The 57671-nt window shown below is 65.7% G+C and carries 50 protein-coding genes, 4 tRNA genes and 1 other RNA gene (1 of these 55 running past the window's edge); 42 read left to right on the forward strand and 13 right to left on the reverse strand.

Annotation, left to right across the window (positions count from 1 at the left end; translation table 11 throughout):
- Positions 1-51: 51 nt before the first annotated feature.
- The 4 genes from AAK988_RS09945 to AAK988_RS09960 all read right to left on the reverse strand — a co-directional run bounded on the left by AAK988_RS09945 (position 52) and on the right by AAK988_RS09960 (position 4369).
- Positions 52-540, reverse strand: a complete 489-nt coding sequence (locus AAK988_RS09945; RefSeq protein ID WP_369880693.1) for a class II glutamine amidotransferase domain-containing protein — start codon at positions 538-540, stop codon at positions 52-54.
- 93 nt (positions 541-633) lie between these two features.
- Positions 634-1365 (reverse strand): cysteate racemase, encoded by a 732-nt coding sequence (cuyB, locus tag AAK988_RS09950; RefSeq protein WP_369873696.1) that lies wholly within the window; start codon positions 1363-1365, stop codon positions 634-636.
- Positions 1362-2795: a carboxylate--amine ligase gene (locus AAK988_RS09955; protein WP_369873695.1), complete on the reverse strand. Its 1434-nt coding sequence runs from the start codon at positions 2793-2795 to the stop codon at positions 1362-1364. Before AAK988_RS09955 ends, cuyB begins: the two co-directional genes overlap by 4 nt.
- A gap of 284 nt (positions 2796-3079) precedes the next feature.
- The gene (locus AAK988_RS09960) at positions 3080-4369 is read right to left on the reverse strand and encodes an aspartate aminotransferase type Ic (RefSeq protein ID WP_369873694.1); all 1290 of its coding nucleotides are present in this window, start codon (positions 4367-4369) and stop codon (positions 3080-3082) included.
- Positions 4370-4666: 297 nt separating this feature from the next.
- Between AAK988_RS09960 and putP the strand changes: the two genes are divergently transcribed.
- Entirely contained in the window at positions 4667-6229 is a 1563-nt protein-coding gene (putP, locus tag AAK988_RS09965) for a sodium/proline symporter PutP (protein ID WP_135970666.1), read from the forward strand.
- A 156-nt stretch (positions 6230-6385) separates the two neighbouring features.
- Positions 6386-7579: an FprA family A-type flavoprotein gene (locus AAK988_RS09970; protein ID WP_135970665.1), complete on the forward strand. Its 1194-nt coding sequence runs from the start codon at positions 6386-6388 to the stop codon at positions 7577-7579.
- Positions 7580-7764: 185 nt separating this feature from the next.
- On the opposite strand, the gene AAK988_RS09975 is transcribed toward AAK988_RS09970, so the two are convergent.
- Positions 7765-9723, reverse strand: a complete 1959-nt coding sequence (locus tag AAK988_RS09975) for an FAD-binding protein (RefSeq protein ID WP_170272724.1) — start codon at positions 9721-9723, stop codon at positions 7765-7767.
- Between the two features lie 260 nt (positions 9724-9983).
- On the opposite strand from AAK988_RS09975, the gene AAK988_RS09980 reads away from it, so the two are divergent.
- Positions 9984-11579, forward strand: coding sequence for a response regulator transcription factor (locus AAK988_RS09980; RefSeq protein WP_151430116.1), 1596 nt, complete (start codon positions 9984-9986; stop codon positions 11577-11579).
- Positions 11580-11798: 219 nt separating this feature from the next.
- Here the strand turns inward: AAK988_RS09980 and AAK988_RS09985 are convergent, their stop codons facing one another.
- Positions 11799-12959 carry a coiled-coil domain-containing protein gene (locus tag AAK988_RS09985; RefSeq protein ID WP_135970662.1) on the reverse strand — a complete coding sequence of 387 codons (1161 nt, stop codon included), beginning with the start codon at positions 12957-12959 and terminating at the stop codon, positions 11799-11801.
- Between the two features lie 341 nt (positions 12960-13300).
- Here AAK988_RS09985 and AAK988_RS09990 point away from each other — a divergent pair.
- From AAK988_RS09990 to rplA, 10 genes are all read left to right on the forward strand, one after another.
- Positions 13301-13385: transfer RNA gene (locus AAK988_RS09990), tRNA-Tyr, on the forward strand.
- Between the two features lie 4 nt (positions 13386-13389).
- Positions 13390-13465: transfer RNA gene (locus AAK988_RS09995), tRNA-Thr, on the forward strand.
- Between the two features lie 3 nt (positions 13466-13468).
- Positions 13469-13545 (forward strand) — tRNA-Met (locus AAK988_RS10000).
- Positions 13546-13621: 76 nt separating this feature from the next.
- On the forward strand, positions 13622-14824 hold the full coding sequence (gene tuf, locus AAK988_RS10005; protein WP_028027409.1) for an elongation factor Tu: 1203 nt from the start codon (positions 13622-13624) through the stop codon (positions 14822-14824).
- Positions 14825-14947: 123 nt separating this feature from the next.
- A complete protein-coding gene (gene rpmG / locus AAK988_RS10010) occupies positions 14948-15097 on the forward strand; it encodes a 50S ribosomal protein L33 (RefSeq protein ID WP_016309183.1) in 150 nt (49 codons plus the stop codon).
- 24 nt (positions 15098-15121) lie between these two features.
- Positions 15122-15198, forward strand: a tRNA-Trp gene (locus tag AAK988_RS10015).
- 72 nt (positions 15199-15270) lie between these two features.
- Positions 15271-15675: a preprotein translocase subunit SecE gene (secE, locus tag AAK988_RS10020; protein WP_369873692.1), complete on the forward strand. Its 405-nt coding sequence runs from the start codon at positions 15271-15273 to the stop codon at positions 15673-15675.
- Positions 15676-15687: 12 nt separating this feature from the next.
- Positions 15688-16218 carry a transcription termination/antitermination protein NusG gene (nusG, locus tag AAK988_RS10025; RefSeq protein ID WP_135970660.1) on the forward strand — a complete coding sequence of 177 codons (531 nt, stop codon included), beginning with the start codon at positions 15688-15690 and terminating at the stop codon, positions 16216-16218.
- A 115-nt stretch (positions 16219-16333) separates the two neighbouring features.
- Positions 16334-16831 carry a 50S ribosomal protein L11 gene (gene rplK, locus AAK988_RS10030; protein WP_135970659.1) on the forward strand — a complete coding sequence of 166 codons (498 nt, stop codon included), beginning with the start codon at positions 16334-16336 and terminating at the stop codon, positions 16829-16831.
- Between the two features lie 95 nt (positions 16832-16926).
- Positions 16927-17637 (forward strand): 50S ribosomal protein L1, encoded by a 711-nt coding sequence (rplA, locus tag AAK988_RS10035; RefSeq protein WP_135970658.1) that lies wholly within the window; start codon positions 16927-16929, stop codon positions 17635-17637.
- A gap of 198 nt (positions 17638-17835) precedes the next feature.
- On the opposite strand, the gene AAK988_RS10040 is transcribed toward rplA, so the two are convergent.
- On the reverse strand, positions 17836-18840 hold the full coding sequence (locus AAK988_RS10040; protein ID WP_151430117.1) for an NAD(+)/NADH kinase: 1005 nt from the start codon (positions 18838-18840) through the stop codon (positions 17836-17838).
- A gap of 66 nt (positions 18841-18906) precedes the next feature.
- Between AAK988_RS10040 and murJ the strand changes: the two genes are divergently transcribed.
- Complete coding sequence (murJ, locus tag AAK988_RS10045) at positions 18907-20973, forward strand: murein biosynthesis integral membrane protein MurJ (RefSeq protein WP_369873691.1); 2067 nt, start codon at positions 18907-18909, stop codon at positions 20971-20973.
- A gap of 53 nt (positions 20974-21026) precedes the next feature.
- On the forward strand, positions 21027-21842 hold the full coding sequence (map, locus tag AAK988_RS10050) for a type I methionyl aminopeptidase (protein WP_369880713.1): 816 nt from the start codon (positions 21027-21029) through the stop codon (positions 21840-21842).
- Positions 21843-22062: 220 nt separating this feature from the next.
- Here map and pyrG read toward each other — a convergent pair whose 3' ends face one another.
- Positions 22063-23676 carry a CTP synthase gene (pyrG, locus tag AAK988_RS10055; RefSeq protein ID WP_369880694.1) on the reverse strand — a complete coding sequence of 538 codons (1614 nt, stop codon included), beginning with the start codon at positions 23674-23676 and terminating at the stop codon, positions 22063-22065.
- 280 nt (positions 23677-23956) lie between these two features.
- Between pyrG and AAK988_RS10060 the strand changes: the two genes are divergently transcribed.
- From AAK988_RS10060 to AAK988_RS10075, 4 genes are all read left to right on the forward strand, one after another.
- Entirely contained in the window at positions 23957-24445 is a 489-nt protein-coding gene (locus tag AAK988_RS10060; protein WP_016309174.1) for a DUF1269 domain-containing protein, read from the forward strand.
- A 256-nt stretch (positions 24446-24701) separates the two neighbouring features.
- Positions 24702-26183, forward strand: a complete 1482-nt coding sequence (locus AAK988_RS10065) for a DUF1846 domain-containing protein (RefSeq protein ID WP_135970652.1) — start codon at positions 24702-24704, stop codon at positions 26181-26183.
- 21 nt (positions 26184-26204) lie between these two features.
- Entirely contained in the window at positions 26205-26969 is a 765-nt protein-coding gene (locus tag AAK988_RS10070) for a trimeric intracellular cation channel family protein (protein WP_369880695.1), read from the forward strand.
- 3 nt (positions 26970-26972) lie between these two features.
- On the forward strand, positions 26973-28007 hold the full coding sequence (locus AAK988_RS10075; RefSeq protein ID WP_321194129.1) for an asparaginase: 1035 nt from the start codon (positions 26973-26975) through the stop codon (positions 28005-28007).
- Positions 28008-28010: 3 nt separating this feature from the next.
- Here the strand turns inward: AAK988_RS10075 and AAK988_RS10080 are convergent, their stop codons facing one another.
- Positions 28011-28931, reverse strand: coding sequence for a site-specific tyrosine recombinase (locus AAK988_RS10080; protein WP_369873689.1), 921 nt, complete (start codon positions 28929-28931; stop codon positions 28011-28013).
- Between the two features lie 809 nt (positions 28932-29740).
- Here AAK988_RS10080 and AAK988_RS10085 point away from each other — a divergent pair.
- The 19 genes from AAK988_RS10085 (at position 29741) to AAK988_RS10175 (ending at position 50122) form a co-directional block, all read left to right on the forward strand.
- On the forward strand, positions 29741-30217 hold the full coding sequence (locus AAK988_RS10085) for a division/cell wall cluster transcriptional repressor MraZ (RefSeq protein ID WP_242369755.1): 477 nt from the start codon (positions 29741-29743) through the stop codon (positions 30215-30217).
- Between the two features lie 24 nt (positions 30218-30241).
- The gene (gene rsmH / locus AAK988_RS10090) at positions 30242-31198 is read left to right on the forward strand and encodes a 16S rRNA (cytosine(1402)-N(4))-methyltransferase RsmH (RefSeq protein WP_369873688.1); all 957 of its coding nucleotides are present in this window, start codon (positions 30242-30244) and stop codon (positions 31196-31198) included.
- Positions 31199-31312: 114 nt separating this feature from the next.
- The gene (locus tag AAK988_RS10095) at positions 31313-31867 is read left to right on the forward strand and encodes a cell division protein FtsL (protein ID WP_369873687.1); all 555 of its coding nucleotides are present in this window, start codon (positions 31313-31315) and stop codon (positions 31865-31867) included.
- A gap of 9 nt (positions 31868-31876) precedes the next feature.
- Positions 31877-33640 carry a peptidoglycan D,D-transpeptidase FtsI family protein gene (locus AAK988_RS10100; protein WP_369873686.1) on the forward strand — a complete coding sequence of 588 codons (1764 nt, stop codon included), beginning with the start codon at positions 31877-31879 and terminating at the stop codon, positions 33638-33640.
- Positions 33641-33669: 29 nt separating this feature from the next.
- Positions 33670-35160, forward strand: a complete 1491-nt coding sequence (locus tag AAK988_RS10105) for a UDP-N-acetylmuramoyl-L-alanyl-D-glutamate--2,6-diaminopimelate ligase (protein ID WP_369880696.1) — start codon at positions 33670-33672, stop codon at positions 35158-35160.
- A 15-nt stretch (positions 35161-35175) separates the two neighbouring features.
- Complete coding sequence (locus AAK988_RS10110) at positions 35176-36678, forward strand: UDP-N-acetylmuramoyl-tripeptide--D-alanyl-D-alanine ligase (RefSeq protein WP_160323947.1); 1503 nt, start codon at positions 35176-35178, stop codon at positions 36676-36678.
- Positions 36678-37742, forward strand: coding sequence for a phospho-N-acetylmuramoyl-pentapeptide-transferase (gene mraY, locus AAK988_RS10115; RefSeq protein ID WP_135971622.1), 1065 nt, complete (start codon positions 36678-36680; stop codon positions 37740-37742). Before AAK988_RS10110 ends, mraY begins: the two co-directional genes overlap by 1 nt.
- 1 nt (position 37743) lies before the next feature.
- Entirely contained in the window at positions 37744-39216 is a 1473-nt protein-coding gene (gene murD / locus AAK988_RS10120; RefSeq protein WP_369873683.1) for a UDP-N-acetylmuramoyl-L-alanine--D-glutamate ligase, read from the forward strand.
- A 2-nt stretch (positions 39217-39218) separates the two neighbouring features.
- Complete coding sequence (locus AAK988_RS10125; RefSeq protein WP_369873682.1) at positions 39219-40577, forward strand: FtsW/RodA/SpoVE family cell cycle protein; 1359 nt, start codon at positions 39219-39221, stop codon at positions 40575-40577.
- Between the two features lie 3 nt (positions 40578-40580).
- On the forward strand, positions 40581-41696 hold the full coding sequence (gene murG / locus AAK988_RS10130) for an undecaprenyldiphospho-muramoylpentapeptide beta-N-acetylglucosaminyltransferase (protein WP_369880697.1): 1116 nt from the start codon (positions 40581-40583) through the stop codon (positions 41694-41696).
- A 38-nt stretch (positions 41697-41734) separates the two neighbouring features.
- The gene (murC, locus tag AAK988_RS10135; protein WP_242369747.1) at positions 41735-43117 is read left to right on the forward strand and encodes a UDP-N-acetylmuramate--L-alanine ligase; all 1383 of its coding nucleotides are present in this window, start codon (positions 41735-41737) and stop codon (positions 43115-43117) included.
- A gap of 9 nt (positions 43118-43126) precedes the next feature.
- Positions 43127-44080: a UDP-N-acetylmuramate dehydrogenase gene (gene murB, locus AAK988_RS10140; protein ID WP_135971538.1), complete on the forward strand. Its 954-nt coding sequence runs from the start codon at positions 43127-43129 to the stop codon at positions 44078-44080.
- Complete coding sequence (locus tag AAK988_RS10145; RefSeq protein WP_369873679.1) at positions 44073-45113, forward strand: cell division protein FtsQ/DivIB; 1041 nt, start codon at positions 44073-44075, stop codon at positions 45111-45113. The genes murB and AAK988_RS10145 overlap by 8 nt, the downstream gene beginning before the upstream one ends.
- A gap of 206 nt (positions 45114-45319) precedes the next feature.
- A complete protein-coding gene (gene ftsZ / locus AAK988_RS10150) occupies positions 45320-46441 on the forward strand; it encodes a cell division protein FtsZ (protein WP_151431959.1) in 1122 nt (373 codons plus the stop codon).
- A gap of 15 nt (positions 46442-46456) precedes the next feature.
- Positions 46457-47284, forward strand: coding sequence for a purine nucleoside phosphorylase YfiH/LACC1 family protein (locus AAK988_RS10155; RefSeq protein ID WP_369873678.1), 828 nt, complete (start codon positions 46457-46459; stop codon positions 47282-47284).
- 5 nt (positions 47285-47289) lie between these two features.
- Positions 47290-47982, forward strand: a complete 693-nt coding sequence (locus tag AAK988_RS10160) for a YggS family pyridoxal phosphate-dependent enzyme (RefSeq protein WP_369873677.1) — start codon at positions 47290-47292, stop codon at positions 47980-47982.
- 115 nt (positions 47983-48097) lie between these two features.
- Positions 48098-48922 carry a cell division protein SepF gene (locus tag AAK988_RS10165; RefSeq protein ID WP_135971167.1) on the forward strand — a complete coding sequence of 275 codons (825 nt, stop codon included), beginning with the start codon at positions 48098-48100 and terminating at the stop codon, positions 48920-48922.
- 63 nt (positions 48923-48985) lie between these two features.
- Positions 48986-49243: a YggT family protein gene (locus AAK988_RS10170; protein ID WP_369873676.1), complete on the forward strand. Its 258-nt coding sequence runs from the start codon at positions 48986-48988 to the stop codon at positions 49241-49243.
- Between the two features lie 57 nt (positions 49244-49300).
- Entirely contained in the window at positions 49301-50122 is an 822-nt protein-coding gene (locus AAK988_RS10175; protein ID WP_135971169.1) for a DivIVA domain-containing protein, read from the forward strand.
- A gap of 287 nt (positions 50123-50409) precedes the next feature.
- On the opposite strand, the gene rnpB is transcribed toward AAK988_RS10175, so the two are convergent.
- Positions 50410-50780: RNase P RNA component class A (gene rnpB / locus AAK988_RS10180), an RNA gene on the reverse strand.
- A 48-nt stretch (positions 50781-50828) separates the two neighbouring features.
- Here rnpB and AAK988_RS10185 point away from each other — a divergent pair.
- The 4 genes from AAK988_RS10185 (at position 50829) to AAK988_RS10200 (ending at position 54461) form a co-directional block, all read left to right on the forward strand.
- Positions 50829-51455, forward strand: coding sequence for a thiamine diphosphokinase (locus AAK988_RS10185; RefSeq protein WP_369880698.1), 627 nt, complete (start codon positions 50829-50831; stop codon positions 51453-51455).
- Between the two features lie 161 nt (positions 51456-51616).
- Complete coding sequence (gene thiC / locus AAK988_RS10190) at positions 51617-52984, forward strand: phosphomethylpyrimidine synthase ThiC (protein ID WP_369880700.1); 1368 nt, start codon at positions 51617-51619, stop codon at positions 52982-52984.
- Between the two features lie 161 nt (positions 52985-53145).
- A complete protein-coding gene (thiE, locus tag AAK988_RS10195; RefSeq protein WP_369880701.1) occupies positions 53146-53898 on the forward strand; it encodes a thiamine phosphate synthase in 753 nt (250 codons plus the stop codon).
- Complete coding sequence (locus tag AAK988_RS10200; RefSeq protein ID WP_369880702.1) at positions 53865-54461, forward strand: cysteine hydrolase family protein; 597 nt, start codon at positions 53865-53867, stop codon at positions 54459-54461. Before thiE ends, AAK988_RS10200 begins: the two co-directional genes overlap by 34 nt.
- 76 nt (positions 54462-54537) lie before the next feature.
- On the opposite strand, the gene AAK988_RS10205 is transcribed toward AAK988_RS10200, so the two are convergent.
- From AAK988_RS10205 to AAK988_RS10215, 3 genes are all read right to left on the reverse strand, one after another.
- Positions 54538-56232, reverse strand: coding sequence for an FAD-binding protein (locus AAK988_RS10205; protein ID WP_369880703.1), 1695 nt, complete (start codon positions 56230-56232; stop codon positions 54538-54540).
- Between the two features lie 18 nt (positions 56233-56250).
- Entirely contained in the window at positions 56251-56868 is a 618-nt protein-coding gene (locus tag AAK988_RS10210; RefSeq protein ID WP_369880704.1) for a hypothetical protein, read from the reverse strand.
- 91 nt (positions 56869-56959) lie between these two features.
- Positions 56960-57671 carry the 3' end of an FAD-binding protein gene (locus tag AAK988_RS10215; RefSeq protein WP_369880705.1) on the reverse strand. 992 nt of this gene lie beyond the right edge of the window, so only the last 712 of its 1704 coding nucleotides appear in the window; the start codon falls outside the window, past its right edge — the gene reads right to left on this strand; it ends in the stop codon at positions 56960-56962.

Raw genomic sequence — 57671 nt, forward strand, 5'->3', positions numbered from 1 at the left:
ATTGAAGATTCTAGGCGATGGCCGTTCCTCATGCATCAGGGGAAACGACCGTTACACCAACATTGGGCACACGATCATGCGCCGGCCGATTTCCGCATAGTACAGGGGCTTGATGCCGAAGGCGTCTCGGGCCAGGAAGAGCTCGCCGTCGGCGGGTCGGTACAGGGCGAGGGCGAACATACCTCGCAGCCGGTCGAGTACCGCCGGCCCCCACTGCTCGAAGCCGTGGAGCACCACCTCCCCGTCGCCGTCCGTGGAGAAGCGATGCCCGGCCCGGATGAGCGCCGACCTCAGTTCCCGGTAGTTGTAGATCTCGCCGTTGAAGACGAGCACGAGGGAATCGTCCTCGTTGCGCAGGGGCTGGCGAGCCCCCTCCAGGTCGATGATGGCCAGGCGCCGGAAGCCGAGGGCCGCCCGCCCATCGGTAAAGTAACCCGCATCGTCGGGGCCGCGATGGGCGATGGCGTCGGCCATCGCGCGGACCGTCGCCCCGTGATCTAGCGTGCCGTCCTCGCCGGCGAATCCTACGAAACCGCACATGGGCAGTCCCTCCTACCTGGTCGTGTTGCAAAACGCGGAAAACTTGCCAAGCCAATGACCTGGTGAAACAAGAAGAAACCGCAGGTAAAATAACTAGTTTGGAAGTGGCAAGGTTTCGGAGTTTTTCAACGGGCGCCCAGCATGCTCGATGATGCGATCGGCCAATATGTCCAAGGCGTCTATCACAGGCAAGCCCGCCGCCTCGCCGCGACCTCTAAAGGCCAGCGATAGCTCGGTGCAACCGAGCACCACCCCGTCGCAGCCCATGGCGCAAAAGGGAGCGGCCAGCCCGTCCAGGGAGGTCGGGTCAACGGGCAGTCCCGCCTTCACCTGGTCGAAGATGATCGAGCTTACGGCCCGCTGTCCCGCGCGATCGGGGTAGTGGGCCGCCACGCCCGCCTCGGCGCCCGCCCAGCCGTATACGTCGGAAAGCACGGTGCCGGCTGTGGCCAGCACACCTACCCGGCGCAGACCCATCGCGGCCGTTGCTGCCATGGTCTCGCGCACCATGTGGATGAGGGGAACGGAAAGGGCGCTCTGCACCTCGTCGAAGAACGAATGGGCCGTGTTGCAGGGCAGTGCCAGAAGATCGCATCCGCAGGCGGCCAGCAACTGTCCGTCCTCGATAAGCACCGCCACCGGGGAGCGAGAGCTCGCGCCGGTGAGGAATGCCGTGCGATCGGGAATGGCCGTGTCGTTGAAGGCGAGGGTGCGCACGTGGTCCTGGTCGCAGCGGGCGTCGGTGCGCTCCACGAGCCGTCGCAGGAAGTGGGCCGTGGCCCCCGGGCCCACGCCGCCGAGCACGCCCACCAAATGGGCGGTCACAGGATCGCTCCCGCCCAGCAGTCATCGGTCCCCTTGAATGCGGCGGACGCAGGCGCGCCGTCGGCGGAGGGCGCGGAGGCCTCCTGCCCGCAGTCGGGGCTCCCATCAGGCGCAGGCCCGTGCTGGGCACGGGCCGGGTGCGGGGTTACCCCGCACCCGAAAGAGACTTCCCCGCGCATTTCCCGGGCCCGTTTGGCGGCCAAGGCCGCCCGGCAGGTGCGCCATTGGCGGGCAGCGAACACGAGGGGGTAGAGTCGTCGCCGCAGACTGCGCTCGGCCTCATAGTCCAAAGGGCCGGCATCGCGGCCCAAGGCGTACAGGCCGCGCACCTCGCGCCTAAGGTCGTCGTCTCGGATGTAGTCCATTAGGATGACCTTCGGCACCACGGTGTACAGCGAGTCGGTGGTGCGGGCTACGGTGAGCCCGGCCGGAAGCCCGCGGCCCTCTACGAGGTCGTCCACGAGCCAGCGGGCCACGTTGTAGCCAGCGGCCGTCACATAGTAGTTGCTGCGGCCGAGCCGCGTGTTGATCTCGAAGAACACGTGGCTGCCGTCGCGCGGATCCACCTTGATGTCAAAGTTCGCGAAGCCGGTGTAGCCCACGGCCTCCAAAAGCCGCGTCGCCTCGGCCACGACGGTCTCGTCCACCCGGCTCACAATGGCCAGCGGGTTGCCCACCCCCATGGGCCGCATGTCTTCCAGAAGCGTCTGGCCGAAGGCGGCGAAGCGCACTTTTCCCGTCTGATCGGAATAGGTGGTCAAGATGCGCATGTGGGTGTCGTCGCCGGGAATGGTCTCCTGAATGAGAAACGATCCGTCGTAGCGGCTTTTCTGCACGGCGCCGAGCACGCGGGCGAGTTCGGCGCCGTCGCGGGGGAAGAACACCTTCTCCTTGCCGGGAAAGTCGGCATAGTGGTAGGCCGCCGAGGAGGCGGGCTTGGCCACGACGGGGAAGGGGAAGGGGAGCTTCAGCGCGGCGGGGTCGGCATCGGGGTCGCCTACGTCGAAGATAACGGTGCGCGGGGTGGGCACGCCGACTTCGGCGCACAGGGCGTAGAAACGCTCCTTGTCGGTGAGGCGGTTTAGGAGATCCTCGCCGATGTAGGGGATGATGAAGGCGTCTTCGAGCTGGGCGCGCATCTCCACGATGGTGCGCACGTACCAGTCGCCGCAGCCGAGCAACAGCAGGGGGCGGTGGTCGAAGCACTCGGCCACATCGGCCAGGGTGGACAGCAGCACCTCGCGGCGCTCCAGATGCGGTACCACCCGGTTCACGAGGATGGAGGAGTCGCCGCACATATGGCAGTCGGCCTGGGACAGCACGAGGGACACGATGCCGTAGGCCTCATGGAAAGCCCGCGCCAGGCTGTAGGCACCGATGTCGCCCCCGAGTATGACGGGTAGCACGTCCGGGGCGTCGGTTCTCTCCATAGGTCTCATCTCCTGCATCGGCGAGGGTTTCGGTACAGGAAAGATGATAGAAAAAGCCCTCATTACGCATCCCATAGCAAATGCTGAAGAAAGCGTAAGGAGGGCGAAACTTTTCCTTACGAAGGGAACGGTCGTCGACGAATTCCTCGCGTGCAGGGTCGGGGCGGCCGGTGTTTCGACCGAGCGAGTTCCGCAGCGACCGGGAGTGCCCGGTGGGCACTCCCGCAAAGCGAGGACTGTCTGAGCGAATCGGAATACCGGGCGCCCCGACCCGAAGGGGTAGCCTACGCTGCGACCAGCCGCTCCAGCGCGGCTAGCTTCACGCAACAGCAGAACACGTCCATGGCGGCGTCCAGCTCCTCGAGGGGCGGCAGCGACGGCGCGATGCGGATGTTGGAATCGGCCGGGTCGTCGCCGTAGGGCCAGGTGGCGCCCGCGCCGGTCATGGTCACGCCGGCCTCCTTCGCCAGGGCCACGATGCGGCGGGCGGTGCCCTCGGGCCCCTCGAAGCTCACGAAGTAACCGCCCCGGGGGTTCGTCCACGTGGCAATGCCGGCCTCGCCCAGCTCCTCGTCCAGACGGCGGCACACCAGGTCGAACTTCGGCGCCATGAGCTCGCCGTGGCGCGCCATGTGGGCGGCAAGGCCCGCGCCCTCGTCCAGGAACCGGGCATGGCGCAGCTGGTTCAGCTTGTCGTGGCCGATGGCCTGGGCGCTCATGTGGCGCTTGATCTCCGCTACGTTGGCGGGACTCGCCGCCACGGCCGCCACGCCGGCCCCGGGGAAGGTGATCTTGGAAGTGGAACCGAACTTCAGGTAGCGGTCGGGGTTGCCCGCCTCGCGGCAGGCCGTGGCGATGTCGAGCACGGTATCCTGCTCGGCCGCATCGGCGGAGAAGTGGTGCACGGCGTAGGCGTTGTCCCAGAAGATGCGGAAGTCAGGCGCGGCGGCGTCCATGGCCGCCAGGCGGCGCACCACGTCATCGGAGTAGGTGACGCCCGTGGGGTTCGAGTACTTCGGCACGCACCAGATGCCCTTCACGGCTGCATCGGCGGCCACGAGGCGCTCCACCTCGTCCATGTCCGGGCCGTGCTCGTCCATGGGCACGGGAATCATCTCGATGCCCAGAGCCTCGCAGATGGCGAAGTGGCGGTCGTAGCCCGGCACGGGGCACAGCCACCTCACTCGGGGCAGCCGGCTCCAGGGCCCGTTTCCCTGGGTGCCGAACAGCATGTATCGCACCATGGCGTCGTACATGGCCGTGAGGCTGGCGTTGCCCAGCACGATGACATTTTCGGGCTCATCGTCCAGCAGCGTCGCCATGAGCCGCTTCGCCTCGGGGATGCCGTCGAGCACTCCGTAGTTGCGGCAGTCGGTGCCGTCCTCGGCGGTAAGGTCGGCGGTTGCGTCCAGAGCGTCCAACAGGGGTAGCGACAGCTCCAGCTGCGCCGCCGACGGCTTGCCGCGGGCCATGTTCAGGGAAAGCCCCCGGGCGACCATCTCGTCGTAGCGGGCCCGCACGGCCGCGAGCTCGGTCTCCAATTCCGCCTTCGTCATGGCTGCGTAGCGCGGCATCTTCCGTCCTTTCGCCGTAAAACTGCTCGTCTGCATAAGATGATGGCCTTCACTCCATCGCGGTAAAGTATAATCCCAACGGTAAGGTTATCGGCACGGAATATGGCACTTCGCAAGAATGGCTGGCCATACGGTGTCGGTTTCGGCAGGGGGTCCGCGCGCAGATTCCGCAGCGACGAGAACAGTCCAGGGGGCGGTTCCCCGAAGCGAGGACTGCCCGAGCGCGGCGCCCCCTGCCGAAACCGACCCCCGGGGAGTCCCAAGCGTGTTGAAAAGGTTCTCGCAGAAGGGGGAAATATGATCGAAAGCGACTTCTGGGTAGTTTTCGCCATGCTCATCTACTTCGTCGTCGTGGTCGTCATCGGCTTCGTCTACGCGCGGCGCTCCAACTCGTCGAGTGAGGAGTACTTCCTCGGCGGGCGCGGGCTGGGCCCGTGGCTCACGGCCCTGTCGGCCGAGGCCTCGGACATGTCGGGGTGGCTGCTCATGGGCCTGCCCGGCGTGGCCTACTTCACCGGTGCGTCCGATGCCATGTGGACGGCCATCGGCCTGGTTATCGGCACGTACCTGAACTGGAAGTTCGTGGCCAAGCGCCTGCGCAAGTACTCCGAGAAAGCCGGTAACGCCATCACGGTGCCCGACTTCTTCAGCAACCGCTTCCACGACAAGAAGCACATCCTCATGACCATCGCCGCGGTCATCATCCTTTTGTTCTTCACCATCTACACGGCCTCGTGCTTCGTGACCGTGGGCAAGCTGTTCGCCACGCTGTTCGGCTGGGATTACGCGGCCATGATGGTCATCGGCGCCATCATCGTGTTTCTGTACACCTTCATGGGCGGGTATCTCTCGGTGTGCACCACCGATCTCGTGCAGGGCACCCTCATGTTCTGCGCGCTCGTGACCATCTTCGTCGGCAGCGTCACGGCGGCCGGCGGTGTGGAGAACACTGTGGCGTTCCTCCAGTCCATCCCCGGCTTCCTGTCGGCTACCCAGATCGCCACCCCCGTGCTCGACGAGGGGGGCGCCCAGGTCATGATCGACGGGCTGCCGCAGTTCGGCGACGCCAACACCTACGGCATCATCACCATCGTAAGCGGCCTGGCCTGGGGCCTCGGCTACTTCGGTATGCCCCAGGTGCTCATCCGCTTCATGTCCATCCGCCACTCCGACGAGATCAAGAAGTCCCGCCTCATCGCCATGATCTGGCTCGTGGTGTCCATGAGCGCCGCCGTGTGCATCGGCCTTATCGGCCGCGCGTATCTGCCCGACGCCTTCGCCACCCAGGCGGCGGCCGAGAGCGTGTTCATCGTGCTGGCCCAGATCCTCTTGCCGTCGTTCTTCTGCGGCCTGGTGGTCTCGGGCATCTTCGCGGCGGCCATGAGCTCGTCGTCCTCCTATCTGCTCATCTCGGGCAGCGCGGTGGCCACGAACATCTTCAAGGGCCTTATCAAGCGCGACGCCACCGACCGCCAGGTCATGATCGTGGCCCGCGTGACGCTCACCTGCATCCTCGTGCTCGGGTGCTTCTTGGCCATGGATCAGAACTCCTCCATCTTCAACATCGTGTCCTACGCCTGGGCCGGCTTCGGCGCCTCGTTCGGCCCGCTCATGTTGTGTTCGCTGTATTGGCGCCGCACCACGCTGCCCGGCGCCATCGCCGGCATGCTCACCGGTGCCGCCACGGTCATCATCTGGAACAACTTCATCGCGCCTCTGGGCGGGTGGTTCGCCGTCTACGAGCTTTTGCCCGGCTTCGTGCTGGCGCTGCTGGTGATCATCGTGGTCTCCAAGCTCACGCCCGAGCCCAGCAAGGAGGTCACCGACGACTTCGACACCTACATGGAGCTGGATGTGTAGCAGCGTATCCGCACCGCGCGTTATCGAGCCGCCTCCGGGCGGCTCCTTTTTCGCGCCGTTCTCTCCAAACAGTTCCCCAACAAGCGACCGCGCGGCAGGACAGCGGGCGATATCTGGGCTACCATAGGCCGGTAACCGACGAACAAAGGGGAGCTCATGCTGAAAGCCGTTGAGATCAAGCCGGATGTTTTCTGGGTGGGCGGTGTGGATTGGAACGAGCGCAACTTCCACGGCTATACCACCGAGCGCGGCAGCACCTACAATGCCTACCTCATCCTCGATGAGAAGATCACCCTCATCGACACCTGCAAGCGCCCCTTCGTGGGCGAGCTCATCGAGCGCATCGGCACCATCGTGGATCCGGCCAAGATAGACTACATCGTGTCGAACCACGTGGAGATGGACCACTCCGGCGGCCTGCCCGAGATGGCGGCCATCGCGCCGAACGCCACCATCGTCACCGGCGCCCCCAAGGGCGTGGCGGGGCTCACCGCCCATTATGGCGAGGGATTGAACCTCCTGGGCGTGAAGACCGGCGACACGCTGAACATCGGCAAGCGCACCCTCACCTTCGTGCAGACGCCTATGGTGCACTGGCCCGATTCCATGGTCACCTACGACGAGTACGACCAGATCCTCTTCTCCAACGACTCCTTCGGCCAGCACTACGCCTCCTCGAAGCGCTTCGACGACGAGGTGGGCCTGCCCGAGGTGCTCGTTCAGGCCCAGAAGTACTATGCGAACATCGTGATGCCCTATGGGAAGAACGTGGAGGCGGCCCTGAAGGCCCTCGCCTCCCTCACCTTCGACATGATCGCGCCGGCCCACGGCATCATCTGGCGCAGCCACGTGCCCGAGATCTTGGCCATGTACCGGAAGTGGAGCAGCGGCGAGCCCGACGAGTATGCGCTCGTGGTGTACGACTCCATGTGGCACAGCACCGAGGCCATGGCCGTGGAGATCACCGAGGCCTTTGTGGAGATGGGCATCCCGGCGCGCTTGCTCGATCTGAAGGTGAACCACATCTCCGACATCATGGCCGAGGTGCTGATTGCCCGCTACATCGCCGTGGGCTCACCCACCCTGAACAAGACCATGATGCCCACGGTGTCGGCCTTTCTCTGCTACATGCGGGGCCTTGCGCCTGCGGGCCGGGTGGGCCTGCCCTTCGGCAGCTACGGTTGGGCGCCTATGGGTCCCAATGAGGTGTACCAGCAGCTGGAAAGCTGCAAGTTCACTCTGCCCGAGGCCCCCTTCACCCATCAATGGGTGGAAGACGGGGAGGGCTTGAACCACCTCCATGACGCCGTGGTCGACTTCGTCTCCCTGTTCCACGACAAGGTGCAGTAAGAAAATAGGGATCGGCTCTTTCTGCGAGCTTGGGCGGGAGCGGCAGCCGTGCGGCGGGTAAAAAAAGGAACTCCCGGTGTGGGGAGTTCCTTTCAGGTAGGCTCTTGCGGTGCCGTAAAACTCGGGGAGCCAGCGAGCGGGGAGGGGAGGGGATGCCGGCTCCCGAGCAGATCGGAATGGACTGCCTAAGCTGGCGCTCCTCCCGTGCTGGCGCCAGGCCCGCCCTCGCCGCCTGGGGCTCCAGCGGCTCCGCCGCCTTCGCCCGGAGGAGGTCCTTGCATGCCTTTGTCGGACTGCTTGATATCGGCGTTTCCAGAACCCAGGGTGCAGTAGCGATTGAAGTCCTCGGTGGCCAGAAACTCGCCCAAAGTGTAGCCCAGGCACAGGCACATGCCGATGGACACGCCGTTCATGATGCCGTTGTAGCCCATGGGGAAACGGCCGCCCGAGGTGTTACCACAGGCGAACAGGCCCTTGATGGGCTCGAAGCCCTGGCCCTGCACCTGCTGGCGACCGGTGACGAGCAGGCCGGAGGTGGCCACGAGCGAGCCGCCGCCCACGCGCTTGCCGCAGGGGTATCCGTAGAAGGGGCCTTGGCTGATGGGCCACATGGTCTCGGGGTCGCGGCCGAACTCGGTGTCCTCGCCTTTGTCATGGGCGGCGTTCCAGGCCTCCACGGCAGCGAGCGCGTTGGCCTTCACGCCCTCTTCCATGCCCATGAAGTCGCACAGCTCCTCCAGGGTGTCGGCGCAGTACAGGAATTTGCCCGAGGTATCGTCGCCCTCGGCGCCCGAGTCCACGGCGGCCTCCATGGTGGCCTGCACGTTGGCGATGGTCTCCTCGTCCCACTCCTTGGGGGCAAGATGTCCCGCCAGCTGATTGAGGAACACCTCTTTCCAGTCGGCGCCCCAGATAAGGTAGGCGCGGTCGCCCGGCTCGCGAGCACCGGCGCAGCCGGACAAGAGAGGGCCGCCGAAGGCCTCGTTGCAGTAGCGCTCGCCGTACTTGTTCAGCCACAGGCACTCGATGCCCTCCATAGGGGACAGGGGGATGAAAGCGTGGCTGCCCATGTCGCCGCCGGTGGCGATTTCTACCTTGGCGCCGATGCGCATGGCCATGGCAATGCCGCTGCCGTCGCGACCGGACATGGCAGCGCAGTCCTTGTACTCGCCCAGCTCGTAGTTCTCGCGGCAAATGGCGTTGTACATGGCGGAGTTGCTCCCGATGTCGCCGCAGGCCAGCACCACGGCATCGCCGTTGTACTGGTGGTATTCGCCCGTGCCGGAATCCTGGGCGATAACGCCCGTTACTTCGGTGCCGTCCTCGTTGTGCACGAGGCGCACGGCGGCCTGGCCGTAGATGAACTGAGCTCCGGCGGCCTTCGCCTTCTCCTGGGAGCGCTTGACAGCATCGGTCATGCCCACGGAACCCCCGAACTGGCAGGTGCCCACGTAGGAGGTGAAGCCATTCTTCTTGTAGTTGTAACCATCAACCACGGGCCAATTGAGGGGAATGAGCTCGTCTTTCTCCTGCTCGGTATAGCCGTCGATGAACCAGTCAAGGGCCTCGCCGGAGCGGTTCGCGAACTGGGAGAGCAGCGTGGGCTGGGTGCGGCCGGCAGCGTACATCTGGTACTCGTTCATGAAGTCGACGACGCTGTACTTCGGAATGCCTACACGGTCGAGCTGCCAGGAGGAGTTCAGGTGGCCGATGTCGTTGCCCAGGGCACTGAAGGTCTCTTCCGGCTGCATTTCCACGACAACCACCTTCTTGCCCAGCTCACTCGCGCGTCGGGCCACAGCGGTGCCTGCATGGCCCGCGCCGCAGACGATGATGTCCGCGTCGGTTACGCTGACAATGGCGTCGGCGGCTATCTCCGGCTCTTCGCCAAGCCATCCGGCGCCGAGCACCTCGCCCATGGTCTTGCCCTCGTTGCCAGTGGGCGCTGCTGCGCCCGTGGCGGCCATGGCCGGATCGTCGGCTGCGCCCCTGGCCGCAGCCGACTCCTGGGGGCTGCATCCCGCGATCATGCCGGCGCTGGCGGCGCCCAGGGCAATGGCCCCGGCACCGGTTAGGAAGTTGCGGCGGCTGAGCGGAATGCGCCCGCGGCCATCGGCGATGTCGCCGTTGCGATGGTTCGTCATACCCCATCCCCTTTCCTTCGGTTCTCTCGTTGCATCCATGGCAGCCGCCCTTGGGACGGCTTTCGGTGACTATGCCCCGTTCTCAGCCTCCGATCCATACCGATGGGATGGTGAAATGATGGGAAATCGCCTCACCACGAGAAGGTGAATTCGGTGTTTTACCTGATAAGAGCTTCAGGTCATTTTCGATGCCAGGGAAGGTGCCAACGTTATAATGCTAATGGAATGAGGCGGGCGCAATTGCAAGGGAGGAGCGGGCTGTGACCGAGGAGAGGAACAACGGTGCCGCAGGGGATTCCGATTCGGGGGTGCGCGGAAGGCGGGAGGGCGGCGGACGGATCGCCGGTGCCCCGGATGCCCGATCGACCCGGGAACCCTTCCTCTCCGTTTCTCTCTGCGGGGCTAAGGGCCGGCTGCTCTTCGGCTTCGCAGCTTTCGTCTCCTGGACTAATCTGCTCATTTGCTTCGAGGGGCTTCTGCGCGACAGCGTCGCCTACGGTGGCGGGGTCGTACACGATCCGTTTCTCGTGGGTGCTTGCGTCACAGCCGCCCTGTTGCTCGTTGTCGCCGCATTCAGGCGTGCGGGCTCGCAGGGCGGGAGGGCTGCTGTCTCCCGTGTTCGTCGGCGACTCCCCGTTATCGCAGCCAGCGCGGGGGCGGTTTGCGCGATAGCCGCCGTGTTGCTCAGCGCCATCGCCGTCTCCAACGGTCCCCATATATGGTTCTTGGCGACGATCCTGGGGGCGGGCGCTGGGTGCTTCGTCGCCTACTTCACCTTGGCCTGGGGGTCGGTCATCGCCGCCTTCGATATGCGCGACATCCTCGCTGTGCTCTGTGCGGCGCTATGCCTTCAATGGGCGCTCTTCGTGCCCGTGGTTCTTTTCGGCCCCGAGGTAAAAGTTGCCCTGGCCGGCATATTGCCCTTCCTGTCATGGGGGTGCTTGCGCGGCTTCGACGACGGAGGCGTCGAGGAGGGTTTGCCGAGAATCGCCCCTTGCACCCCTAGCGGCAAGGGGACCGAATGCTGCGACGGCGTTGTCCCGCGCTTGTCTGCCGCGCTGTTCTGCTTTGCCCTCACGATTGAGTTTGTATGGACCTGCAACGTGGTGATGACAAGCGAGCCGCTCGACGAGGGGCTGTTCTGGCTTGTCTACGTCTGCGTGCTGGGCGCGGCGGCTCTCGTCATGGGTATCATTCTGGGACTCATGGAGCGCTGGCGGGCCTATCGCATGGAGCTATTCTACCGCACGGCGTTCGCCTTTGCCGTGGTGGGATCAGTGGCGCTGCCCTTGTCCTATCACCACCTGTTCTTTTCCTACGCCGTCGTCTATGTGGCCTACGCGCTTATTACTGCAACCATGTGGATGCTCGCCTGGGCGGTGATGCTTATGAGGAAACGGGCCCCGTACCGTGTTATCGGATGCGTGTTCGGTCTTCAGTTTCTCGCGTTACCGTGCGGATTTGCCGCCGCTAAATTCATGCAATGGTATGCGGCAGCCCAGGCAGACGCTGATCTGCTGCCCTATGTGGGGTTCGTTGCCGTGGTAGTGCTCGTGGCCGCTTACGCGTTCCTCTTGCCCGAGCGCGTGCTGCTCTTGCTTTCACCGCGGCTCTTGAAGCTATCCCATGAGTCCCTCGATGACCGCTGCCGCGATGCGGCCGCCGCCTTCGGTCTTACTGAGCGGGAGACCGAGATATTCATGTTGCTGGCGCGCGGGCGCGATGTGGGTTATATCGAGAAGACGCTCTTCATTTCCCGCAACACGGTGAATACCCACCGCAAGAATCTCTATCGCAAGCTCGGCATTCACACCCAACAGGAGCTGCTATCCCTGATCGAGGATAGCTTGGGGTAGGGCCTGCTTCCTGCGGGATAGAGGCGAGTCATGGGGGCACCGGCCAGACGCTTGGCCGACTAACGGCAGCCAGGACGCTCCTTACCGAGGGTTCGTGAATCTATCTGGGGAGGGGTAGCGTCGAGAGAGAGGTGACTGTCTGTTCCCGAGGGCATTTCCTGCACAAGAAAGGGCTCCCCGCAGGGAGCCCTTTCTTGCTTCGATGCATTTTCCTCGTGCCTAGTAGCGCACGTACACCATACCGGAGTGAACGCCGGAGACCTTCACCACATCGCCGGAGCGGGGGGCGTGGATCATCTGGCCATCGCCGATGTAGACACCGCAATGGTGGCTGTTCACGCAGATGTCTCCGGGCTTGGGATTCGACACGTGGGGCCAGCCCATGAAGGTGCCCGTAGTGCCCAAGCGCGTATGGCTGCCAGAGAGGCAGTAGCTCACGAGGCCGGAGCAATCGTAGGAGTTCGGGCCTACGGCACCCCAGGCGTAGGGCTTGCCCAGCTCGCCGTAGGCGCGATCCACCACGGTGTTGCCGGAGACGGACTGCGGGCGGTTGTTGTTGGAGCTGGAACCGCCTCCACCACCAGAACCGCCGCCGTTGTCATCGTCGTCGCTGCCGCCCCCACCGTTGTTGCCGGAGTTGGAGTTCTGCTGCTCGCGACGGGCAGCCTCCTCGGCCTCGGCCTGGCGCCGGGCCTCTTCCTCGGCAGCCTGGGCGGCAGCGCGAGCGGCGGCCTCGCGGGCCTCCTCCTCCTGGCGCAGCAGCTCGGCGGCCTCGGCGGACAGCGAGTTGTAGGTCTCGGCCATCTGGTCCACCAGGACCTCGGCCTCGGCCTGAACGGCCTCGGCCTCCTTGGCCTTCTGGTCGGCGACATCGCGCTGCTCGGTGTAGACGGCCTTCTCGGACTCCACCTCGGCTCGCAGCGTCTTGGTCTCCTCCACCATGTCCGCGTCGTTCTGGTTCATGTCGTTGAGCAGATCCCAGTTCGAGGCGAAGGCCTGGAACGTGGTGGCGCCCAGCAGCAGATCGAGGAACGTGGACGAACCGGAGCGGTACATGGACCGGGCGCGATTACCCAGATGATCCTGCAGCTCGCTGATGCGGGAGGAAGCGGTGTCGATGCGGCCTTGGGCCTCGTCCATGCGGGCCTGAGCGTTATCGCGCTCGGTGCAGGCGTCGAAGTAGGCATCGGAGGCCCGATCGAGCTTCTCCTGCATAGCGTTGAGTTTCTCAAGAGCAGCGTTCGCCTCGGCCTGCTTCTCAGCGGCCGTGACGGCGAGAGCCGGAGTGGGGGTCAGCGTCGGCAGGCATAGGGAAATGCCGAAGACAGCGGCGCCGCCGACAAAGGCACGTCTGCTAAAAGGGCGTGTATGCTCACTCATATAGTGTGACCTCCTGGGGAGCATCTGGTGCGTTCAGTGCAAACTAGTTTGTGTATCATAGCACGCCACGGCCATCTTCACGTCCCTTCCAGAAGGGATTCACAATAGGAAACCTCCTGAAGGCAGCCTCGCGAGCCCCAATGGCCACCTCAAGCTTATATATAGTAGGGACGAAGGCGCGTCGTGGGATTTTGGGGAGGAATGATGGAGACACGCCCGGGGGCGTGTAAGTGGTTGACACGTTCGTTGCCGTAGCGTATTATTCCGTTCGCTCGCTTGTTCCGGCGACGGGTGCAAACGGGCGGCAGCTTGAAAAGTACACATGAATTCAGCGCCGAAATGGGCGTGTGCCCGAGTGGTTAAAGGGGACGGGCTGTAAACCCGTTGGTTATGCCTACCTAGGTTCGAATCCTAGCGCGCCCACCATTTCGCCTGCGTAGCTCAGTCGGTAGAGCACTTCGTTGGTAACGAAGAGGTCACCGGTTCAAGTCCGGTCGCAGGCTCCACCTGGCGGTGTAGCTCAGTTGGTCAGAGCACACGGTTCATACCCGTGGCGTCACTGGTTCAAATCCAGTCACCGCTACCATTAGATTTACCGCGCCCTCCGGGCGCGTTTATTTTGTTGAAATCGAATCGCCACCACCCTTGAAGGAGGATGAAACATGGCTAAGGAGAAGTTCGAGCGTTCCAAGCCGCATGTTAACATCGGTACCATCGGTCACGTTGACCATGGCAAGACGACGCTCACCGCTGCCATCTCCAAGACCCTGTCTGACAATGATGGCTCCCACGGCACCGCTAATGCCGACTTCACCGCCTTCGACATGATCGACAAGGCCCCCGAGGAGCGCGAGCGCGGCATCACCATCTCCATTGCTCACATCGAGTACGAGACCGATACCCGCCACTACGCTCACGTGGACTGCCCCGGTCACGCCGACTACGTGAAGAACATGATCACCGGTGCTGCTCAGATGGACGGCGCTATCCTGGTCATCGCCGCCACCGACGGCCCCATGGCCCAGACTCGCGAGCACATCCTGCTCGCCCGTCAGGTGGGCGTGCCCTACATCGTGGTCTTCCTGAACAAGTGCGACATGGTCGACGACGAGGAGCTCATCGAGCTCGTTGAGATGGAAGTGCGCGAGCTGCTCGACTCCTACGAGTTCCCGGGCGACGACACCCCGATCATCCGTGGCTCCGCTCTGAAGGCCCTCGAGGGCGACAAGGAGTGGCAGGAGAAGGTTTGGGAGCTCATGGACGCTGTGGACTCCTACATCCCCACCCCCGAGCGCGACGTCGACAAGCCGTTCCTGATGGCTGTCGAGGACACCATGACCATCACCGGCCGTGGCACCGTTGCCACCGGTCGTGTGGAGCGCGGCGTTCTGCACGTGAACGACCCGCTGGAGATCGTCGGTATCCGCGAGACCCAGAACACGGTCTGCACCGGCATCGAGATGTTCCGCAAGCTGCTGGACGAGGCTCAGGCTGGCGACAACATCGGCTGCCTGCTCCGCGGCATCAAGCGCGAGGAGATCGTGCGCGGCCAGGTTCTCTGCAAGCCCGGTAGCGTGACCCCGCACACCGAGTTCGAGGGCCAGGTCTACATCCTGACCAAGGAAGAGGGCGGCCGTCACACCCCGTTCTTCGATGGCTATCGTCCGCAGTTCTACTTCCGCACCACCGACGTGACTGGCGTGGCTCACCTGCCCGAGGGCACCGAGATGGTTATGCCTGGCGATAACGTGACGATCAAGGGCGAGCTCATTCACCCCATCGCCATGGAAGAGGGCCTCAAGTTCGCTATCCGCGAGGGTGGCCGCACTGTTGGCTCCGGTCGTGTGACCAAGATCTTCAAGTAAGCTAGTCCTTACGCATCGCTTCACCGAAAGGGGCTGTTCCTCAGCCGAGCAGCCCCTTTCTTTCCAGCGCTTCATGTGTATCATCAATCCTGCATTTTGGTTTTATAGGTAAAAGGAGAATTCATGCGTACTCTGGTCACCCTGGCCTGCACCGAGTGCAAGCGCCGTAACTACACGACCAAGAAGAACAAGCAGAACAATCCTGACCGCATCGAGTTCAAGAAGTACTGCAAGTGGTGCAACAAGCACACCCTGCACAAGGAAACCCGATAAGAGGTTAGGTTCTGAAACAGGCATAGGCCAGTAGCTCCAATTGGTAGAGCGGCGGTCTCCAAAACCGCATGTTGGGGGTTCGAGTCCCTCCTGGCCTGCCAGCTTGTTTACGTGAGCAGCCTAGAGGCTGCTTTTTTGGCGATTAGAGAAAAGATATTTCCGTAAGGAACCTCATGGCTAAGAAATCAAAGACACAGAAGGCAAAGGCTTCCGCTGCCCGCCAGCAGCGCAAGGTCGAGCGCGAACTCGAAGCCGCTAACCCCCAGCCGGCCAAGGCCGAGGAGGCGGTGCCCGAGAAGAAGGGGCTGTTCAAGAAGAGCTCCGATGCCTCTGCGTCCTCCGATAGCGGCAAGCCCGCAAAGAAGGCCGAGGAGAAGCCGAAGAAGAAGCGCTTCCAGTTCCTTCGCGATGTGAAGGCTGAGATGAAGCGTGTCACCTGGCCGACCCGCACCGACGTCCTGCGCTGGAGCGGCGTGGTCGTGGTGGCCCTGCTGTTCTTCGGTATCTTCGTGGCGATTCTCGACAACGCGATCATCACGCCGTTGCTCGTGCTGATCTCTGGCATCTCTCTGGGATAGGAGCTAGAACCAATGGCTAAGAAGTGGTATGTGCTGCACACCTATTCCGGTTACGAGAACAAGGTGAAGAGCAACCTGGAGCAGCGTATCGAGGTCATGGGCCTCGAGAACAATGTCTTCGGCATCGAGATTCCCACCGAGATGGTCACCGAGATCAAAGAGGGCGGCCGTCGCGTCGAGAGCGAGAAGAAGGTGTTCCCGGGCTACGTGCTCGTGCGCATGGAGCTCGACGACCGCAGCTGGGCTGCGGTGCGCAACACCCCCGGCGTCACCGGCTTCGTGGGCAGCCAGGGCAACCCCCAGGCGCTCACCCGCGAGGAATACAACAAGATCATGAAGCGCACGAGCCGCGAGGCTCCGAAGAAGACCTCCTCCAACCTGGAGGTCGGCCAGTCGGTGAAGGTCACCCACGGCCCCCTTGCCGAGTTCGACGGCACGGTGTCCGAGGTTATGCCCGAGGCCGGCAAGGTCAAGGTCATGGTCTCCATCTTCGGCCGCGAAACCCCCGTCGAGCTGTCGTTTGACCAGGTGGCCAAGATCTAACTGTGCGAGCACTTTGACTCGAGGGGCTGTGCCCGCGTGGACCGGGGCTTCTCGCGAACCTCGAGTTTTTAGTGATAGAGAAGTAGTAGTCGATTCATCTGAAAGGTAGTCACAGATGGCTGACAAGAAAGTCACCGGATTTGTAAAGCTGCAAATCCCCGCCGGTGCCGCTAACCCGGCTCCCCCGGTTGGTCCGGCCCTTGGCGCCCAGGGCGTCAACATCATGCAGTTCTGCCAGGCGTTCAACGCCCAGACGCAGGATCAGGCCGGCACCATCATCCCCGTCGAGATCACCGTCTACGAGGACAAGTCCTTCACCTTCGTGTGTAAGACCCCGCCGGCGGCCGTGCTCATCAAGGAGAAGCTCGGCATCAAGAGCGGCGCCGCCATTCCGCAGATTCAGGTGGCCGGCACCCTCACTGAGGACCAGCTCCGCGAGATCGCCGAGATCAAGATGCCCGACCTGAATGCCAACACCATCGAGGCCGCCATGGAGATCGTGGCTGGCACCGCCCGTTCCATGGGCGTGCGCATCGAGGGCCGCGAGATGAAGAAGAAGTACGTGCCCAGCCGCAAGGTTGCCGCCATGCTTCAGGGCAAGACCGCTGAGTAGTTGCCAGGTATTTAGTAATCACAGGGCTTGCGACTGCGCAAGCTGAATCAGTGGAAGGGCTGGAAGCGCCCGCCATTACCACGAAAGGAATTGCAATGAGCAAGAAGTCCAAGAAGTACGTTGCCGCTGAGGCGCAGATTCCGGCCGAGCCGGTGTCCCCGCTGGCGGCCATGGCGCTGCTGAAGGAGATTTCCACGGCTAACTTCGACGAGACCGTGACCGGCGATTTCCGTCTGGGCATCGATACTCGTCAGGCCGACCAGCAGCTGCGCGGCACCGTGAGCCTGCCCAACGGCTCTGGCAAGACCGTGCGCGTGGCCGTGTTCGCCGAGGGCGCTGCCGCCCAGGCCGCCGAGGAGGCTGGCGCCGACATCGTGGGTACCGACATCCTCATGGAGCAGATCCAGGCCGGCGAGTTCAACTTCGACGCCGCCGTGGCTACCCCGGATCAGATGGGCAAGGTTGGCCGTCTCGGCAAGATCCTCGGCCCCCGCGGCCTCATGCCGAACCCGAAGCTCGGCACCGTCACCAACGACGTGGCGAAGGCCATCAACGAGCTGAAGGGCGGCCGCGTGGAGTACCGCGCCGACCGTTACGGCATCGCCCACGTCATCCTCGGCAAGGTGTCCTTCACCGCCGAGCAGCTGGCTGAGAACTACGGCGCCGTCTACGACGAGATCCTGCGCATGAAGCCGGCCGCGGCCAAGGGCAAGTACGTGAAGTCCGTCACCGTCTCGGGCACTATGACCCCGGGCGTTGCCGTGGACTCCTCCGTGACCCGCGCCTACACCCAGGCTGCCGAGTAGCCGACACGCTTCTCTATCAGTAAAGGGAACCCCGCGACTGTTCCGGTCGCGGGGTTCTTTTGCGTTTCGGCCTTTAGGGCCGGCGGGATGATCGTTTCCGTGCGGATTTATCGGCCGGGCGAGGCTATGTGCCCGCTCAGAGTCGGAAAGTTGCGAAAGCGAGGTCTGCGAGGTCGAGAGCCGCGCCAAGCGGGAGCCCTATTCGCCGAAGAAGTCGTGGGAGACGCGCTCGTAGAAGGTGGCGCCGCCGGCGCGCAGGAGCGTGACGGGGTAGGGGGCGCACTGCACGTAGAGCTTCTCGAGGGAACGCTCGAAGGGAACGATCTCCCCGTCGACGAACAGGGTGGCGTCGCGGTAGTCTTCGGTGTCATCGAAGGTGACCTCGATGACGTCGCTGGCATCGGTGACGATGGCCCGGGAATGAAGGGTATGGGGGGCCAAGGGCACGGCTACCATGCCGGTGAAGCGGGGCGAGACGAGGGGGCCTCCGGCCGAGAGGGCGTAGGCGGTAGAGCCCGTGGCCGTGGACACGACGAGGCCGTCCCCGCGCATGCGGGCAACGTGGGTGCCGGAGATATCGAGGGATAGCTCGATGATGCGCCCGAGGGCGCCCCGGGTGATAGCCACCTCGTTCAGGGCGATGAAGTGACGGATGCCGGCCATGCCGCGCAGGTTCACGCCGAATTTATCCGGTGGCATCATGGTGCCGCCGATGGACACCGCATCGGGATCGATGGAGGCCGCATAGGCCTCCTCGCTGATTTCCTGCGGCGCGGAGGGACTGTCGTCGCCGTCGCCGTAGGGATCTGCCTCGCCCTCGCAGACGACGCGCGCGGCCAGGAGGCTGCGGCGCTCGGCCACCAGTTCTCCGGCCAGGGCCTCGGCCACAAGCGGCACGAGTCCGCCGTCTTCGGCGTTGGCGAGGAAGCCCAGGCGGCCGAAGTTCACGGGCAGGATGGGCACCTGGCGGTCGTTCAGGAGGTGCACCGTGTGGAGCACCGTGCCGTCGCCGCCGAGTACGATAGCCATATCGAGGCTCTCGGGCAGCTGGGCGCGGATAGCGGCTCGACCCTGGTCGTTGCCGAGGGAAGCGGAGTCGGCCACGAGGGCCCGCACGCCCTGCTCGCCCAGATAGGCGGTCAGCAGCAGCGAGGCATCCACGGCCTGCGGATTGGAGTTATTGCGCACAACGAGTATCTGCATAGGGCTTCACTTTCCCAACTTTGCTATGATTGTCGATTATACCCGATGGTTCCCTAAGGCGCGTTCATGCCAGATAAGCTCCAACGAGCACGACACATCAAGCCCCGCTCGGCCCCTGCTCCCACTGAGGCCCCTGCGCCCAGAGCACGGGTGCGCCATGATGGCGGCGCGAAGCGTGCGGCGCGGCCCGCGCCGAGGGAGGGGAGAGCCGTCGTTCGGGATGGCGAGCCCGGGGCGGGCGCTGCCCCCGCGGCGCCCCTGCCCGACACCAATAATCCCCGTTGGCTGAAAGAGGCCCGTGAACTGCCGGCCCGCGGACGTCATCGCGGCTCCGACAAGACGCTTGTGAACCCGCCGACCGATCCGGGGGCCACGGGGCTCATTCCCGTGGTGGGGGCCCATGCCGGGCTCGATCGCACCATTCCCTCGGCGGTGATGGAGCAGGCCATCCGCCAGCAGGAGGTGCTGGCCGTCGAGGAGGCGGCCGCTCCTGGCGCCCTGGCGGCCGAGACCGCCGTCCCCGATGCCGATGCCCGCGCCGAGTCGGTGGGAGCCAGTGCGGCCCTTATCTCCATCTGCGTCATCGCCTCGCGCATCACCGGCTTCGCCCGCACCTGGGCCATGGCCTTCGCCCTGGGATCCACCTTCGTGTCCAGCTCCTACCAGGTGGCCAACAACCTGCCCAACATGCTCTACGAGCTGGTTATGGGCGGCATGCTCATCACGGCGTTCCTGCCGGTGTACCTGTCGGTGAAAAAGCAGCTTGGCCGGGAGCGGGGCAACGAGTATGCCTCGAACCTGCTCACCATTGTGGTGGTTCTGCTCGCGGTAGTATCGGTGCTCTGTGTCGTCTTCGCCGGCCAGGTCATCTACACCCAGAGCTTCTACTCGAACCAGGATGAGATGGCGCTCGCCACCTTCTTCTTCCAGTTCTTCGCCGTGCAAGTGGTGTTCTACGGGGCGTCTTCCATCGTGTCGGGCCTGCTGAACGCGAACCGGGAGTACTTCTGGTCCTCCTTCGCACCGGTGTTCAACAACGTTATCGTCATCGCGTCGTTCATCTTGTACGCGGTGCTTGCGAGCCATGATCAGAACCTGGCCTACTTCGCCATCGCCATCGGCAACCCCCTCGGCGTGTTCGTACAGATGGCCTTCCAGATTCCCGCTCTCAAGAAGGTGGGCATCCGCTTGCGGCCGCGCATCGATCTGCGCGATCCTGCCCTGGTGGACACGCTGCGTCTGGGAGCGCCGGCCATCTTCGTGACCGTGTGCTCCTTTGCCACGGTGTCGGCCCAAAACGCCGCCTCCTACGTGTTCGCCGACAATGGGCCGTCGGTCATCGCCTACGCGCGGCTGTGGTTCACGTTCCCGTACTCGTTTCTGGCGGTGCCCGTGACCACCACCCTGTTCACGGAGCTTTCGGAGATGCAGGCCGATGGGAACGTGCGGGGGGTGGTGGCGGGCATCATCGACGGCACGCGGCAGATTCTGTTCCTCATGGTCCCCATGGCCCTGTACCTCATGGTGTTTGCTACGCCGCTCGTGACCCTGTATCATATCGGCGCCTTCACTGAGGACGCTATCGCCCAGATTGCCCGCTACCTGGCGGTTATGGCCGTGGCCCTGCCGTTCTACGGGGTGAACGCCTACCTGAACAAGATATTCAGCTCCATCCGGCGCATGGGCGTGTTCTCGGTCATCAACTTCATCGCCGTGGCGGCCCAGGTGGCCGTGACCATGGGCGCGGCGGCGGCCTACCAGGCCGGCTTTGCCGTCACCCTGGAGGCCATCGCCGCCTCCACCATCGTGTCCTACGTGATTGGCGACGCGGTGGCCTTCATCTACCTGCGCTGGCACTACGGCCCCATGGGCCTGGGGGGTGTGGTGCGCTCGCTGCTGCTGGCCGTGGCCCTTGGTGGGGCCGGGGCGGCCGTGGGCTACGGGGTGCTCGTGGGGCTGTCGTTGGGCTTCGGCCCGCTGAGCGGCAGCGTGGGCCAGGCCTTCGCCTATATCGTTGTCGGCGGTGTGGCGGCCCTGGCCATGACCTACGGGCCGGCGGTGCACTGGAACTGGCCCGAGGCCTCGTTCATTGCCGGTGCCGTGCGCAAGGTCGCCCGGAGGCTGCGGCGCTAGGAGCGAGGGGCGCGATGGCCCGAAACCTGCGGCGCGACGGCCGGCGAAGCGCGATGCGCCGGTGCCCGTCGCGCCTATGCGAGAGGAGGCGGCCCGTGGCCGTGAAGTTGAAATCGCCGGTCCAGATCGAGGCCATGAGGGAAGTTGGCCGCGTATCGGCCCTGGCCCTGCGCCGTGTGGGCGAGGCGGTAGAGCCGGGCATCACCACGGCCGAGTTGGATGCCATCGCCGAGCGGGTCATCCGCGCCGAGGGCGGCATTCCCGCGTTCAAGGGCTACGGCGGGTTCCCGGGCAGCATCTGCGCCTCGGTGAACGATCAGATCGTGCACGGGATTCCCTCGAAGCGCGTGAAGCTGCGCGAGGGCGATATCATCTCCATCGACACCGGTGCCATTGTGGACGGCTGGGTGGGCGACAACGCCTGGACCTATCCGGTGGGGGAGGTGGCGCCCGAGGTGGCGCGCCTTCTGGCCGTGGGCGAGCAGTGCATGTGGGAAGGCCTGGCCGCCGCCTGCCCCAAGAAGCGCCTGGGGGACATTGGGCATGCGGTGCAGTCCATGGCCGAGGCGGCGGGCTTCAGCGTGGTGCGCGAGTACGTGGGCCACGGCATCGGGCGGGATATGCACGAGGACCCCAATGTGCCGAACTTCGGGCGGCGCCGCACGGGGTTGAAGCTCCTGCCCGGCATGGTGCTCGCCATCGAGCCCATGGTGAACATGGGCACGCGACGCACCGTGCAGGGCGCCGACGGCTGGGAGGTGCGCACGCGGGACGGGCGTCCCTCGGTGCATTTCGAGAAGACCGTGGCCATCACCGAGGACGGCCCGGTGATCCTCACCACCGAAGAGGGCCACGAGCGGCCGGTCTAGGGCTGTTCGCGCGTTCCGGCCGGCCTCGCTCCCGCCGTCCGCTGATCGCTGCTCTTCCTCCGAACGCGGCAACAGAAGCGGAGAAAATGATGCCCACAGGTCGGTACTGTCCCCGCATCGGTGCTGGCGAAGTGGAATCCGCTTCTTAACGGCCGCGTTCTCCGGAAGGCGCTCAGAGGCCGTCGGAAGCGAGGCCGGCCGGAGCGCGCTGCTTTTTCGGTTAGTTCTCCTTGTGTGTATTCGCGGCTTCCACGAATGCCTTGAAGAGGGGGTGCGGCTTGCCGGGGCGGCTCTTGAACTCGGGGTGGGCCTGGCTGGCCACGTAGAAGGGATGGTCGGGAGCCTCCACCATTTCCACGAGACGATCGTCGGGGGAAAGTCCCGAGATGACGAGCCCCGCCTCGGTAAGCCGGTCGCGATAGGCGTTGTTCACCTCGTAGCGGTGGCGGTGGCGCTCGTAGATGATCGGCTCGCCATAGGCTGCCTCGGCGCGGGTGCCGCTTACCACCTTGCAGGGGTAGGCCCCCAGGCGCATGGTGCCGCCCTTGTCCTCCACATCTTCCTGCTCGGGCATGAGATCGACGACAAAAGGCGTGCCCTCGGGCGCGCTGTCGGCGAACTCGGCCGAGGTGGCGCCCTCAAGGCCGCATACGTTGCGGGCGAACTCGCAGACGGCCGCTTGCAGGCCCAGGCAGATACCGAGGAAGGGCACGCCGCGTTCGCGGGCATAGCGGGCGGCGGCGATCTTGCCCTCGAAGGCCCGCTGTCCGAAGCCGCCCGGCACGAGGACGCCGTCCATGGCCCCGAGCACTCCCTCGGCGTTCGCGTCGGTAAGTTCTTCGCCGTCAACGAGATGCACGTTCACCTTGCGGCCGCAGGCGATGCCCGCATGCTCCAAGGCCTCGTGAACTGATAGGTAGGCGTCGGGCAGGCTCACGTACTTGCCCACCACGGCGATGTCCAGCTCGCCTGCGCAGGCGTCCTTCGCCTTCAGGAAGGCGCGCCACGGCGCCAGCTTGATCTTGCGGGGCGCCAGGCCCATCTTCGCCAGGGTCGAGATGTCGAAGCCCTGCTCGTAGAGGCTCAGGGGCACCTCGTAGATGGAGGGGGCATCGGGGCAGGCGAGCACGTCGTCGGCATCCACGTCGCAGAACAGGGCGATCTTCTCGCGCACGCCGTCTTCGATGGCGTGATCGCTGCGGCACACGATGAAGTCGGGCTGCACGCCCAAAGACCGCAGCTCCTTCACCGAGTGCTGGGTGGGCTTGGTCTTCACCTCGTGGGCCGCCGCGATGTAGGGCACGAGCGTCACGTGGACGAACAGCACGTTGCCCGGCCCCATCTCCTTTTTGAACTGGCGGGCCGCCTCGATGAAGGGCAGCCCCTCGATGTCGCCGATGGTGCCGCCGATCTCGGATATGACGATGTCGGCCCCGGACTGCTCGGCCGCGCGGCGGATGCGTTCCTTGATGGCCTCGGTCACGTGCGGGATGACCTGCACGGTGCCTCCGAGGAAGTCGCCGCGGCGCTCGCGGGCGATGAGCGTCTGGTAGATGGAGCCTTGGGTGAAGTTGCTCTCGCGCGACAGGTTCTCGTCGATGAATCGCTCGTAGTGGCCCAGGTCCAAATCTCCCTCGTGGCCGTCCTCGGTGACGAAGACCTCGCCGTGCTGAAACGGGCTCATGGTGCCCGGGTCCACGTTCAGGTACGGGTCCATCTTCTGCATGGTCACCTTATAGCCGCGCGCCTTCAACAGTTGGCCGAGGGACGCGGCGGTGATGCCCTTGCCGAGCGACGAGACAACGCCGCCGGTAACGAAGATGTGCTTGGCCATAAACCGCTCCTTCCGCCGCAGGTTCGCGCCCGGGCATAAAAAATGCGCCTTGGAGCGGCGCGTTCGCGCAACTCCCCAACGCCTGGCCAGCTTACAGCGCCAATGTTTCCGATATGAAACGCGCCGGCACTGTAACGCATCCGAAACATGGGCGAGGGCGTGTGACGCCCCGACAACGAGACGTTCATCGGGCGATGACGGATGGCGCGCGCTCAGTTCTTTGCGGGAGGGTCATCTTTAGACTGGGCGTCAACCCGATTTCAAGAGAAAGGACGTGCTTATGTCTACGCTGCTCGTTTTGGGCTACCCCACCGAGGAGAAGGCCAAGGAGGCCTACCAGGAGGTGCTGAATCTCGGCAACGACTTCATCGTGAACCTTCAGTCGGTGGCCGTGGTTGCCCGCCGCGACAACGACAAGTTCGACGTGGTCACCCCGGGCCAGCCCATTGGCAACTCCACCGTATGGGGCCTGTTCTGGGGCATGCTCTTCGGCCTCATCTTCCTCATCCCCTTCTGGGGCGCCGCCATCGGCGCCGGCCTGGGCGCGCTCACGGGCTTCTTCGTGAAGCGCGGTGTGGACGAGGACTTCCAGGACCGCGTGCGCAACCTTCTGACCCAGAAGGACGAGGCGGCTGTGTTCATGGTAGTCAGCTCCATGACCGAGGACAAGTTCGCCGAGGCCATGCGCCCCTTCGGCGGCGACATCCTGCAGACCTCCCTGTCCATCAAGGACGAGGAAGAGCTCAAGTGCGAGCTGGGCAAGTGCTAACCTGCTGAGCGCCTCGCTTGGCGGACGCGGGCCCGGCGGCCCCAGCGTCCCTCGCTTCACCATCTCTGGGCGTCGGCTTCGGTCGGCGCCTTTTCTTGTGGCAGCGGCTCTGTGCAAAAGCCGCGAACGCGATGATTTAACGGAGGCGAAACAGGCCCCTGCGCTATACTGGATCGGTCATCGACGCTGGCGGTTGCCGGTGCCCGCTCGTGGCCCCCGCCGCCTTGGCCCCATTCATGCGAAGGAGTGTCGCCCTATGCGCGAAGGATTCGACAACGACAAGTACATCGAGCTGCAGGCGGAGCGCATTCGCGAGCGCATCGACCAGTTCGGCGGCAAGCTCTACCTCGAATTCGGCGGCAAGCTCTTCGACGACTACCACGCCTCCCGCGTGCTGCCCGGCTTCAAGCCCGATACGAAGATCTCCATGCTCCAGTCCATGAAGGACGAGGCGGAGATCGTCATCGCCATCAACGCCAACGACATCGAGCGATCGAAGGTGCGGGGCGACTTGGGCATCACCTATGACGAGGACGTGCTGCGCCTCATGGACATCTTCCGCTCCATGGGATTTGCGGTGGGCTCGGTCGTCATCACCCGCTACGCGAACCAACCCAACGCCGACCTGTTCCGCAAGCGGCTGACGGCCATGGGCATCACGAGCTACCTGCATTATCCCATCGCCGGCTACCCCAACGATATCGACCATATCGTGTCCGACGAGGGCTTCGGCAAGAACGACTACATCGAGACCGAGCGGCCACTTGTGGTGGTGACGGCCCCGGGCCCCGGCTCGGGCAAGATGGCCACCTGCCTCTCGCAGCTCTACCACGAGCACAAGCGCGGGGTCACGGCCGGCTACGCCAAGTACGAGACCTTCCCCATTTGGAATCTGCCGCTCACCCACCCGGTGAACATCGCCTACGAGGCGGCCACGGCCGACCTGGACGACGACAACATCATCGACCCCTTCCATTTGGAAGCCTACGGCGAGACCACGGTGAACTACAACCGCGACGTGGAGATCTTCCCCGTGCTGAGGGCCACTATGGAGCGCATCGCGGGGGCGTGCCCCTACCAGTCGCCCACGGACATGGGCGTGAACATGGCCGGCGTGGCCATTTCCGACGACGAGGCCTGCCGCGATGCGGGCAACAACGAGATCGTGCGCCGCTACTTCCAGACGGCTGAGGAGATCAAGCGCACCGGCACCGGCGAGGAGGCCCTGAAGAAGATCGAGCTTCTCATGAACCAGGCCGGCATCAACCAGAACCTGTCGCCGGCCCGTTCGGCGGCGCTGCTGAAGGAGGAGACCACGGGAGGTCCGGCCGGCGCCATGGTGCTGCCCGACGGGCGGGTGGTCACGGGCAAGACCGGCAATCTTCTGGGTGCCGCCTCGGCGCTGCTCATGAACGCGCTCAAGGGCGTATCGGGGGTGGACGATGAGCTCTACGTCATCTCCGACGAGGTTCTGGAGCCCATCTGCCATCTGAAGACGGCCCATCTGCGCAGCCACAACCCGCGTCTGCACTCCGACGAGACCCTGCTCGCGCTGTCTATCTCCTCGGTGAGCAATCCTCTGGCCGCCGAGCTCATCGACAACGTGGACAAGCTGCGCGGCTGCGACGCCTACTTCTCGGTCATCATCTCGGCGGCTGATGAGAAGCTCTACCGCACCTTGGGCATCAACGTGTGCTGCGAGCCGAAGTACGAGCAGCACCGCTACTACCACAAGTAGCCGGCGCCCGTTCCGCTGATCATGGAGCAGCTCTTCTCGGACGGGGCCCTGACCGTGCCCTTCGGCGCCGACTTCTTCTCGGTGGCCGTGGGCGTGATCACCGGCGCCATGTTCGCCTGCGACCGCAAACTGGATATCGTCGGCACCATCGTGCTCGGGCTCATGACCGCCTACGGCGGCGGCATCATCCGCGATCTTTTGCTGCAAGACGACGGGGTGTACTTCATGGAGCACCCGAGCGTTATCCTCATCTGCATCGGCCTGGCCGTGTTCGTGTTCTACTTCCGCGGGCTGTTCCGCCATTCGGGCCAGCTGCTGTTCTTTGCCGATGCCCTGTCGGTGGCCCTGTTCGCCTTGGCCGGGGCCAACAAGGCCTTCGCCTGCGGGGAGGGCTTCGTCATGGTGGTCATCTTGGGCGCGCTCACCAGCGTGGGCGGCGGCGCCCTGCGCGACATATCGGTGGGGGAGACGCCGGGGGTGTTCCAGCGATCGAATTTCTATGCAGTAGCCGGCTTCGGCGGGGCGCTTGTGTTCGCGGCCATGGCCTTCGCCGGCGCGCCGCTCGTGCTGGCGGCGGTGGCCTGCGTGTTCGCCGTGGTGTTTCTGCGCTACCTGTCGGTGTACTTCGATTGGAAGACCGCCGATGAGGCCGACCTCACGCCAAAGGTGTCCCGCGGGGCCCATGCCGCCAAGGATTTCTGCGCCGAGATGTTTCGCCGCGCCACCCTGCACCGCAAGCGCGACTCGGTGGCACGGGTGCCCCTCTTCCGCAAGCGAAAGGACTAGATCGTGAAACCGCGCATTCTCATCGTGTACACCGGCGGCACCATCGGCATGACCGAGGATTTGGCCACCGGGGCACTGGTGCCCTTCAGCTTCGACCATCTTATGCGGAATGTCCCGAAGATCGGGCGGCTCGGCTACGCGCTCGACCACGTGGAGATCGACCCGCCCATCGACTCGTCGAACATGAACCCGGCCCATTGGGCCCAGGTGGCGAAGATGATCGCCGATGCCTACGACGACTTCGACGGCTTCGTGGTGCTCCACGGCACCGACACCATGGCCTACACGGCCTCGGCTTTGTCCTTCATGCTGCGCGGCCTGGCCAAGCCGGTCATTCTCACGGGCAGCCAGCTGCCCATCGGCGAGATTCGCGAGGACGGCACCGAGAACCTCATCACGGCCCTGCAGATCGCCGCGGCCCGCACCGGGGACGGAGCGCCCATGGTGCAGGAAGTGGCCATCTCCTTCGGGCGTCATCTGTGGCGCGGCAACCGGGCCATGAAGGTGAGCTCCACGAACTTCGGCGCCTTCGCCTCCTACAACTACCCGCCCCTGGCCGATATGGACCTGCATATCGTGTACCGCGAGCGGCTGCTGGCCCGGCCGGCGGCGGGCACGGCCCTGGCACCTCTCTACGCCATGGACGATGCCGTGGCCGTGGCCTTCCTGTACCCGGGCATCACCGAGGCGGCCCTGCGGCCCCAGCTTCTGGCTCCCGGCGCCAAGGCCGTGGTGCTGCGCACCTTCGGCGCCGGCAACGCCCCCACCGAGACCTGGTTCACTGATCTGGTGGCCGAGGCCGTGGGTGCGGGCAAGGTGGTAGTGAACGTGACCCAGTGCCCCGCGGGCGGTGTGGAGGAGAAGCGCTACGCCACCGGCGACGCCCTGGCGAAGGCCGGCGTCGTGTCGGGCTGCGACATGACCTGCGAGGCGGCCCTCACCAAGCTCATGCACCTGTTCGGCCAGGGGCTTTCGGCCACCGAGGTGGCCGCGGCCATGACGCGTCCCCTCGCCGGCGAATTGACCGTGGGGGAGTAGCCCTTACATCTTGTCGCGGGGATGGGCGTGGGCGTATTCCTCGTGGAGGTGGGTGCGGTCCAGGTGGGTGTACACCTGCAAGGTGGACATGTCGGCGTGGCCCAATATCTCCTGGAGCACGCGCAGGTCGGCTCCTCCCTTCAGCATGTGGGTGGCGAAGGAGTGGCGCAGGGTGTGGGGGTGAAGATCGTAGCGGTTGATGGCCCGGCCCGCCTTGCGCACCAGGTTGAACACGCTCTGGCGCCCGAGGCGACCGCCCCGCTGGTTGAGGAACACGGCGGCCTGGGCATCGGTTCCGTTGCCCAGGGACGCGCCCCGGGCAAGGGTCGGGCGCCCCTCGGCCAGGTAGGTGCGCAGGGCCCGCTCGGCTGCGCCGGCGATGGGCACGATGCGCTCCTTGGACCCTTTGCCGAACACCCGGAGGAAGCCGTCGTCCAGGTACAGGTTGTCCAGGTTGAGCCCGCAGATCTCGCTGGCTCGCAGCCCGCAGCCGTAGAGCACTTCCAGAATGGCGCGGTCGCGCAGGCCGCTCGGTCGCTCGTCGATATAGGCGTCCAACATGCGCCCCACCTCCTCGATGGACAGCACGTCGGGCAGCCGCTCGGCCGCTCGAGGGGCGTCCACGGCCTCGGCTGGATTGCCCGCGGCCAGCCCCTCCCGCACGAGGAACTTGTGGTAGCCGCGCACCGCCGAGATGCGCCGTCGCACCGTCGTGGCAGCCAGGCCTTCCTCGGCCAGACTTCCCTCGTAGGCGACGATGACCTCTCGGGTGACCCTGTCGGGGGAGTCTACGTCGCGGCTATCGAGGAAGGCGAGGTAGCCCTCTAAGTCGTGCCGGTAGGCCTCGGCCGTGCGCGGAGAGGCACCGCGCTCGATGCGCAGGTGAGACATATATTCGTCCAGGGCGTTCTCGAATTCGAACACGGCTCTCTCCTTAAGGCGGCTCCCGCTGCGCCGCGCCTTTCGTTTCGCGGACTCCTCCATTGTACCGATAGCGGCTCTTTTTGACGATCTGCACAGTTGCATCGGCAAAAAGGGGCAAAGGCAGCGGAGCGTGCTCTCCTTTTCGGACGGCGAGCGCCCCCTTTTTGCGATCCGCCCGGGCGCACCGTCAGAATGCGCCCGAAAAGTCCCTCAGAAGGGCTGCTTTTCGGGAAACCTCGCCACTTTTTGCCGATGGACCCGTTCGTATCGTTTAAAGGGGGCATCTTCGGACGACCGCGCGATGGCCCCGGCGGCCTCGCACGACGGCGTCCGAGCAGCTTCGGACGATCGCGCGCGATGGCCTCTGGGGCACCTCGGGGGCGGCATGTCTCAGGGGGTTCGGCTTTCCGCTCGATAGCTGCTCGGAGCTGCAACGCGATTCCTGCCCGACAACCGTTGGCGGCGCGGTTTGCACGTCCTCTCCAAATCTCGCTCACAGCACCGCCGCAAGCGGTTTGCCCCTCGGTTACCCACTGTCCTTGCACCGATTGGGCATATCTAGTGGTGCATTGTTCGTTTCCCATAATACGAATACAAGATATTGATTTCTTTCAGAACGTCCTGCAATCCCTCTCTATATCTTGCGGGTAACAAGTGGGGCAAAATAGCGGCAAAAGTGGAGCAAAATGTTGCGATGTGGGGCATAGTGGGGTAATATGCAGTCCATGGAAAACGACCGAGCGGGATTTCGTAACGCACCACACACGAATTCAAATCCCACTCAAAACGCAGCACGGGAAAGGACGTGGGTGCCCCAAGCCGCCGACATGGAAGCCGCCGTCGAGCTGCCTCGCGCCGAGGTAGACTTGAATGGCGAGTTTCATCTCAAGGTCGACGGCAAGGGGCGCGTCACCCTTCCCGCGAAGTTCCGCAAGGTTCTTTCCAAAGATCTCGTGGTTACCCTGGAGCCTACCGACGAATGCGTCTACGCGTTCGAGGCGCCGGACTTCAACCAGTGGGTGGAGCGGCTCATGGACGGCGCGTTCCCCGAGCGTCGGGAGAACGATCGCGTGCAGGAGCGCACTCACCGCAAGTTGAAGAGCCGGGCCGACAGCGTCGAGGTGGATTCGGCGGGGCGCATCATGCTCTCGGCCGATACGCGCGCAAAGTGCGGCATCGCCAAGGACATCGTGCTCGTGGGCAACGGCAAGCGCTTCGAGATCTGGGATGCCGAGCGCTACGAGGCCATGATGGACGATGTCGATCTGGGCCTGCTGTTCACCTAGGTGAGAGCGTAAGGCGAGAGAACCATGACAAGGGAATATCGGCACATACCTGTTCTTCTGACCGAGTGCATCGACTACCTGGATCTGGACCATCATCCGATCTTCGTCGATGCGACGCTCGGCTTTGCGGGGCACTCCTTCGAGGCCGCTCGCAAGCTGGGGCGCGACGGACTGCTCATCGGTATCGACCAGGACGAGGTGGCCCTCGCAAGCGCCACCGAGAAACTGGAATCGATCCCGGCGGCGGATCGTCCCGAGCTGGCTTTACTGCGCGGCAACTTCGGAGACCTCGACGAGCTTCTGTGCTCCTGCGAGATTCCGGGCATCGACGCCATCCTGTTCGATCTCGGTGTCTCCTCAGTGCAGATCGACACGCAATCACGCGGCTTCTCCTTCAAGGAGAACGGCCCGCTCGACATGCGGATGGATCCGGGCAAACAAACCCTTACCGCAGCAGAGATCGTCAACACCTACAACGCAGCAGATCTCGCTCGGATCATTCGCGCCTACTCGGACGAGAAATGGGCGAGCCGCATCGCGGACTTCATCGTGAAGGCCCGCGAGGAGGCTCCCATCGAAGAGAGTGGGCAGCTGGTCGACCTCATCAAGGCCGCCATCCCGGCCTCGGCCCGGCGCGCCGGCGGACATCCCGCCAAGCGCACGTTCCAGGCCCTCCGGATCGAAGTCAACTCGGAGCTGACCGTCCTGCGTCGCGGTTTGGACGCGGCGGTCCGCTGGCTTAATCCGGGCGGCATGATCGTGGTGATCAGCTACCACTCCCTGGAGGACCGCATCGTGAAGGACACGTTCGCGCATTTCGCGCAGCGCTGCACCTGCCCGCCGGAGCTGCCGGTGTGCGCCTGTGGCAAAAAGCCGATACTCGACCTCGTCACCCGAAAGCCCCAGTTGCCCCAAGCTGGGGAGATTGAGCGGAATCCGCGGGCTCGCAGCGCGAAGCTGCGTGTGGCGCGGAAGCGCTAAGGGCCTTGCCACCTGGGAAGACCCGCTGAAACGAATGGATTGACCGACAAGCCCGAGGACACAGTCATCGGGCTTGTATAGCCTAGAGGCCCAAGGACGGAAAGGAGGAGCCCCATGAGCGCCGCAATCTCGTCCCGCTCTGCGGGGCGCCCCTCCTCCCGTTCTGCCCGCGGGGCCGCTTCCGTGGCCTCCCGCTACCAGGGCGCCCGCTATGTGGCCACCTCGGTGGCCGAGGCCCTGCCCGTCTACGAGGAAGGGCCCTCCATATCGGTGGTGCCCGGCGCCGGCCGGCGCGCCTCGGTGGAGGAGGGCCTGTCGGCGGCGGTCCTCTCCCTTGCGAAGATCTGCGCTGTGGCGTGCATCGTCATCGCCGTCATCGCCGTGGGCCGCGTGGCCATCACCTCTGCTACGGCCGCCTGCGCCCTGGAGACCAAGGTCATCGAGCACGATATCGAGACCGCCCGCACCGAGGGCAGCGATTTGGAAGTGGCTCAGAGCGTGCTCTCCAAGCCCTCGCGCATCAAGGCCCAGGCCGCCTCCCTCGGTATGGCCGCCCCCACGGCCGAGTACTCCGACCAGATCACCCTGCCCGACGATGTCGTCTCCGTAGACGCCGAGGGCAATCTGTCCCTGTCCGACTCCGTCGCCGCCGCGGCGGCCGCCCGCTAGGCGCCTTTCATGGCCCGCGCTCCCCGCGATCATCGCGACGCTCCGTCGCGCGCCGGCCTCGGCGCCTCTGATCCGTTGCGCCAGGGCGCTGCGGCAATCGGTGCGGCGCTGCCCCCCATCACAAGCCGGGCCCAGGTGCTCCTCGTGGCCTTCGCCGCCCTCGTGGCCATTTTCTTCTTCCGGCTCGTGTTTCTCCAGGTGATCGTTGCCGACCAGTACGCGGCCCAGGCCGAGGAATCGCGCACCGTGAGCTTCGACACCACGCCGCGCCGCGGCACCATCTACGACCGCAACGGCATTGTGCTGGCCACCTCAGTGGACGCCACCACTATCTACGCGAACCCCGTGGAGGTGACCGATGCGGCGGCCGAGGCCCAGGCCCTGGCCGGCATCCTCGGGGGAGAGGCGGCCGATTACCAGGAGCTGCTCTCCACGCCGAGCACCACCTTCGTCTACATCAAGCGCCAGGCCGACGTGGAGGCGGCCGACAAGGTGAAGGAGCTCAAGCTCGACGGCATCTACTTCATCGCCGACACGCGGCGCGAGTACCCCCACGGCTCGGTGGGGGCCCAGGTCATTGGCTTCTGCAACGCCGACGGCGAGGGCATCACGGGCCTGGAGCTCCAGTACAACGACATTCTCTGCGGCACGCCGGGCCGCTACGTCGGCGAGCGCGGCGAGCAGGGCTTCCCCATCCCCGGCGGAGTGAAGGAGGAGGTGGCCGCCATCGACGGCACCGATATCATGATCTCCCTGGACATCAAGCTTCAGGACACCGTGGAGCAGGCGCTGGCGGACGGCGTGGAGGAAGTGGAGACCGACGAGGGCTCGGCCCTGGTGATGGACGCGGCCACCGGCGAGGTGTACGCGGCCTGCTCTCTGCCCTACATGGATCCCAACAATATGGCCGAATCGGAGGTGGGCAGCGAGCACGTGAAGGCCATCACCCAGCCCTACGAGCCCGGATCCACCTTCAAATCGGTGTCGGCCATGGCCATTCTGGAATCGAAGGCCATGGGACCTGAGACCACCATGTTCTGCCCGAGCACCATCTCGGCCAACGACTACGACGTGTCCGACTCCCATGAGCGCGAGGGGGCCACCTACTCCCTGCGCGAGATTCTGAACCACTCCTCCAACGTGGGCATCTCCCTGGCCATGGAGAACGCGGGCTTCCCGTACCTGAACGACGCCATCAAACGCTACCACCTCACCGAGGCCACGGGCATCGACTACCCCGGCGAGGGAGGCGGCAGCGTGCTCGACTTCAACCAGTGGGGCAAGATCGTCGGCTATAACATCAGCTTCGGCCAGGGCATTTCCGTGACCCCGTTGCAGATGGTGCGCTTCTACGGCTGTGTGGCCAACGACGGTGTCATGGTCACGCCCCACTTCCTCATCTCCAAGCCCCAGAGCGGTGAAGTGGCCGAATGGCCCGAGGAGACGGTGACCGAGGATGCCGAGGCCCTGCGCGATCTGCGCTCCATGTTGCGCTCGGTGGTCACCGACGGCACCGGCGTCAAGGCCGACATCCCCGGCTACGAGGTGTGCGGCAAGACCTCAACGGCCGAGATCGCCTCGGAGGAGGGCGGCTACAAGAAGGATGTGTACAACCTCGGCTTCTGCGGCTTCATCGACAACTCCTCCAGCAAATTAGTTTGTTTTGTAGGAGCCAACGAGGTTTACGGGATGCGCCAGACCACCAAAATCTTTAACGATATAATGACCAATGCCGTGAAGCAGTACAACATCACCACGGACGAAGCGAAGTAAGTCCCACGACGCCAGAGGAATACCACGCCATGACCAAGACCTGCGCAGAGCTTTTCCAAGGAATGGAATGCACCATTATCGGCGACGGTAGCGAGGAGGTGGCGGGGCTCGCCTTCCGCAGCGACGCCGTCTGTTCCGGCGACATGTTCTTCTGCATCGTCGGCAATGTGGTGGACGGGCACTCCTTCGCCCAGGACGCTATCGATAGGGGCGCCACGTCGCTCGTGGCCGAACGCAAGGTGTACCTGGCCGATGCCACTGACGTGACCGAGGTGGTGGTGGCCGACTCCCGCAAGGCCATGGCCGGCGCGGCGGCAGCCTTCTACGACCATCCCTCGGAGGGCTTCTCCCTCGTGGGCATTACGGGCACCAATGGCAAGACCACCACGACCTACCTCGTGGAGCACATCGCCGAGGTGGCGGGCAACCGCTGCGGCGTGATCGGCACCGTGGGCAACAAGATTGCCGGGATCGTGGAGAAGTCCGACCATACGACGCCGGAATCTCCCGATCTGCAGAAGCTGTTCGCGCGGATGCGCGATGCCGGCTGCACCGTGGTGACTATGGAAGTGAGCTCGCACGCCCTTGATCTCAAGCGCACCTGGGGCACCGACTTCGCCGTCACTGCCTTCACCAACCTCACCCAGGACCATCTGGACTACCACCATACCTTCGACGACTACTTCGAGGCCAAGGCCCTGCTGTTCTCGGCGGCCTACCCGGCCCGCCGGGTCATCAACATCGACGGAGCCTGGGGCCGCGAGCTCCTGCGCCGCTGCACCGAGGCCGGCGACGAGGTCATCACCACCGGCTTCGATACGACTGCTCAGATCCACCCGTTGGAGGTGGCCTTCGAGGCCACGCGCACCGTGGCCACTCTGGAAGTGCGCGGTGCCCGCGTCGAGGTGATCTACCCGCTCGTGGGCCGCTTCAATCTGGAGAACGTCATGACCGCCTTCGGATGCGCCCTGTCCCTCGGCATCCCTACCGATGTCATCGTGCGGGCCCTGGCCACCATGCCGCCGGTGCCCGGGCGCCTGGAGCAGGTGCCGGCCCCGGCCGCAGCTCCGGTGACCGTGTACGTGGACTATGCCCACACGCCGGACGCCCTGGCCAAGGCCATCGCCTCCATCCAGGCCCTCAGCGCGGGCCGCACCATCGTGGTCTTCGGTTGCGGCGGCAACCGCGATGCAACCAAGCGCCCCATCATGGGCCAGGCCGCCCTGGCCGCCGATCTGGCCGTGGTGACGAGCGACAACCCCCGCCACGAGGATCCGCGGGCCATCATCGACGACATTCTGGCGGGCATGGAGGGCGCCGAGGGCTTCATCGTGGAGCCCGACCGCCGCGCCGCCATCGCCGCCGCCATCGCCGCCGCCGAGCCGGGGGACGCCATCCTGCTCGCCGGCAAGGGACACGAGGACTACCAGCTGGTGGGGGACGAGGTGCTCGCCTTCGATGATCGCCAGGTGGCCGCCGAGGAGCTCATCCGCGCCTTCGGCGAGACGGAGAACGATTAAGGGGAGGGATGCCGCGTGCGCCTCAACGCAAAGCAAATCGCAGCATGCACCGGCGGCCAGTTTCTCGTAGATGCCATTGATCCCAGTGCTCTCATGACGGGCATTACCTGGGATTCCCGCGAAGTGCAGCCGGGCTGGCTGTACGTGGCCCTGCCCGGCGAGCGCGTGGATGGCCACGACTTCGTGGAAGCGGCCCTGCGCGCCGGAGCCGCCGGCGCCCTGGTCATGCAGAGTCCCGGGCGCCCCGCCTGTCTGCTGGCCCGGGAAATGGGGGCCGCCGTTATCGAGGTGGCCAACACCGCGAGCGCCATCACCGATCTGGCCCGGGAATGGCGCGGCCATTTGCGCGGCCGCATCATCGGACTGACAGGCTCGGTGGGCAAGACCACTACGAAGAACCTCGTGCGCGACGTGTGCGCCGCTTTCGGATCCACCGTGGCCACCCGCGGCAACCAGAACAACGAACTGGGCGTGCCCCGCACCCTGCTGGCCGCCGATCCGGAGACCGCCGTGGTCGTGGTGGAGATGGGCATGCGCGGCATGGGCCAGATCGCCGAGCTCTGCGATTTCGTGCGCCCCGATTGGGGCCTGGTCACTAATGTGGGGGAGAGCCATATCGAGCTGCTCGGGAGCCGGGAGAACATCGCCCGGGCCAAGGCCGAGCTGTTCGCGGCCCTGCCCGCCGGCACGGGCCGCGCCTTCCTCAACCTGGACAGCCCCGCCCTCGGCATTCTCATGGACGCGGGGCGTCTGGGGGAGCGGCCCGTGGCCCTCTCCGGCTTCGACGGCCACCCCGACGGGGCCGCCGTCGAGCTCTACGAGCGGGAGGCCGTGGCCTGCGACGAGGTGGTCTGGGCCGAGGATGTGGCCCTGGACGCCGAGGGGCGCCCTTGTTTTACCCTGTGCGCTCGCGACCGCGCCGACGAGGGCGATCTGTCGCTGCTCGCCCCCGTGGAGCGCTGCCGCTGCGCCCTGGCCCTGACCGGGGCCCACAACGTGGATAACGCCGTGGCCGCTGCTGCCGTGGGCTTCGCCCTCGGCCTGGATCTGGAGACCATCGCGTCGGCTCTGGGCGCTTCCGTGCCCGAGCCGGGGCGCCAGGAGGTCATCGCCGCCCGGGGCGGCTTCACCATCGTGAACGACGCCTACAACGCGAGCCCCGATTCCATGCGGGCCTCTCTGGCCACCTTCGCTGCCACCGACGTAGCGGGTCGGCGCATCGCCGTCCTCGGCGACATGGGCGAGCTCGGCAGCTTCGCCGAGCCGTGCCACGCCGGCGTCGGCGCGGCGGCAGCCGAGGCGGGCCTCCATAAGCTCATCTGCGTGGGCGAGCTCGCGGCGTCCATCGCCGAGGGCGCCGCCGCGGCCGGCATGGACGCCGCCCGCATCAGCCGGGCCGCCACGGTGGCCGATGTGCTGGAGGAACTTGATACCCTGCTCGAGCCCGGCGATGCCGTGCTCGTGAAAGCGTCCCACTTCATGGGGCTCAACCGTGTCGTCGAAGGATTGGTCCGCTAATGTTCTCGCTCTTCTCCGCCTACCCCACGTTCATGGTCTTCCTCGCGGTGGTGCTCGCCATGGTGCTCACCATGGTGCTCATGCCCGCCTGGATCCGCTTCCTGAAATCGAGCCACATCGGCCAGCAGGTGCGGGCCGACGGCCCGCAGAGCCACCTCGTGAAGCAGGGCACCCCCACCATGGGCGGTGTCATTATGCTGGTGGCGGTCATCGCCTTCACGTTGCTCGCCTCCGTGGGCGCCCCCACTGTGGAGCTGTGGCTGCTGCTGGGAGCCACGCTGGCCACGGGCATCCTCGGCTTCATCGACGACGCCTCCAAGGTGGCCCATGAGCGTTCGCTGGGCCTCACGCCCAAGGCGAAGCTCGTCGGTCAGTTTCTCATCGCCGGCATCTTCGTGCTCTGCGCCGTGAACCTGCTCGACGTGGCCCCCACGGTGGAGATCCCCTTCATCTGCACCATCGACCTGGGCGTGCTCACGACGGTGATCCCGCTCGGCGGCGAGACCGATTCCGCCGGCATCTCCATTCCCTGGCTCTATCTGGCCTACTGCCTTATCCTGCTCGTGGGCCTGTGCAACGCCGTGAACCTCACCGACGGCCTGGACGGCTTGGCCGCGGGCACGGTCATGGTGGTCATGCTCGTCATGGCCGCCATCGCCTTCCGCACCGGCCAGCTGGAGCCGGCCCTGTTCGCCGGGGCGCTGGCCGGCGCTTGCATCGGCTTTCTGTGGTTCAACTCCTTCCCGGCCGACATCTTCATGGGCGACACCGGCTCTCTGGCCCTCGGCATGGCCCTGGGGTGTCTGGCCGTGCTCACCAAGGTGGAGTTCATCGTCATCATCATCGGCGGCCTGTTCGTGGCCGAGGCCCTCTCGGTCATGATCCAGGTGTTCTACTACAAGAAGACCAAGAAGCGCATCTTCCTCATGGCGCCTTTGCACCATCACTTCGAGAAGAAGGGCTGGTCCGAGACGAAGGTGGTCGTGCGCTTCTGGATCGTGTCGGGCATGCTGGCCGCCTGCGGCTTCGTGCTCCAGTTCGCCTCGTCTCTGGCGGTGGCCTAGCATGGGTGCCGTGGAGTACCTGGCCGACCGCAAACGTGCCCGGGCCCGGCTCGGCCGCGTGCTCGTGCTGGGCCTCGGCGTGAGCGGCAAGGCCGCGGCGGAGTACTGTCTGGGCCTGCTGGGGGATCGCGTGGACGCCCTGGCAGTGGCCGCCGGCGCCCCGAACGACGATTCGCTCGCCTGGGCCGAGGCGGCTCGGGCCGCCGGCGCGGTGGTGCTCTTCGACCACGAAGATATCGAGGGCGCCTACGACCTGTGCATTGCAAGCCCCGGCATCTCTCAGTTCTCGCCCTTCTACGCCAGCGCCGAGGCCGCCAGCGCCGAGGTGATCAGCGAGGTGGAGTTCGCCTGGCGCGAGAGTGCCGCCGCCTCCCGTTGGGTGGCCGTGACCGGCACCAACGGCAAGACCACCACCACGGCCCTCGCGACCCATCTGCTGCGGGTCGCCGGCCTAGATGCCGTGGCCGTGGGCAACATCGGCGATCCGTGCATCAAGGCCGTGGCCGCCGCCCGCGCCGAGGTCTACGTGGCCGAGGTGTCCAGCTATCAGCTGGCCTCCACCCGCGACTTCGCTCCCGATGTGGCCGTGGTACTCAACATCACCCCCGACCATCTGGCCTGGCACCGCAGCCACGAGCATTACGCCCAGGCCAAGTGGAAGGTGCTCGCGAACATGGGCATGGTGCCCGGGGCCACGGCGGTGCTCGTGGCCTGCGACGAGGCCGTTCGCGCGCGGATCCGCGAGGTGCGCGCGGCGGGGGGCTTCCCCTTCGCCTATGTGCCCGTAGGAGCCGCCGCCGGCGTGGGCGGCGACATGCGCGCGGCCTGCGGCGCGGCCAACGCCGCCTTCTGCGGGGCGGGCGGCAGGCTCACCGTGGCCCTGGACGGCACGGTGTTCGAACTCGTGTCCGTGGACGATTTACAGATCACCGGCGAGCACAACCAGGCCAACGCCCTGGCCGCCGCTTCGGCGGCCCTGGCCCTGGGCGCGCCGGAGGCGGCCGTGGCCGAGGGGCTGCTCTCCTTCGCCCCCATGGCCCACCGTATCGAGCCTGCCGGCACCGTGGCCGGCGTGGCCTGCTACAACGACTCCAAGGCCACCAATGTGGATGCCACTCTTGTGGCTCTGAGGGCCTTTCTGCCCGCGCGCCCCATCGTGCTGCTGGGCGGCCGCGACAAGGGCACTGACCTGGCGCCCCTCGTAGCCGCCTGCGAAGAGCATGCCAAGGCCGTCGTCTGCTTCGGCGAGGCTCGGGAGCGTTTCGCCGCCGCCTTCGCCGATGCCGCCCTGCCAGTATTCGGTGCCCCGGCCCTGGAGGCGGCCCTCGACGCGGCTCTGGCCGCGGCCGAGCCGGGGGACGTGGTGGTGCTCTCGCCCGCCTGCGCCTCTTTCGATGAGTTCTCCTGCTTCGAGGAGCGCGGCGACGTATTCAAGGCCCTCGTGGCCGCCCGCGCCGCGGCGGAGGAGGGCTAGGCGTGGCCCGTCCCTCTCGGCAGACCGCAGCATCCTCGGGCCCCTCCAGTCAGGGGCCTCGTGTTCTCCTGCTCTTGTGCGCTTTGGCCCTCGTGCTCGTAGGGCTCGTCATGGTGTTCTCCGCCTCCATGGTGAAGGCCCTGGAAGCAGGCAAGCCCGCCAGCGACTTCTTCACCGACCAGCTCCTCTTCGTCATCGTGGGTTCCGTCGTGGCCGCAGTGCTGTGGCGCGTGAACTACCGCACCTGGGTGGGGCCGGCGCTGTGGGTCATCTGGGCCGTGGCCGTGGTCCTCATCCTGGCCACGGCCGTCATGGGCACCGACAACTACGGCGCCAAGCGCTGGCTCTACATCGGCAGCGTCGGCGTGCAGCCCTCAGAGTTCTGCAAGATCGCCTTCTTGCTCGTGGCCGTGCGGCTGCTTTTGGACTACCGCAGCGGTATGGTGGAATTCCGCGCCTCCATGGTGCGGGTGCTCATCTTCCTCATCGTGCCCATCGCCATCATGTACCGCACCCAGTCCGACCTGGGCACCACGGTCATCTGCGCTGTGGGTATCATCGCCGTCATGTGGATGGGGGGCGTCCCGCGCAAGGTCATCGCCGCCGTGCTCGCCGTGTGCGTGGTCGGCGGTCTCATCGCCATCTTCGGCACCGGCTACCGCGCCGGGCGCCTCGTGTTCCTGGACCCGTGGAACGACGGGAAGGGGGGCTACGGTACCGGCTACAACATCATCCGCTCCTATTACGCCCTTTCGGAGGGCGGCCTGTTCGGCGTGGGCCTCGGCAATTCCCACGAGAAGTTCCAGTACCTGTTCGCCTCGGAGAGCGACTTCATCTTCGCGGTCATCGGCGAGGAGCTGGGTCTGGTGGGGGCCATGGCCGTGGTGCTGCTGTTCTTCGGGGTCCTGTTCGCCGGGCTCTCCATTGCCGAGCGCTCCGACGACGAGATTGGCACCATGGTGGCCGGCGGCTGCACGGTGATGCTCGTCTTCCAGGCGTTTTTGAACATCGCCTGTGTCATCGGCGTCTTTCCCACGACGGGCAAGCCGCTGCCCTTCATCTCGGCCGGCGGCTCCTCTATGCTGGCGTCATTCATCCTGCTCGGGCTCATCTTGTCGGTGTCCCGTCCCGAGCGCGGCCCCTCGGTCTACGAGCAGCGCCGGGCCGATCTGCGTCTTGTGAGGCAGGAGCGTCCCGAAGAGGGTCGCTCGCGGCCCTCTCGCGGCGCCGGCCGCCCTGATCGCCCGGGTCGCACCGGGCGCTCCGATCGCCCGAGCGGATCTCGCAGTTCCGATCGCAGCCGCCGTCCGGCACCGAGCGGGACGGCCCCCTCGCCCCGTTCCCGATCCTCCAGGAGGTAAGCCATGTTGGCAGTCGTCTCCGGCGGCGGTACCGCCGGCCATATCAATCCCGCCCTCGCCCTGGCCGAGGAGCTGGCGTCTCGGGGCTGGGACGTCCGCTTCGCCGGCACCCCCGGCGGGGTGGAGGCCCGGCTCGTGCCGGCCGCCGGTATCCCGTTCACCTCCTTCGAGGCCTCCGGCTTCGACCGGGCGCACCTGGCCTCGCTGCCCAAGGGCGTGGCGAAGATCGCTGCTTCCACGGCCAAGGCCCGCCGGTGGTTCCGCGAGATCGAGCCCGACGTGGTGGTGGGCTTCGGCGGCTATGTGTCCATCCCCGTGGCCCGGGCCGCCGAGAAGGCGGGCATCCCGGTGGTGCTCCACGAGCAGAACTCGGTCATGGGCATGGCCAACAAGTACTTGGCGAAGAAAGCGGCGGCCCTCTGTCTCACCTACGAGTGCCCCGGCTGCGACCTGCCGGCTTCCACGCCGGTGCATCTCACGGGCAATCCCGTGCGCCGCTCGGTCATCGAGGCGGACCGCGCTGCCGGCCGCGCCCTGTTCGACCTGGCCGAGGACGATTTCATGCTCCTGGTCTTCGGCGGCTCTCTGGGAGCCCGCCACATCAACGAGGCCGTCTGCGCCCTGAAGGACGAGCTGCTCGCCCGGCCGCATCTCCACATCGTGCACATCACTGGTCCCAAGGAGCTCGCCTCGGTCACCGAGGCGCTGGCCCTCACTCCCGAGCAGGAGCGTCGCTGGCGCCTCATGGGCTATCAGGACCGCATGGGGCAGACCCTGGCCGCCGCCGACGCCATCGTCTCCCGCGCCGGGGCCACCTCCCTCGCCGAGATCTCGGCGCGGGGCATCCCGGCCCTGCTCGTGCCCTATCCCCACGCCACGGCGGACCACCAGACCACCAACGCCCGGGCCTACGTGGAGGCCGGCTGTGCCTTCATGGTGCCCGACGGCGAGCTGGACGGCAGCCTGTTCGCCGAGCGCCTGGCCTCCCTCATCGACGACCCCGCCGTGCGCGAGGCTCAGCACCGCGCGGCCTGCGGGAGGAAAACGGGCCAGGCGGCGGCGATGTTGGCAGATGTCGTGGAAGCCGAGGCCAAGGGCGGCCGCCGTGCTGTACAATAGCAAAGTTTGAACAAGAGACGGCTTGAAGGCGGTTTGATATGAGCACGGACAAGCTCCACTTCATCGGTGTCGGCGGCGTCGGCATGAGCGGCATCGCCCGGGTCGCCCACGACCAGGGCATGGAAGTCAGCGGCTCCGACTTGAAGGAGAGCCGCTACACCAAGCAGCTGCGCGAGGCCGGCGTGACGGTGTTCATCGGCCAGGACGGCGCGAACATCCCCGAGGGCGATCCCCTCGTCGTGGTGTCCACGGCCATTCTGGAGAACAACCCCGAACTCATCGAGGCCCGCCGCCGAGGCCTGAAGATCTGGCACCGGGCCCAGATGCTCGCACACCTCGGCCGAGATCTGGATACCCTGGCCGTGGCCGGCACCCACGGCAAAACCACCACGTCCTCCATGCTTGCCAGTACCCTGGATGCCATGGGCTGCGACCCCACCTTCCTCATCGGGGGCATCGTGCGGACCTACGGCACCAACGCCCATTCCGGCGCCGGCGCCTACTACGTGGTGGAGGCCGACGAGTCCGACAAGTCCTTCACCTACTTGTCCCCGGCCGCGGCCATCGTCACCAACATCGAGACCGACCATCTGGACCACTACGCGGGCCTTGAGGAGATCTGCGACCAGTTCCGCATGTTCATGACCGGCGTGCGCGAGGGCGGCCCCCTCGTCGTGTGCGGCGATGACCCGCTCCTCCTTGAGGTGGCCCGCTCCACGGGGCGCGCCGTGACCACCTACGGCTTCGGCGAGGCGTGCGACGCCCGCATCACCGGCTGGGAGACGGCCGGGGTGGGCACGCGCTTCACCCTGCGCCTGCCCGACGGCACCGTGGTGGCGAGCCGCATCAAGCAGAACCCGGGCCTGCACAACGTGGCCAACGGCGCGGCGGTGCTCACCCTCATCGCGGCCCTCGGCCTGGATGTTGTCGCTGCCGCCGATAAGCTCGCGGAGTTTTCCGGCGTGCGCCGTCGCTTCGATCTGGCCGGCGAGGCCGGCGGGGTGACCGTGGTGGACGACTACGCCCACCATCCCACCGAGATCGCCGCCACCATCACCGCGGCGAAGGCCCTGGACTTCAAGCGGGTGCACGTGCTGTTCCAGCCCCACCGCTATTCGCGGGCAGCCCTGTTCACCGAGGTGATGCACGACGAGTTCGGCGCCGCCTTCGACGGGGCCGACAGCGTCACTTTCATGGACGTCTATTCCGCTGGCGAGGCGCCGGTGCCGGGTATCACGGGCAAGACCTTCCTCGCCCCCGTCATCGAGCACGGCCACCCGTGCGCCCGCTACGTGCCCCGCCGCATCGACGTGGTGCCCGCCCTCGTGGAGGCCGCCGAGCCCGGCGACCTCATCATCACCATGGGCGCCGGCGATGTGACCGCCATCGCCCCGCAGCTCGTCGACGAGCTGGGACGCTAGGGGAGCCCCATGGCCCGTCATGCCTCACCGCTCCAGTCGCTGCTCGTGGACGACCGATTCGACGGCGACATCTATCCCAACGAGCCCATGAGCCGCCACACCACCTACCGCATCGGGGGCCCGGCCCGCTTCTTCGTGAGGGTGAACTCCATCGGGGCCCTCACGGGCCTCATCGACGTGTGTGCCGATGAGGCCATGCCCTGGATCATGCTCGGCCGCGGCTCCAACGTGCTCGTGGCCGACGAGGGCTTCTCCGGTGTGGTCATCGCCCTCGGCCGCGACTTTCGCTCCTCGCGCTTCGAGGACGGCCGCTTCATGGTGGGGGCCGGTGCCACCCTGTCCTCCGTGGTCCAGGATGCTTTCCGCCGCAACCTCGGCGGCTTCGAGTTCGCCGTGGGCACGCCGGGCACCGTCGGCGGCGCTCTGTGCATGAACGCCGGCTCCCGGGAGGAGTGGATCGGCGAGCGCGTCGTCACGGTCACCACCTACCGGCCCGGCCGGGGCCTGCTGCGACGTCGCGGCTCCGAGATCGATTGGGGCTACCGTACCAGCTCCTTTGCACCTGACGAGGCCATCCTCGAGTGTGAGCTGGCCGCTGTGCCCGCCGACCCCTTCCAGCTGCGCGACCGCATGGAATCGAACCTGGCCCGGCGTCAGCAGACCCAACCTTTGGCTCTGCCCACCTGCGGCAGCGTGTTCAAGAACCCCGAGGGCGCCTCGGTGGGCCGTCTTATCGACGAGGCCGGGCTCAAGGGGGCCAGCGTAGGCGGAGCGCGGGTCTCCGACGTGCACGGCAACTTCATCGTGAACGCCGGCAGCGCCACGGCCGCCGACGTGCGCGCCCTCATGGAGCACGTGCGCCGTTGCGTGCGGGCCAATTACGGCGTCGATCTCGTGCCCGAGGTGCGCCTCGTCGGCTTCGACGGGGCCGGGCGCCCCGGTCGCGAGGAGCGCCATGGCTAGGGGCGGTGCCAACAACCCCCGCTACAACAAGGGGGCGGCCCGGCGCATCGTCGCGGCGTCCGATCGCGCCCCGCGGGCCGCGTCCCGCCCGGCACGCCCTGCCCGGGCCGGCCGCGCCGCCTCGTCGCCGTCGCCCCGCGGCGGCTCCCGCCCGTCACGCTCGGGCCGCGCCTCGGTGAGCTCCGTGCGTCTAGGCGACCTGGACCAGGGCCGGGGGAGTGCCCGGCGAGGCGGCACGCCTCGCACCATCGCCCGACCGAAACGCTCCCGCGGCTTCCGCATCGTCGTGGCCCTCATAGTGGCCGCCGTGCTCCTTGGGGGCACCTACGGCTGCCTGTACTTCTCGCCGACCTTTACCATCGAATCGGTGAAGGTGACCGGCGCCGACCACCTCACCAACGAGGAGATGGCCATCTTGGCCGCCGTGCCCCAGGGCACCACCCTGCTCAACGTGGACACCGGCGCCATCGAGGACAGCGTGGTGCGCGATGCCTGGGTGGAGAGCGTGCGCGTGAGCCGCCTCTTCCCGAATACCCTGGAAATTGCCGTTACCGAGCGCAAGATCGCCGCCGTGGTGGACGTGGCGGCCGACAACGCCAAGACCACCCAGATGTGGGCCATTGCCTCCGACGGCATGTGGCTCATGGAGATCCCCGCCCGCGATTCGGAACTGGGCCAATCCATCAGCCCCCAGATCTTCGAGGACGCCGATGCCGTGCTGCACATCAAGGACGTGCCCTTCGGCCTCACGCCCGAGGTGGGCACCTACTGCACCGACGGGAATGTGAGCAACGCCCTGGCCATCCTCGACGGCCTGTCCACTGAGCTGGCCGAGCAGGTCAAGACCGTGTCGGCCACCGATGCGGCCTCTACCCTGCTCACCCTCGACAACGGCATCGAGATTGCCTTCGGCACCGCCGAGGACATCCGCGACAAGGAGCGCATCTGCCTGACCATCATGGCCGAGCACCCGGGCACGGTGGCCTACATCAACGTCCGCGTTGTCGACCGCCCCACCTGGCGAGCCGTGTAGGGGCGCCCTTCGCGGGCTGTTCTGTCGTATTCATGGACGTGGGCAATCCTTTAGCCGCGCCCATCGTTGCAAAGGGCATCTCATCGTGTACAATATCCCCACATAAAAGCCGTTCGGAGGAACGGCCTTACGGGCGTGCCGTCCGCGGTGCGCGAAGAACGATTGAAACGCAGCATTGAAACGCAGCTAGTGTGGAGGAAACAACAATGGCGAATATCCCTGGCGGAGAGCATCTGGCGGTCATCAAGGTCGTCGGCGTTGGCGGCGGCGGCACCAATGCGGTGAACCGCATGGTGGAGGCCGGTGTGCGCGGCGTCGAGTTCATCGCGGTCAATACCGACCGTCAGGCCCTGCTCATGTCCGATGCCGACAAGACCATCCACATCGGCGAAGAGCTGACGCGCGGCCTCGGGGCCGGCGCGAACCCCCAGGTGGGCTGCCAGGCCGCCGAGGAGAGCCGGGCGGAGATCCGCGAGGCTCTGGCCGAGGCCGATATGGTCTTCGTCACCGCCGGCGAGGGCGGCGGCACCGGTACGGGTGCGGCCCCCATCGTGGCCGAGATCGCCCGCGAGGAGATCGGCGCCCTTACCGTGGGCGTCGTCACCAAGCCCTTCTCCTTCGAGGGTCGCCTCCGTCGCAACCAGGCCGACCAGGGCATCGACCTGCTCTCTCAGAAGGTCGACACCCTCATCGTGATTCCCAACGATCGCCTGCTTGAGATCGTCGATAAGAAGACGTCCATGATCGATGCCTTCCGCATCTGCGACGACACCTTGCGCCAGGGCATCCAGGGCGTCACCGACCTCATCACCATCCCCGGCCTCATCAACCTCGACTTCGCCGACATTCGCACGGTTATGAAGGATGCGGGCACGGCCATGATGGGCATCGGCATCTCCACGGGCGAGAATCGCGCTCTGGATGCTGCCCAGCAGGCTACTTCTTCCAGCCTGCTCGAGTCCTCTATCGCCGGCGCCTCCCGCGTGCTGTTCTCTATCGCTGGCGGCCCCGACCTCACCCTGACCGAGGTGTCCGAGGCGGCTCGCACGGTGGAGGCCTGCGCCGACGACAACGCCAACATCATCTACGGCCAGATTATCGACGAGGAGCTCCGTGATGCTGTGCGCATCACGGTCATCGCCACCGGCTTCAAGGTGGGTGCGGCCCAGTCGTCCATGGACTTCTCTCGCAAGGACCTGTTCGCCCCCACCGAGCCCCCGGCTCCCCAGCCGGCTCAGCAGGCCCCGGTCACCTTCAGCGCCCCGGCTCCGGCGAACCGCTTCGCTGACGAGGACTACATCCCCGACTTCCTGAAGCGCCAGCGCTAGGCCGCCGTCTTCGCCATGGCGCAGACGAGCCTGCCGCTGCCGCGGCTCGAAAACATGAATCTGGGCGCCATCCCGGTGCTCACCGACAATGCGCTCGCCCGCCTCACGGGCGTGCGCATTGCTTTTACGGGCCGTGCGGGCGGGGTGAGCGAGGGGTGCTACGGCTCCTTGAACCTCGGCGGCCATGTGGGCGACGACCCCGCGGCCGTGGCCGAAAACGTGGCCCGCGCCGCCCGGGCCCTCAGCGTCGGCCCCGATGCGGTCGTGACCGCCAACCAGGTTCACGGCACCCGCATCGTCTCCGTGCGCGAAGCGGGCGCCGCTGCCCGCGAGGCCGCCCGGGCCGATGCGGCCGAGGGGGCCGACGGCTTCCTTGTCACCGTGCCCGATACCCTGGCCCTGCTCTGCTTTGCCGACTGCACGCCGATCATCGCCGTGGCTCCCGACGGCTCTTTCGCCGTGGCCCATGGGGGCTGGCGCGGGTGCGTCGGCCACATTGCCAGCACGGCCGTTGCCGATCTCGCCGCGACCGCCTCGGCGGATGCCTCCGAGGTCAACGTGTACATCGGGCCCCATATCGGCCCCTGCTGCTTCGAGGTGGGCGATGACGTGGCCGCCCGGTTCCGCGATGCCTTCGGTCCCGTCTGCATGGGGCCTGACGGCCGCCATGTGTCCATGGCCGCTGCCATCCGGGCCGATCTCGCCGCCATCGGCATCGATGGGGCCCGCGTGGCCGAGGCCGGCATGTGCACCCAGTGCCATTCCGAGCAGTACTTCTCCTACCGGGCCTCGGGCGGCCGCTGCGGCCGCCATGGAGCCCTGGCCTGTCGATTGGAAAGGTGATTCCCGTGAGCGTGGAAGACCAGTACCGCCGCGTCGCCGCCGAGGTGGCCGCGGTATGCGAGCAGTGCGGGCGCGAGCCGTCCGATGTGCGCCTCATCGCCGTGTCGAAAACCGTTGGCCCCGAGGGCGTGGCTGCCGCCATGGAGGCCGGCGCCCGGGACTTCGGGGAGAACCGCCCCGATCAGCTGGTGGCCCGGGCCGCCCAGTTCCCCGAGGTGCGCTGGCATTTCATCGGCAACATCCAGTCGCGGCGCATTCCCGATATCGTGGGTGCGGCCGCTCTCATCCACTCGCTTCACACCCTGCGCCATGGGCAGAAGATCAACGAGGCGGCCGCACGCCTCGGCACGGTGCAGGACGTGCTGGTGGAGGTGAATGTCTCGGGGGAGGCCTCCAAGAGCGGCGTCGCCCCCCAGGAGGCGCTCATGCTTGTGCGGGCGCTGGCGGCACTGCCCCATCTGCGGGTGCGCGGCCTGATGACCATGGCGCCCCAGGGCGACCCCGCCGCTGCCGAGGCCGCCTTCCGGGGGCTTGCGGTCCTGGCAGGGGAGATTCGCCCCTCCCTGGGCGACGCGGAAGCAGGGGCCTTCACCGAGCTATCCATGGGCATGAGCGAGGATTGGCCCTGCGCCATCGCCTGCGGCGCCACCATGGTGCGCGTTGGCCGTGCTATCTTTAGCGATTCTTTCGAGGAGTAGTAGCGAACCTGCTATGATGGTGGATGGCTTACGGCAGGGCGCTCCCTTGCGTCCCTGAGACCTTATACGAGCAAGGGCGACTGCGGGTCGCCGCGGAAACGAAGCAGGAGGCCCCATGGACCTGAACGACGGCAAGCGCATGTTCGGCGATATCAAGTCGAAACTGGGTTTCGGTCGCAAGGACGACTATGAGGAGTACTACGACGATTACGAGGAATACGACGACGAGGGGGAGGACTACGGCGAGTACGGCTACGACGAGAGCTATACCCGCACCTCGTCCCGCAGCTCCTTCGACCGCTACGACTCGGTGACCACCCGCGAGCCTGGGACGCGCTCCGCAGGCCGTTCCACCATGCCGCGCCTCGTGTCCATCGACGATGTGCGGGCCCGTACCCAGGTGCCGTCCCTGCCCGACGATAACGCCGTCAGCTCGCGCCGCTCTGTCGGCTCCAGTTCCTTCCGCACCATGGTGGATTCCTCGCTGCCGCCCCAGATGACCCCCGAGGGCACCGCTGCCGCCTCCGCTGCGGCCTCGGCGGCCCATCAGGCCCGCTCCGAAGGGCTCAACTCGCTGTTTGAGCCCACGGCTCCAGCGCCGAGCGAGGAGCGTCCGGCCGCCCGCAGCAGCTTCACGGGGGCCAGCGCCTTCTCCGGTTCCCGCACGGTGCCTTCCCGCACCCTCAAGGTCATCAAGCCCGCGGCCTACAACGATGCCGAGGCGGTCTCCACGGCCCTTAAGCTCGGCGACGCCGTGGTACTCTGCCTGGTGGGCACGCCCGACGCTCTCTCCAAGCGCATTCTCGACTTCTCCTTCGGCGTGGCCAGCGCCCTCGATGCCAATGTCGAGTGCGTGGGCAACAAGGTGTTCGCCCTCACCCGCGTGAACGAGCTGTCCGAGGCCGAGCGCTCGTACCTGCGCAGCCAAGGTCTCGTCTAGGCCGTCCCTTCCGAAACGGCCCGGCAACACCGGGGCCGCGAAGCGTTCTAAGGAGCTTTCCCCATGCTAACCTCTCTCCTCATCCGTCTGGCGGATGCGTACTCCATGATCATCTTCGTCTATGTGATGATGTCGTGGCTTCCGAATACGCAGACGGGCATTATCGGCGACATCTACCGGGCCCTCGGGAAACTGTGCGACCCGTACCTGAATTTGTTCAGGAAATTGATTCCGCCCCTTGGAGGTATGGTGGACGTAACTCCCATCATCGCCTTGCTTGTATTACAATTCGGGGTACGCTTGCTGGTAGTGCTCTTCTAAAGTCAGACGACCGGCATACAAACAACAACGGGAACGAGAAGGGCTAGGGTAACATTCATGGCTATCACCGCTTCTGACATCCACAATCAGAGCTTCTCCATCGATCGCAAGGGCTACGACGTCGACGAGGTCGATGTCTTCCTCGAGCACGTGGCCGACGAGATCGACGTGCTGAACGACACCATCGCCCACCTGCAGGCGCAGTTGGAGGAGGATCGCTTCAGCGGCTTCGACGCTCCGGCCTCCGCCACGGTGGCCATTGCCGAGACCGTCTCCTCGGTTGACACCGCCGAGTTCGATGCCCAGCTCGCCCAGAAGGACGCCATCATTGCCGACTTGGAGCGCCAGCTCAACGACAAGCGCGCCGACGACAACGCTATCGCCCAGGCCCTCATCATCGCCCAGCGCTCCGCTGACGAGATCCTTGCCAAGGCCAACGCGAACGCCACCGAGACCATCCAGGACGCCCGCGATGAGGCTCAGCGCATCATCGATCGTGCCAACACCGATCGCCAGGACGTCATCGACGCTATTCGCAAGCTCCAGGACGATCGCGAGGACGCCCGCGAGGAGTACGCCGACCTGCTGAAGGACATCATCTCCGATGCCTCCCGCAAGCTGGCCGACATCGGTGCCAACGTGCCCGCGGCTGCTGCCGCGGCCGGCGACGGCGATTACGATGTGGCTTCCGGCATGACGGGAACCTTCGAGATCGACGAGTACGTGGCCCCTTCGTCCTACGTGACTCCGGCTGCCCCCGCGGCTCCGGCTGCTGCCGGCATGGCCGTGGCCGCCGCCACGCCGGTTGCCTCGGCCTATGAGAAGGATCTCTCCGGCTTCGGCGACGCCGACGACTTCGAGTTCGAGGAAATCGACTAACCTGCCGCAATCCCTCGTCAGAGAAAGAGAAAAGGCCCTTCGGGGCCTTTTCCTTTTTGGTGCGTCGAGATTCTCCCTCTGTGGCAAGTTTTCGTCGTTTTCCAACATCGCACTGCCCGCGATGACGCCATCGAGGCCATGGAGATGCCTGGACGTATGGTCGGACGGGCAATTTGCGCGGTGAAGCCCGCTCCTCTTCGCCACAGGTGTTGGAAAACGGCGAAAACTTGCCCCATTCGCCTGCGTTCTGCGCATAGAGCGACTGCGGGACTGGGGATAATGGGAGGAAAACGAGCGGGCCTATAAGCCGGGTTCTGTCGGGGACGGCCATTTATCTCGAACGCGAGTCGCCTCGCGCCTCTAGCACGCAACCCGAGCGCACGGCGGGCCACCGTATGGCGCTCCTATTTGCGCTTGCTCCAGATGGGGTTTACCAAGCCGCGCTGTTGCCAGCGCGCTGGTGCGCTCTTACCGCACCGTTTCAGCTTTTCTCCCGTTTCGTGCGTGCCGCGCAGGCGACACGTTTCGCGCGGGGGAGTCTTCTTTTCTGTGGCACTTTCCGTCGGGTCGCCCCGCCCAGCCGTTAGCTGGCATCTTGCCCTGCGGAGCCCGGACTTTCCTCGCACCCCGAAGGGTACGCGGCCGTCTGGCCCGCTCGCCTGTGGTATTGTAGCAGAAAGGACGGAACTTGCCAGAAGGGACTTTCGTGATCACCTACGCTCTTGTCGGCGCCTCGGATTTCAATGGCGCCCATTTCGTCGCCTGGGACCGGGAGGGCGCGTTCGACTGTGTGATCGCCGTGGATGGCGGCTTCGCATCCCTGGAGGCCCTCGGGCGCGTGCCCGATTTGGCTCTGGGCGACTTCGACTCGCTGAACTATGTGCCCGAAGGCGTGCCCGTGCGCAGGTTTCCTCCCGAAAAGGACGCTTCGGACATGGAGCTGGCCCTGGAAGAGGTCGTGGCCCGCGGGGCTGCGGCCGCGGTGGTCTACGGGGCCCTCGGCGGCCGGCTCGATCACACGCTCGCGAATCTGTCGCTTCTGGCCTCGTTCGCCGAGCGCGGGCTGGACGTGATGGCCGTGGGGGAGCGCGAGCGCATCGCACTGCTGGTAGGGCCGGGCGAGCTGCTGGTCGAGGCGGCCGACGAGGGCATCGTGTCGGTTTTCTCCCTTTCCGATGTGGCCACCGGCGTGTGCGAGGAGGGACTGAAATACGGACTCGACCACGTCGCGCTCACCAATCGCACGAGCTGGGGCCTATCCAACGAACTCGTGGGCACGGCCGCCCGTATCTCCGTCGAAAGCGGCACCTTGGCCGTGTTCCTGCCCCTGTAGGCTCCTCATTGCCGCAGGGTTCCCTATACTGATCTGACAACCGCATACCTGGGGAGCTTGCAGCCGCCGCATGCGCGTGCGGCCGGGCAGGCTGAGAGGAGGCGCCGCATACGCCTCGACCCGCCGAACCTGCTGTGGGTAATGCCAACGAAGGGAGTTTTATGATCGAAGACCGCACGACGCCCGCATCTGCCGCCGCCTCTGGGCCGGCCTCCGCGCCTATCACCCAAATGGATTATGCCCGTGCCGGCATCGTCACGCCCCAGATGGCCGCCGTGGCCGCCGCCGAGGGCCGCGAGCCCGAGGCCATCCGCGCTGCCGTGGCCGCCGGCCGCATCGCCATTCCCTCCAACATCCACCATGCGAGCTTGGCACCGGGCGGCGTGGGCTCCACCTTGGACGGCGTGCCGCTGACCACCAAGGTGAACGTGAACCTCGGTATCTCTGGCGACTTGGCCGACGAGGCGACGGAATGGGAGAAGGTGGCCGTGGCCCTGGAACTGGGGGCCGATGCCATCATGGATCTGTCGAACTCCGGTAAGACGCGCGCCTTCCGCACGAAGCTTATCGAGCAATCGCCGGCCATGATCGGCACGGTACCCATGTACGATGCCATCGGCTATCTGGAAAAGTCCCTCATCGCCATCACGCCCGAGGACTTTTTGGAAGTGGTGCGGGCCCATGCGGAAGACGGCGTGGATTTCGTCACCATCCACGCGGGTATGAACCGCCGGGTCATCGAGTCGTTCAAGGAGACGGGCCGCCTGACCAACATCGTCTCCCGCGGCGGCTCCCTCATCTTCGCCTGGATGGAGGCCACGGGGCGCGAGAACCCCTTCTATGAGTACTACGACGAGGTACTGGCCATCCTGCACGAGCACGACGTGACCATCTCGCTGGGCGATGCCATGCGTCCCGGCAGCGGCTACGACGCCACCGACGCGGCGCAGATCGCCGAGCTCATCGAGCTGGGGAAGCTCACGCGTCGCGCTTGGGATGCCGGCGTGCAGGTGATGGTGGAGGGCCCGGGACATATGGCCCTCGACGAGATCGCCGCCAATATGAAGCTGCAGAAGCGTCTGTGCCACGATGCCCCCTTCTACGTGCTGGGGCCGCTCGTGTGCGACATCGCCCCCGGCTACGACCATATCACGGCCGCCATCGGCGGGGCCGTTGCGGCCACTGCGGGCGCCGACTTTTTGTGCTATGTGACCCCGGCCGAGCACCTGCGCCTGCCCGACGCGGCCGATGTGCGCGAGGGATTGGTGGCCACGAAGATCGCCGCCCACGCCGCCGACATCGCCAAGGGCGTGCCCGATGCCCGTGACCGCGACAACCGCATGAGCGACGCCCGCCGGCGCGTGGCCTGGGACGAGATGTTCGATCTGGCCCTGGATCCGGCCCGCGCCCGCGCTGTCTTCGAGAGCGCTCCGCCCTCCACTGAGGGCACCTGCACCATGTGCGGCAAGATGTGCGCCATGAAGACGGTGAACGACATCATGGACGGACTCACTGTTTCGTTGTCCTGACGGACAACGAATTAAGCCGACGCTGTGGCTCCGATAGGCACCTGGCCTTGCCCCTTGTTTCGCACGCGGCGTTGGCCGAAGCCAACTTGGTGCGAAGGCGGGGCAATTCCAGGCACCTATCGGACCCTCGCTGACATGGGTTCAACCCGGGAGGTAAGAACATGTTCGATAAGAGAAACCTGAAGGCCGCGTTGCGCCTATACGCGGTGACCGACAATGCGTGGCTGGGGGAGCGTACCCTGGCCTCGTGCGTGGAAGAGGCGCTTGAGGGAGGCGCCACCTTTGTGCAGTTGCGCCACAAGGGGGCCGATGGGGCCGCGCTGCGCACGGAGGCCGCCGAGCTTTTGGCCCTCTGCCGGGCGGCCGGGGTTCCCTTCGTGGTGAACGACGATGTAGAGTGCGCGCTCGCGGTCGGCGCCGACGGGGTGCACGTGGGCCAAGACGACATGGCCTGCGAGCGGGCCCGGGCGCTGCTCGGCCCCGATGCCATCGTGGGCGTGAGCACCCAGACGGTAGAGCAGGCCCGCGCTGCCGAGGCCGCCGGCGCCGACTATCTGGGAGTGGGCGGCGTGCGCGGTACGGCCACCAAGCCCGAGGCTGGCGTGCTCGCACCCGAGGAGTTCCGCGCCATTGCCGCGGCGGTGGATATCCCCATCGTGGCCATCGGCGGCATCAACGGCGACACGCTGCCACTTCTGGCCGACCTGAACGTGGACGGCGCCGCCGTGGTGAGCGCCATCTTCGCCGCCGACGATATAGCGGCGGCGACCCGCGAGCTTTCCCGTATCATGGATGACGTGCTGCCCCGTGAACCGAGAGGCGCGGGCCGCGAACCTTGGCCGGGCCGCGTTACGGCCGCCATCGAGAGAGGAAGACCAACATGCTGGGAGACGAGAACAACAACGATCTGGTGAACCTGGACGCCATCGACCGCGCGAAGTGCGCCCTGCTCGTCATCGACGAGTTGGGCGACCCCACGGGCACGCCTTTGGAGGCGCTGCTGCTGCCTCCGATGCGCCAGACGGCGCGCCTGACCACGGCTGCCCGCGCTGTCGGCATGCCCGTCATCTTCTCCAACGACGCGCACCTGCCCGGTATCGACCGTGAGCTGGCGCTGTGGGGCAACCACGGCATCGCCGGCACGCCCCAGGCCCAAACGTCCCCGCTTTTGGACCCGCAGCCGACCGACTACGTGATGGAGAAGCGCCGCTACAGCGGCTTCTTCCAAACGGGGCTGCTTCTGCTGCTGAACGAGCTGGGTGTGGACACGCTCATCTGCTGCGGCATGGACACGAACATCTGCGTGAAGCACACTGTGGCCGATGCCTACTTCAACAACTTCAACATCATCGTCGTGGATGACGCGACGGCAACCTTCCTCGTGGGAAACCAGGAGGAGGGCATCGAGTATATGAAGGTGTGCTACGCTGCAAAGGTCATCGATACCGATGAGGCCATGAAGTTCATCGAAGGCTAAAAAGCCCTCGATGAACAGGAGGGAGAGGTGCCCCTGGAGCACCTCTCCCCGATAAAAAGCCCGTCGTGCAGTATTTCTAAGCTTCTGCGCCGTCCCATCCGGTCAAAGTCGCGCAATGGGTGCCGGCGATGCGGCCGGAGGCAATGGCGTCGGATACGTTGCCGCCACCATTGTACATATAGGGATAGGGGGCTCCGAACTCCCCCGCCGCGTACAGGCGGGGAATGGCGCTCCCCTTCGTGTCGAGCACCTCGCCATTGACGGTTTTGCGCGGGCCGCCCTGGGAGTTCAGCATGCCATAGGACAGATCGAGCGCGTAAAAGGGTCCCTCGATGGGCACGAGGTCGAAGGCCTCGATGGACACCTGGGATGCGCCTTCGCCATAGCCGACTGAGGAGGCTCCCGCATCGAAGAAGTAGTCGTCGAGCACCTCCTCTCCGCGGTGGAACTTCCCATCGGTTCCTCGCGCGGCATCGGCGTTGTACTCTTCGATGGTGGCCGCGAGGGTGGCGGGGTTGTATCCGAGCTTCTCGGCCAGTTCCTCGATGGTGTCGCCCTTCACGAGAATGCCGAGGTTCATGAAGCCGTCGTTGTCGGTGGCACCGATGTAGGACGGATGCACATTGGACCATCCGATGCCGAACCCCGTCGGGTCAACCACGGGGCCTGCATCGACGAGGCCCTGGCCCAGGATGACGTGGGAGTTGTCCGGTACGGTGATGAGGGGCCACACGCCGCGCTCCTTCACCTTGCCGTGGCGGTTGTGGTCGGCCGTCTCCTCGTACATGAAGCGGTTGCCCTCGCCGTCAACGTATATGAACTCCTTGGTTTTGAACGCGGGCAGACTCGCCAGCCCCGACTCGGCGCTCTGGATGCGCAGGCCCACGCCGCCCCCTGCAAAGGCGTTCATATGCCATAGATCGGCGCCGATGTCCATGACCATCTTGAAGCCGTCGCCCACATTGTAGGGACAGCCAAAGAAGAAGGACTGGGAGCAACCTGTGTTGGGGAAATAATCGCGCACCATGGCGGGGTTGTTCTCGAAGCCTCCGCAGGCCAGAACGACACCCTTGTTCGCCTTGTAGCTCGCACCGTCGGCTATGACTCCGAAAACCTCGTTGGTCAGGGTGTCGTAGACGAGATCGGTGGCTCGGGTGCCGAAATGCATTTCGACACCGGCGTCCTCGGCGGCCTCGTAGAGCGCATCCCATGTCTTCATCCCCGTTGCGGGATTCACGATATAGGTTTTAATGCCGTCGCCCCCCTCTACGCTGGGAAACTCCGGCGAGGCGAATTTGGCGAAGACCATCTCGTAGCCGAGGTCGGTGAGCCAGGGCAGATTGTCAACGAGCCCCTGGGACCATGTGTGGACAATATCTGGATCGACGATGTAGCCGCCGTTGAGGTTCGTCTGATAGGTCACGCCTTTCTCGACGCTGTCGGGCACCATGATGATGTTCCCCGATACGCGGGTGTTGCCGCCGCACTCTTCCTCGGGCGACACTTCGAGCAAGATGACGCTCGAATTGCCCTGGCGTCCGGCAATGCCGGCGGCAAGCCCTGCTCCGCCGCTGCCAACGACGATGATATCGGCTTCGAAATCCCAGGCCTCGGGCATGTTCTTTGCCGTTTGGGGCGCCCCGGTGCTTCCCAGGGGCTCTGCTTGCGGTGCTTCCGTGCCGCTGCAGGCGGCAAGGCCCAGGGCTGCGGTTCCCAGGGCGGTCACGCCCGCGCCTTTTAGAAATCCTCGACGGCTGAAGTTCGTTTCCATAGTTTTTCTCCTCGATGATTAGTGGTCGTGACAGGTGTTGCATTCGTAGACATCGGCGTGATGGCAGTTTCGGCAGGTGGCCGGGGCCGCCTCAGCCGGGGTGTCGGCTGTGTGCAGTTTGTGGCATGACGAGCAGTTGATCGAGGCGTGGTCCTCGGATTCCGGTAAGTCGTGGGGGTTTACCGTGGTGCCATTCTTGTCGGTGAGGACGGTGACATCGGCAGTGTCCGCCGCTATCTCGGTCATGTCGTGGCAACCGCTGGCGAGGCAGGTGTCCCGTGCGACGACCGTGCGCTTGAGGGTGGCCTTCTTCTTCTCGGAATCCAGTGTCACCTTTGCGTGGGCGCGCTCCATGTTCGGATCGTTATGGCAGGTCATGCACTGATCTTTCATGGCAGCGTGTTGCGAGGCGGGGCAGCTGGCGTCGTCGAAGGAGGCGACGTCGTCCCCGTGGCAGGTGCCGCAGTCGGAATCGACCGACCAGGTGAAGGCCGCGGCCTCCGCGGTACCCTCAGATTCGACGGCCGCAGGTTCGCCATCGGTGGGAGCCGCCTGCGGCGCGCAGGCGCCGAGTGCCCCGGCAAGGGCGAAAGCCGCCGCAACGGCGGCGATGATTCTCAATCGGTTCGATCTCATGGGATGCTCCTCTCGGAGGGACCCGGCGAGGGGGGGTCGCCGGGTCCGGGAATGTGCGATGTGGATCGTTCAGAGGGCCTGCGCGGACCCTCTAGGCGACGTCCCAGGGCTCGAGGGCCGCGGCACCCTGGCCGGCGATGCGGCCGGTGGACACGGCCTCGCTGATGTTGCCGCCGCCGTTGTACATGTAGGCGTAGATGCTGCCGAACTCGCCCGCGGAGAACAGGCGCGGGATGGGGTTGTCGGAAAGATCGAGCACCTGGCTCTTGCCGTCGCGCTTCGCGCCTCCCTGGGTGTTCAGCAGGCCGAGGGCGATCTCAGTGCCGTAGAAGGGGCCTTCGATTTTCTGGAGCGGGAACGCCTCGATGGCCAGTGACTCGGTGCCATGTTCGTCACCGGCAATGGCGTCGGTACCTTCGGCGGCGTTGAAGAGGTTGGAGGCATACACCTCGGTGCCGCGGCCGAACTCATCGGGCTCGCCGGCGTCGATGGCGTCGTTGTACTTCTTCAGGGTGGTAGCCAGCTTCTCGGCGGGATATCCCAGCTTATCAGCAAGCTCCTCAATGGTGTCAGCCTTGAACATGATGCCCGCATCGATGAGCTCCTGGTTGGTGGTGTAGCCCTTCTCCATAATGACGGGCCAGGTCATGTAGGTGATGGCGCCGAAGATGTCGTTGGCTCCGCATTGACCGCCCATAATGAGGTGCGATCCTGACGGAATGGGGATAAGAGGCCACACGCCGCGGTCTTTCTGTTTGCCGTGACGCTGGATGCTGCGCGTCTCCTCATACATGAAGCGCTCG

The organism is Adlercreutzia muris (genome assembly GCF_041223505.1).
Taxonomy (GTDB): Bacteria; Actinomycetota; Coriobacteriia; order Coriobacteriales; family Eggerthellaceae; genus Adlercreutzia; species Adlercreutzia muris.

What these genes read in the sequence shown, in the direction of transcription:
- AAK988_RS09945 (WP_369880693.1), bottom strand. Translation starts at nt 540, where the DNA reads ATGTGCGGTTTCGTAGGATTCGCCGGCGAGGACGGCACGCTAGATCAC.
- AAK988_RS09955 (WP_369873695.1), bottom strand. Translation starts at nt 2,795, where the DNA reads ATGGAGAGAACCGACGCCCCGGACGTGCTACCCGTCATACTCGGGGGC.
- AAK988_RS09960 (WP_369873694.1), bottom strand. Translation starts at nt 4,369, where the DNA reads ATGCCGCGCTACGCAGCCATGACGAAGGCGGAATTGGAGACCGAGCTC.
- putP (WP_135970666.1), top strand. Translation starts at nt 4,667, where the DNA reads ATGATCGAAAGCGACTTCTGGGTAGTTTTCGCCATGCTCATCTACTTC.
- AAK988_RS09970 (WP_135970665.1), top strand. Translation starts at nt 6,386, where the DNA reads ATGCTGAAAGCCGTTGAGATCAAGCCGGATGTTTTCTGGGTGGGCGGT.
- AAK988_RS09975 (WP_170272724.1), bottom strand. Translation starts at nt 9,723, where the DNA reads ATGACGAACCATCGCAACGGCGACATCGCCGATGGCCGCGGGCGCATT.
- AAK988_RS09985 (WP_135970662.1), bottom strand. Translation starts at nt 12,959, where the DNA reads ATGAGTGAGCATACACGCCCTTTTAGCAGACGTGCCTTTGTCGGCGGC.
- tuf (WP_028027409.1), top strand. Translation starts at nt 13,622, where the DNA reads ATGGCTAAGGAGAAGTTCGAGCGTTCCAAGCCGCATGTTAACATCGGT.
- rpmG (WP_016309183.1), top strand. Translation starts at nt 14,948, where the DNA reads ATGCGTACTCTGGTCACCCTGGCCTGCACCGAGTGCAAGCGCCGTAAC.
- secE (WP_369873692.1), top strand. Translation starts at nt 15,271, where the DNA reads ATGGCTAAGAAATCAAAGACACAGAAGGCAAAGGCTTCCGCTGCCCGC.
- nusG (WP_135970660.1), top strand. Translation starts at nt 15,688, where the DNA reads ATGGCTAAGAAGTGGTATGTGCTGCACACCTATTCCGGTTACGAGAAC.
- rplK (WP_135970659.1), top strand. Translation starts at nt 16,334, where the DNA reads ATGGCTGACAAGAAAGTCACCGGATTTGTAAAGCTGCAAATCCCCGCC.
- rplA (WP_135970658.1), top strand. Translation starts at nt 16,927, where the DNA reads ATGAGCAAGAAGTCCAAGAAGTACGTTGCCGCTGAGGCGCAGATTCCG.
- AAK988_RS10040 (WP_151430117.1), bottom strand. Translation starts at nt 18,840, where the DNA reads ATGCAGATACTCGTTGTGCGCAATAACTCCAATCCGCAGGCCGTGGAT.
- murJ (WP_369873691.1), top strand. Translation starts at nt 18,907, where the DNA reads ATGCCAGATAAGCTCCAACGAGCACGACACATCAAGCCCCGCTCGGCC.
- map (WP_369880713.1), top strand. Translation starts at nt 21,027, where the DNA reads ATGCGCCGGTGCCCGTCGCGCCTATGCGAGAGGAGGCGGCCCGTGGCC.
- pyrG (WP_369880694.1), bottom strand. Translation starts at nt 23,676, where the DNA reads ATGGCCAAGCACATCTTCGTTACCGGCGGCGTTGTCTCGTCGCTCGGC.
- AAK988_RS10060 (WP_016309174.1), top strand. Translation starts at nt 23,957, where the DNA reads ATGTCTACGCTGCTCGTTTTGGGCTACCCCACCGAGGAGAAGGCCAAG.
- AAK988_RS10065 (WP_135970652.1), top strand. Translation starts at nt 24,702, where the DNA reads ATGCGCGAAGGATTCGACAACGACAAGTACATCGAGCTGCAGGCGGAG.
- AAK988_RS10070 (WP_369880695.1), top strand. Translation starts at nt 26,205, where the DNA reads ATGGAGCAGCTCTTCTCGGACGGGGCCCTGACCGTGCCCTTCGGCGCC.
- rsmH (WP_369873688.1), top strand. Translation starts at nt 30,242, where the DNA reads ATGACAAGGGAATATCGGCACATACCTGTTCTTCTGACCGAGTGCATC.
- AAK988_RS10095 (WP_369873687.1), top strand. Translation starts at nt 31,313, where the DNA reads ATGAGCGCCGCAATCTCGTCCCGCTCTGCGGGGCGCCCCTCCTCCCGT.
- AAK988_RS10100 (WP_369873686.1), top strand. Translation starts at nt 31,877, where the DNA reads ATGGCCCGCGCTCCCCGCGATCATCGCGACGCTCCGTCGCGCGCCGGC.
- AAK988_RS10105 (WP_369880696.1), top strand. Translation starts at nt 33,670, where the DNA reads ATGACCAAGACCTGCGCAGAGCTTTTCCAAGGAATGGAATGCACCATT.
- mraY (WP_135971622.1), top strand. Translation starts at nt 36,678, where the DNA reads ATGTTCTCGCTCTTCTCCGCCTACCCCACGTTCATGGTCTTCCTCGCG.
- murD (WP_369873683.1), top strand. Translation starts at nt 37,744, where the DNA reads ATGGGTGCCGTGGAGTACCTGGCCGACCGCAAACGTGCCCGGGCCCGG.
- murG (WP_369880697.1), top strand. Translation starts at nt 40,581, where the DNA reads ATGTTGGCAGTCGTCTCCGGCGGCGGTACCGCCGGCCATATCAATCCC.
- murC (WP_242369747.1), top strand. Translation starts at nt 41,735, where the DNA reads ATGAGCACGGACAAGCTCCACTTCATCGGTGTCGGCGGCGTCGGCATG.
- murB (WP_135971538.1), top strand. Translation starts at nt 43,127, where the DNA reads ATGGCCCGTCATGCCTCACCGCTCCAGTCGCTGCTCGTGGACGACCGA.
- AAK988_RS10145 (WP_369873679.1), top strand. Translation starts at nt 44,073, where the DNA reads ATGGCTAGGGGCGGTGCCAACAACCCCCGCTACAACAAGGGGGCGGCC.
- ftsZ (WP_151431959.1), top strand. Translation starts at nt 45,320, where the DNA reads ATGGCGAATATCCCTGGCGGAGAGCATCTGGCGGTCATCAAGGTCGTC.
- AAK988_RS10155 (WP_369873678.1), top strand. Translation starts at nt 46,457, where the DNA reads ATGGCGCAGACGAGCCTGCCGCTGCCGCGGCTCGAAAACATGAATCTG.
- AAK988_RS10165 (WP_135971167.1), top strand. Translation starts at nt 48,098, where the DNA reads ATGGACCTGAACGACGGCAAGCGCATGTTCGGCGATATCAAGTCGAAA.
- AAK988_RS10170 (WP_369873676.1), top strand. Translation starts at nt 48,986, where the DNA reads ATGCTAACCTCTCTCCTCATCCGTCTGGCGGATGCGTACTCCATGATC.
- AAK988_RS10175 (WP_135971169.1), top strand. Translation starts at nt 49,301, where the DNA reads ATGGCTATCACCGCTTCTGACATCCACAATCAGAGCTTCTCCATCGAT.
- thiC (WP_369880700.1), top strand. Translation starts at nt 51,617, where the DNA reads ATGATCGAAGACCGCACGACGCCCGCATCTGCCGCCGCCTCTGGGCCG.
- thiE (WP_369880701.1), top strand. Translation starts at nt 53,146, where the DNA reads ATGTTCGATAAGAGAAACCTGAAGGCCGCGTTGCGCCTATACGCGGTG.
- AAK988_RS10200 (WP_369880702.1), top strand. Translation starts at nt 53,865, where the DNA reads ATGCTGGGAGACGAGAACAACAACGATCTGGTGAACCTGGACGCCATC.
- AAK988_RS10205 (WP_369880703.1), bottom strand. Translation starts at nt 56,232, where the DNA reads ATGGAAACGAACTTCAGCCGTCGAGGATTTCTAAAAGGCGCGGGCGTG.
- AAK988_RS10210 (WP_369880704.1), bottom strand. Translation starts at nt 56,868, where the DNA reads ATGAGATCGAACCGATTGAGAATCATCGCCGCCGTTGCGGCGGCTTTC.